This is a genomic window from Chryseobacterium bernardetii, assembly GCF_003815975.1.
Lineage (GTDB): Bacteria > Bacteroidota > Bacteroidia > Flavobacteriales > Weeksellaceae > Chryseobacterium > Chryseobacterium bernardetii.
Genome location: NZ_CP033932.1, coordinates 4700975 through 4758645, shown reverse-complemented (window position 1 = coordinate 4758645; position 57671 = coordinate 4700975). Strand labels below are relative to the sequence as shown.

The following is a 57671-nucleotide window of genomic DNA, read 5'->3' as shown; positions in this document are numbered from 1 at the left end:
TGGGATTGCTACCGGATAAAAGAATATCAGCTGGAAATTGATTTTCAAAAGATTTATGGGCGCGACTTTGAGTGCCTTAACCATCAGCAGCCCATTTCGGTAATGTTGGCTGAAGGTTCGGAAATTAAAGTAAAAACTAAAAAATATCTTATTTAATATAACCAGGATTTTCTAACCATAAACCTTATTAAAATGAAAATAATTATCGCTGCCGGAACCGGATTTCTAGGCCAGAATTTAGAAAAATATTTTACAGAAAAAGGCGATCAGGTTTATATTCTGACCCGTAATCCCAAACGTAAAAATGAGATCTATTGGGATGCTGGAACAATAGGTGAATGGAAAAACAGTCTTGAGCATACTGATGTGCTTATCAATCTTACAGGGAAATCTGTTGATTGCCGTTACCATGAAAAAAATAAAACAGAAATTTATACATCAAGAATTGACAGTACCAAAATATTGCAAAAAGCGGTTGATAGTTGTATTGTCCCACCAAAAGTGTGGTTGAATGCAAGTTCTGCAACCATTTACATTCATTCTGAAAAACAATTGAATACAGAGGAAAACGGAATTATTGGAGATGATTTTTCAATGAATATCTGTAAAAGCTGGGAAGAAGAATTTTTTAGAATTCAAAATCAGGAAATAAGAAAAATTGCACTCCGTACTTCCATTGTATTGGGAAATAACGGTGGAGCATTTCCCAAACTGAAAATGATAACCAGACTAGGACTGGGAGGGAAGCAGGGAAGAGGAAATCAGATGGTAAGCTGGATTCATATTGAAGATTTCTGCAGGGCAGTAGATTGGATTATCCAAAATAAGAACCTACATGGTACCATTAATATAACAGCACCAATTCCGTTATCTAACGAAATCATGATGAAAAAACTAAGAAAACAGTTCAAAGCTCCCTTTGGACTGAATGCTCCGATATGGCAGTTGGAGATAGCTTCCATATTTCTGAAAACAGAAACCGAATTATTGCTGAAGAGCCGTAATGTGTATCCTGAAAAGCTCATTGAAAGCGGATTCCAATTTTCATATCCCACTTTTGATGAAGCCGTTCTTCAGCTTATTAAGGATTCCTGATCCTTGAAAACGTACTTAAAAATAAAAGAGCAGAAATCACTTCCACTCTTTTAAAAATATAATGAATTAAAAATGTCTAATACTTTCTTGCCAGCAGTACATTCAACAGGAATGTACCCGCCCAGTTACTGTTATTAGTACCGTTAGTACCAATGAAATCTACACGGGCTACAGAGATGGTAAGCCTTGTTTTGCCGCCTGTGCCATTATTAGCGAGGCTTACAAATGATGCTGTAAACACATCCGGAAAACTTGAATTATTTCCTGCAGTAAGAATAGGATACATATTGGTAACATTAAAAGGAGTGCCCTGATACTCATACACAAGGGTCATTCTGCTGGTGTTGGAATAGGAAGCCGTATGGGCCCTGTCCACAGATGTTTTACTTATTATCCACCATCTGTCAGTCGCAGAACCTGAATCATATCCTGTATTGGCGTGATTGGTCCAGTCTGCAATAGCCGAGGTTCCAAGCGCATGAGGAGGGATCGTAAGCTGGGTACCATAAATCTCCACATTGCTAGGCTTAGGAAGAACTGTAAAAGATAAATCCCAGGTTCCTGCGGAAGTATTACTGTTATTAACCACTTCAGCATATGCTCCTGTAGGAATCACAAAAGAAGCAACAGGGGTATTGTCAATTCTTAAAGTATTTCCACTGGACGCCTGTAGCGTAATTGCGTTGGCGGAAATGTTTTTAATCTTATAAATTCTTCCGGTAAAACTCGCTGTTCCGGTTCCGATGACAGGAAGGGTGAATGTGGCGTCGGCAGTTCCGTTATAAGTGATGTAATGATCAGTAGCAAGAATATTATAAGTGGTAGCTGTGACCTCAGTGTAGCCGGCCCTTAATGAACCGTTTACGGCAAGTGTACTGTTGGGAGTCGTGGTGTTAATGCCTACTTGAGCATTTAAGGTTATAGCACCAAACAAGAAGATTGAAATATATTTTCTCATATTGTCTTTTTTTAAATGTTTTTACAAAAATATATAAAAATAGTTATTGTATATGTTTTTTTTATTGATTTTAAGTTAATTTTAATTTAAATCTCTTATTTGTGATATTTTAGTTTTGTAGAATAGTCTGTTTTTTTGATGTATAACTGTTTTATTTTATGATGACTGTGTTCTCTTAATATAAAAATAATTATTACGCAATAGTAGCAGTTTGATCCTTTCTTTATTGATGAAATGCTAATATTTATTAATTTATTTAGAATATTTGTAATTAAAGTATTTGTGTTCCACTAAAGTGGGTATGCTGTGTTTACAAATACATATTGGTATGATATATGTAGGTTTACAGGATAAACCGGAATGAATTTTAATAAATATTGAATTCATTCTTAAAATATGAGCATTATGAAAAAGTTATTGATTTCAACCCTTTTATTATTTGGTTTATCCATGAGTACTTTTGCACAGAAGCACCCGCCAGCTCCTCCACATCCCTCGAAAAATGAATTAATCAATCTTAAGATGCAGGAACTGGATAAAAAATACAACACCGAAAAGAAGCTGATCCTGAATCATCCGCTCGCAACCAAACAAATGAAAAGAGATCAGATGAAAGCTTTGAATAAAAGATATCAGACTGAAAAGCGATTGCTTAGACAAGTAAAATAATGAGGATTTCTTGCACTTATTAAAATTTTACAGGTAAAATTTTATCCAATGAATTTTACGAAGTTTGTATTTTAAAATAATTTTTATTGAAAGAGAATGCTTTTTGTGTTCTCTTTTTTTGTGTAATTTTAAATAAAAAAGGCTTATTGGTGGATTTTAAGATCAATCTGCAGAAACATGAAACATCCAATATTTTTCCTTAAATTCGCATAAAAATTTTTAAAGTAATGAATTACGATATTATTGTCATTGGAAGTGGTCCTGGTGGATATGTTACTGCGATCAGAGCAGCACAATTGGGTTTCAAAACCGCAATTATCGAGAAAGAAAACTTAGGAGGAATCTGCCTTAACTGGGGATGTATTCCAACCAAAGCTTTATTGAAATCTGCTCAGGTTTTTCATTATATCAACCATGCTGAAGACTACGGATTAAATAAAGTAGAAGCAAGCTTTGAATTCCCGAACGTGATTCAGAGAAGCCGTGGTGTTGCCAGCAAAATGAGCAAAGGAATCGAGTTCTTGATGAAAAAGAACAAGATTGACGTAATTCTTGGTACTGCAAAAGTACAGAAAGGTAAAAAAGTTTCCGTAACAGATAAAGACGGTAAAGTAGCTGAGTATACTGCTAACCACATTATCATCGCTACAGGAGCCCGTTCAAGAGAATTACCTAACTTACCGCAGGATGGTAAAAAAGTAATCGGATACAGACAGGCATTATCTCTTCCTGAGCAGCCAAAATCTATGATCGTTGTAGGTTCCGGAGCTATCGGGGTAGAATTTGCTGATTTCTATAACACAATGGGAACTAAAGTAACCATTGTTGAATTTATGCCAAACATCGTACCTGTAGAAGATGAAGAAATCTCTAAACACTTGGAGAAATCTCTGAAAAAATCAGGAATCGAAATCATGACTAACGCTTCTGTAGAAAGTGTAGACACTACAGGAGAAGGAGTAAAAGCTAACGTGAAAACAGCTAACGGAAACATTACACTTGAAGCTGATATCCTATTATCTGCTGTAGGTATTGCTGCTAATATTGAAAACATCGGTTTAGAAGAAGTAGGAATCCAGACAGATAAAGGAAGAGTTTTAGTAAACGAATGGTATGAAACTTCTGTACCTGGCTACTATGCAATTGGTGATATTATCCCAACTCAGGCATTAGCTCACGTTGCTTCTGCTGAAGGAATCACTTGTGTTGAGAAAATCAAAGGAATGCACGTTGAGAAAATTGACTATGGCAATATCCCTGGATGTACTTACTGTCACCCTGAAGTAGCTTCTGTAGGTCTTACTGAAAAGCAGGCTAAAGAAAAAGGTTACGAAATCAAAGTTGGTAAATTCCCTCTTTCTGCAAGCGGTAAAGCTACTGCAAACGGAAATACAGACGGATTTATCAAAGTAATCTTTGATGCTAAATATGGGGAGTGGTTAGGATGCCACATGATTGGTGAAGGAGTAACTGATATGGTTGCTGAAGCAGTAGTTGCCAGAAAACTAGAAACTACAGGTCACGAGATCATCAAATCTATCCATCCGCACCCAACTGTTTCTGAAGCAATCATGGAAGCAGCAGCAGCAGCTTACGGAGAAGTGATCCACATTTAATCTGAAATACAGAAATAATATAACTATAAGCCCGGATTTTCCGGGCTTGTTTGTTATTAACATAAAACATCACTTTTATTATCAAAGCTTCCTATTATTTATTGATGAGGATTACTTTATTGCATTTCCTCATTCAGTTTATAGCTGTCTTCCAGAAAATGGTATTTTACGATCTTGCCGTCTATTACTTTAAAAATTACCACAAACTCAGTACTAAACACTTTATTGTAAGCAAGGATTTTAGAAGACAGATGTCCGGTAACGGTAGCATTTTCGCCATTAATAGCTATGAAATCGATATCGAACTTTTCTGATTTGATATTAGAGTACAACTCTTTAAAAAAATCTTCTATTTCTTTCTTTGTCTGTCTTTTACCTGTCCATGGGAATTTTTCTTTATTACCCGGTAAATCCCAATCTACATTTTCAGCAAACAAATCTAAAATATTCCCTTCCTTTTTTCCGGATTGAATAGCATAAAGTTCCTCTAAAACTTCCTTTGTTGATGGCGCTGTCCTCTTCTGTGTATCGCGAAACGGATTATTGAAAATCCTTACCCTCTCTATATCTTCAGAAGTAAAATCGGGATCTACATAGATGTGTACACGTTTAATGAATTCTCCTTCAAATTCAAAAACGTTACAGAATTTACCAAGAGAAATTCTATTATCCGGCCATTTTTTCCCGGATCGTGTAATTCCTTTTTCTGTTCCTTCTACTACAATTGTATTATCCGAAATTATATAGTTGAAACCATCAATATCATGAGTAAGGTCTTGCAAATGACCGCCAATGGTTTTTCCAAAATTTCTGATCCCTTCTTTTCCTTTTTCAAATCCGAATTTAGGATAATATAGCTCTACATTGTCTGTATAGAGATTGAAATATTCCTCATCAAATTGTCCGTCATCCACCTTTTTAAAATAAGTTTTCACTTTACTTTTTCGGAGAGCTGCTAAGTCTGTATTGTTCATAGTATTCTGTTGTTTTGTCGTTGTTGTTTGTTGAGCTTTAATATCTGGAATTCCCATTAATACTAATAGAGCTGTAATTATTATAATTTTGTTTTTCATTTGTTTTATTCTAAACCGATCGTTCCAAAATGGGATAAAAAAATTATTTCCGGATTTGTTCAATTAAAAAATCGACCATTTCCATCACTTCCTTTTTATTCTGAGTTAAATTGTAATGGCTCCAGAAACTGCTGAAAGAAGACAGGATGTAGCGGGCAATAATTGTTGATGAAGTTTTATTTTTGATATCTCCATCTGCCTGAGCCTGTAGAATTGTTTTTTCTAAAATAGCCTGTAAAGATGCACCGCTTTTCAGAATAAGCTGTTTGGCTTCCGGGTCTGTGGGAACAACTTCAAAAATAGTTTTCACAGCAAGGCATGCTTTATTATCTGTTAAAGTCTGCTCAACTACCTCATGGATAATAAATTCGAGGGCTTTTATTGCTTTATTCTGAACAATTGATGCTCTTAAATACTGGTTTTCCTTAAAAGCAGTATAGTCTTTTAAACATTTTAAAAATAAGTCGTGTTTGTTGCCATAGGTATCATAAATGCTGCTCCTGTTCAGCTTCATAGCATCAACAATATCATGCATAGAAGTTGCATAATAACCTTTTTCCCAAAATAAATTGCGGGCTGCTTCCAGCTTTTCGGTATAGTCGAATTCTTTATTCCTTGGCATAGTGCAAATATACAATTTAAACCAATCGTTCCAAATTAAATCTGTTTTTATTTAAATTTTTCGAAGCATTTACGTTAGAATTAGATTTTTTAAGAGCGCTTTCTGTTAAAATAATCATATTTATAAAAATTAATCATAATATATCACCATGATTCCTTACATTTATTCTATGAATTTTGAGAAAGTAGGACTTGTTTTGTCAGGTGGCGGTACCAAAGGTATCGCTCATGCAGGAGTATTGAAATTCTTGAAGGAAAAAGAGATCAAAATAGATATTCTTTCCTGCTGTAGTGCAGGGTCTATTGTAGGATGCCTTCATGCCATAGGAAAAACTCCTGAAGAAATTATGGAATTCTTTAATTCCGTTTATTTTTTTAACTGGAAGCATTTTGCATTCAACCAGCCGGGATTGGTTTCTTCAGTTATCTTCAGAAATTATCTTAAACCTATTTTTCATGACATGAAACTGGCAGATCTGGATATTGAAGTGAAGATTGTGGCAACAGAGCTGGTTACCGGAACTCAGAAAATTTTTGATAAAGATTTTGAAGTTGTGGATGCTATTATTGCTTCGTGTTCCATTCCTGGAATTACCACACCTTATATTATTGGTGATGAGATGTATTGTGATGGGGGAGTACTGAACAACTTTCCGGCAGATATTATCAGAGATGACTGTGATAAACTTATCGGCGTATTCGTTTCACCACCCAACGATGCTAAAATCAAAGACCTGAACTCTATTAAAGCCATTGTTTCCCGTTCTTACGATCTTCTTTCCTATAGAATAGAGAAAATAAAATTTGATTACTGTGACTGGTTTATTTCTTCTCAAAAATTATCTACTTACGGAACTTTTGAACGAGGAAAAGACCGTTTGGAGCAGATTTTCGATATTGGATATAAAGCTGCTGTAGAAAGTTATGAAGACAGCCGCTTTCTTACAGAATTAAGACAATCCGGAACATAAAGAAATCCTGCATTAATACAGGATTTTTATTATAAGGATGAAGGATGCTGTTAAGCGTTTAAAGGTATTTATCATTTAAGTTACTTTCAGTATCTTTCTTCAAGGTCTTTTTATATGCTTTATCTTAATTTTTAACCACAACTCCGTCCTGGCGAACAATTTCGCGGTCATTAACATCAGTTACAACCAAGGTATAGGGTGCTTTTTTCGCAGAATCTGTAAGATAGTTTCTCCACACCTGATAGCTGTGGCCTTCATTAGTGAAATTAAAATAGTAATTCCCTCCAGTGCCGTCAGGAATCAGTTCTCCGTCACTGATGATCATGCTTGGCTTAGCTGTAATTTTTGCGTTGGCATTCCACGACTGGTACAGATACCTGCCATTCGGCTGCTTATCAATTCTGATTTTAAACTTTTTGGTTTTGATAATAACAGTTTTAGGAACCTGTTGAAAAGCATTATAGGAAAGAGTCGTGCTTTTTGGTAATGAAGGAGTTTCTTTAGCAGAAACCAAAGAGAACTGAGCTAAAGTGAAAGCTCCTAATAGAAAGTACTTAATCATATTGTAATGGTTATTGGTTAACTGCTCAAACTCCATCAAATATAGAGCCAATATTGGGATCTCTGCAGGAATTAAAGACGTTGTTTTTAGTTTGTGACAGCAGTATAGCTTGCGAAAGCCTCTTCCAGACTGTCAAATTTGCCTTTAAATTCATCAATAGGGCAATCCTGAAGAATATTTCCTTTATGAATAAGAATAACCCTGGAGCAAAGCGCTTCCACTTCCTGCATGATATGTGTAGAAAGTAAAACTGTTTTCTGCTGCCCGATCTCTTTTATTACATTTCTGATCTCCAGGATCTGATTAGGATCCAGACCATTGGTAGGCTCATCCAGGATTAGTAGATCAGGCTGGTGGATAATAGCCTGTGCTAATCCTACACGCTGTTTATATCCTTTAGAAAGCTGCCCGATTCTTTTTGATTTTTCCGGAGTTATTCCTACCAGTTCAATCACTTCATCTACCTTAGATTCAGGGATTTTGTGGATATTGGCTACAAACTGAAGGTATTCCTTCACATACATTTCCAGATAAAGCGGGTTGTTTTCCGGTAGAAAGCCTATTTTTCTCTTGCTTTCAATTTCGTGTTGGGAAATATTCAGGCCATTAAAAATAATCTCCCCTTCATCAATTTTCAGGGCTCCTACAATAGATTTCATCAGGGTAGATTTTCCGGCTCCATTAGGTCCCAGAAGACCAATGATCTCATTTTTATCAATAGAAATGTTGATATTGTTTAAAGCAGTCTGTTCACCAAATTTTTTAGTTAAATTATTTATCTGAAGCGGCATAATTTTTAATGTCTTTCTGCAAAAATAAAATAAAAAAACTCATTCGCCGGAATGAGTTTCGCAATATTTATAAATTATAATTATTTTTTTGCTTTTTTCTTAGCTCCGGTTGCCGGAGTTGCGGTAGAAGCAGTACTGGCTCCTCCTTTTTTCAATCCTTCCTGGCTGGGGGTAGAAGTTTTGTCATACATGGTATATTTACCATTTGTTCTTCCGAATACTTTATCAACCTGTTTTTGGGTTAGAAACTGTGATTTTCCCACGTATTTCCTGTTTTTATTGATGTATTGGATAAACTGTACAGTCGGCTGTCCATAATTTTTTTCATAATGAAGCTCGATGATATCGTTGGGAAGTTCCAACACTATATTTTCATCAGGAGCAGAGATAAAACCATCTGTAATAAGCTTATAGAGCCCTGAAACGTCTCCGTTCAGATTTTGGAATGAAAAAGCTCGGATTGTGTTCAGGTTACTGGTATTCAAATCCTGATAATTGACAGTATACTTGTCTTCTTTTTTATATAAACCAACAGAATTGTCTTTGCCGATTTCCACCAAACTTTCATTTTTCAACACTTTAATCTGAGAGAAAACTGAAATACCGAACATACATGTAATAAGTAGAATTATTTTTCTCATGGAATGAATTTTAATGTTTTATAAATTGGTGCACATAAACTTACGAATAAAACGCCTAAAAAGCAATTTTATTCCTTAAGGCAAAAGTAATATTTTTTTTTAATATCTGTAAGAAACAGGCAGATAGGGAAAGGTGCTGTTAGTTGTTTGTAATTCTTTGTAATATAGTTGTTTATCTGTTTGTTGTGAAAAATATCTCCACTTATATTTATTCCGTAATCCGAAAAGGATAATATTGTAACGGATTGAAAAACAGGATGAAAATGATTAATCTAAAGCAGCGGCTTTAAAAAATATTCAAAAAAGTGTTAAAATGATAATTTGTAAGCAGAAATGAGAATAGAAAGCAGAATGAGCCGATCTTTAAGTTATTAATAAACAGTTATAAAAGCCTGTTTTTTGAGAAACCGGCTATAAATCTTTCGAATTCCTGCCGGTAGCTTCTGCCTACCGGAATCTCATAGGACCCGAGGTGGATTTCACTGTTATTGAAAGCCGTAACAAATGCAGTATTGATAATGAATGACCGGTGAACTCTTACAAAGCCTTTTGATGCTAAAAGCAATTCCAGGTCTGTTATTTTACTTTTTGAAATAAAACTTTCATTGCCGGCTAAAGTTATCTTGATATCATTTCCCTGGCTTTCAATATAGATGATATCTGCCAGAGACAATTTCCGGTGCATTCCTTCTGTTTTAAGAATGATAAAATCACCTTTAGAATCATTAATATTCCTTAATACCCGTTCCACAGATTTAAAGAAACGTTCGAAAGTGATTGGTTTCAAAAGATAGTCCACCGCTTCCAGTTCAAAACCTTCAATGGCGAATTCCCGGTAGGCGGTGGTAAAAATGGTTTTAGGTTTCTGGGGAAGGGATCTCAAAAAATCAATTCCGTTGAAGTGCGGCATCTGAATATCAAGAAACATCAGATCCACAGTCTGATTTTGAAGGAGTTTATAGGCTTCAAGGGCATTTTCTGCTTTACCAGTCAGTTTTAAATGATCGATTTTGGAAATATGATTTTCCAGTAAGGTTGCAGCCAGGGGCTCGTCATCTACAATAATACATTTAATCATATTGTGAAGGAGTGGTGATTTCGACGTTAAAAATATTGTTTTCCCGGGAGATAATGAAGGTAAAGCGGTCCTGATAATAATATTGAAGCTGTCGGTTAATATTCTCAAGCCCTATTCCTTTTTCATTATAATCTGAAATATCATTACAGGTATTTTGGATTCTGAAGACAGACTGTTGGGCGCTGGTCTCCAGTTCTATTTTTATTTCCGTTTGCTCCACATTTTTTCCGGCACCGTGTTTAAAGGCATTTTCCACCAGAGTAAGATACAGCAGCGGTGGGATGAAATTGGCAGACTTTATTGCTGTATTTCTGGTTATTTTTAATCTTTCATCAGTATAACGCAGGCTTTCCAGAGCAATATAATCATCAATAATACCCATTTCTTCTGTAACAGACACCCATTTTTTCTGGCCTTTGTACAGGATATAATCAAGAATATCTGAGAGCTGGCTGATAGACTGGGATGTTTTATCTGAATTAATGACTGACAGGGAATAGATATTATTCAGGGTGTTAAAAAGAAAGTGAGGATGAAGCTGGGATTTCAGGGATCTTAACTCCAGTTCGGCCTTTTCTTTTTCCAATTGAATGGTATTTTCTTTTTCATCTTTATACCGCATGAAAAACATCATTGAAATAAAGATAAAAGTGCCACTGATGATCGGAAATGTATAATGAAACAAAAGGTATCGGATATCAGTGAAAATACTCATCAGGCTGTCTTTGGGTTCCTTGATGAAAAAAGGTTCGGCAAAATCAACAATAAATATCCTGTTGGCAACAGAAATAAAGTATAAACTCAGGATAAGGTACACGATGAATTCTACATGTCTTTTTTGGTCAAAGAAATGACGGATCAGAAAAAAATAGATGAAATTGGCCGCCAGCACCTGAAAGATCCAATGACAGAAATTATAAATTACCAGCTGTTTAAACATTTCTCCATTGTAATCATCATAAGTTCTTGCAATTCCAAACAAAAACAAGGCGGCCCAGAAAAATAGCTGGAAGTATATATTTTGCCGGTTAAAGGTGATTGCTCCGATTTTCATTGTCATCAAAAATAGAAAATCTTAAGATACGGCTGGTAAAAGTGATGTGAAATCCAATAAAATAAGGGTAAATAGCAGGATTTTAAGTTCGGATTGTCTATTTTGCCATTGGCATGTGAATTCCTGTTTTCTGAATGCTGTGTTTAAAAGGGATTATGTTTTTGGCAAGATTTGCAGTAAAAAAATATGATAACAGAACGTTCAGAAAGATTTTACGGGCTAGATCATCTGAGATCATTGGCTATTGTGATGGTTTTACTCTTTCACTACCGCTCATTTAAGCATCCGGAATGGGTTGATACAATAGGGAGATTTGGCTGGACCGGAGTTGACCTTTTCTTTGTGCTGAGTGGCTTTCTGATCTCTGGGCAATTGTTCCAGGAGATGAGCAGTAAGGGGTCAATAAGTTTAAAGTCATTTTATATCAAACGTTTTTTCAGGATTATTCCATCTTATTTTTTTACTCTCTTTCTGTATTTTACCATTCCTTTTTTCAGGGAACGGGAAGCATTGCCACCTTTATGGAAGTTTGTGACTTTCACCCAGAATTACGGATTGGATGTGATTCATCAGGGTACATTTTCTCATGCCTGGTCTTTATGTATTGAGGAACAGTTTTATCTTCTTCTTCCTTTGTTTCTTCTGATGATAATGCCTTCAAAGTTTTTTAAATATTTTGCTGTTTTAATAGTCTTCTTCATCACATCCTCTTTAATGATGAGGTTGGTAATATGGAACGGAACTATAGCCTGGATAGATAATAATTCCCTGGAATTCTGGCGCTCATGGTACATGAAAATATATTACCCAACCCATACAAGATTGGATGGGCTTGGAACAGGAGTCCTTATTGGTTATTTCATGCAGTATTCTGCCGGATTTAAAAAAGCAGTTCATCAGAATGGTAACAAACTTCTTATTTCAGGAATCATCTTGCTGGGTATTGCATTCTGGATTTGTAATGAACAGGTTTCAAAAGGAGCGTCCGTATTTGGGTTTACTTTGGTGGCAATAAGCTATGGTTTTATTGTTTTATCTGCAGTTTCATCATCATCATTTCTTTCCAGGTGTAAATCTTATATTACTGCTGAGGTGGCTGCCTTATCTTATGCAATTTATCTTTCGCACAAAGGAATTATTCATATGATTCAGGCTTTTTTTGAAAAGTTTGATCTTGGAACTTCAGACACGGTATGTCTGATCATTTGTCTGTTGGGGTGCGCTGTAGGCGGCTTAGGGTATAGGTTTCTTGTTGAAAAGCCTTTTAATGGTATAAAAAACAAAATTTTAAAGCAAGAAAAATTTTAGTATACAATCACAGATAAAATCTTTGTGCCTTAATACCCCTGAAAACTATATACTTTGACCTTTCCTGCGTGATAAAGGGTCGAGACAAAAATAAAAGGTGGTTCTTAAAAGAAAAACCACCTTTTATCTGTTATTTTAATAAAATTATTTTGAAGTGATACTTTTCAATACAACATTTTTAATAGCTGCTTCCTGAAAACTCCAGTGTTCGCTGTTTTTAGGCATTTGGTTTTCAAGGATAATCAGGCTGGTATCTGCAGATGGAAAGTATACATTCAGGCATGTAAAACCGTCACCAAGACCAGTCACTGCGTAATAATCAAGTCCGGCTTCTTTGATGAATCTGATATTGTATCCAAACCCCATACTTTCCTTTCCAAAAACATTGTGTTGAGAAGAGGTAGATGGGGTAAGAATCAGTTTCTGAAACCCGGGAGAGAGAAGTTTTCCTTTGAACAGTTCCTGATCCCACTTTGCAAGATCCTCTACAGTAGAAATAACTCCGGCTGCAGGAGCCATCTTCTCATTTAAAAATGACTCTTCTGCCTTTTCGAATTGGTTATTCTCACTGCTGTAGCCGGGAACCAGCGCCTGATTATTGTGGATATTATATACAAATGTTTTATCCATTTTCAGCTTTTTGAAAAGGGAGTTAGCGAGCTCTGTAAAGCTTTTTCCGGTTGTGTTCTGAAGAATTTCCCCCAAAAGCATATAGGAAAGGTTTCCGTATTTGAACTGTGAACCGGCTTTAAAAATAACCGGCTTTTCAAGATCTACAATTCCATGGGTATGATTCAAGAGGTTATGGACTGTTACGGTATCTGCCCAGGATTGAGTAATTGCAGGAAGATATTTTTTGATGGGAGTCTGAAGATCAAGTTTACCCTGTTCGGCAGCCTGTAAGACCAAAACAGCGGTAATTTGCTTTGAGTTTGACATAATTTCAAACTGATCGTCAGTTTTTAATGGAACCTTTTTTTCAAAATCCTTATATCCGTTGGCCTTCAGGTATTTTGCTTTTCCATTTTGAGAAACCAAAACCACTCCATTGAATTTTAATGGAACAGAAGAAGTAATAATACTGTCTATTTTTTTAAATAAAGGAGTGTTTTTCTGAGCCTTTGCATGAAATGACAGTAATGCAGAGATTGCAAGAGTAAAAAATAGTGATGTTTTGGTCATGAGTTTACTTTTTATTGTAGTAGTCATAAGCAGCTTTGGAAATATCTGCAATAATTGATTCTGAGTTTTCAAATGTTTCATAAGTATCATGTACAAAAACAGCAATATATATTCTCTTTTTATCTGAGAGTTCTATAATTCCATAATCATTGATGGCTCCTGTCATTCCTTCTTTATTGGTAAACGAAGTTCCTGTACGGTGAGCTACTTTAACGTCTTTTGGTAACTTGCCTTTAAGTCTTTTGGTTCCCGTTGCATTGTTAAGCATTGCCGTATACAACCATTTTGTATGTTCCTTATTCAATATTTTTCCGTTATAGAACTGTTCCAGTAACCTAATGGCTTCATTTGGTGTGATGGTATTGATGAATTGGGAATCCCAATCCTTATGCATATCTTCTTCATCATTTTTAATGACGATATCCTTGCTGTTGATGAAATTCTGAACATAATCAGGGCCGCCGATCAGTCTTAGCAGAATGTCTGTAAGGTTATTATCGCTATAAACTATCATCCACTGTATGCAGTCTTCCAGGCTGAGTTTTATATTTCCTTCGGGATATTTTTCTCTGAACGGACTGTAAGTATCCTCCAGAAGCTCTTCTTTTTTGATGTAGATCTTTTGCTGTAAAGAAAGTTCTCCCTTTTCCACTTTATGGAGAACCGCCAAGGCTACAGGAAACTTAAAGGTGCTCAGCATAGGAAGCAGTTTATTCCCATTGATCTGGGTGACTTCTTTTTTAGGGGTTCCTGCTGTTAAAATAGAAACTCCAACATCTGCCTTTTTATTGGCAAGAATAGATTCAATTGCTTTCTTGAATTCCGGATTGGTGTTATTTTGCGAAAATAGCGGAATACTGATAAATAGAACGAAAAGGGTAAGAATGAGTTCCTTTGACTTCATTGTAAGGCGGTTATTTAGGATGTTTTTGATTTCCAAATATATGTATTTTGGCTATCTTTTTTAATTTGATGTCCAATTTTTTAGTTATCAATTAAGGAAAAATGATTCCTATTACATAATTTTTAGAGATAATACGCGTTTAGGGTTCATAGGCTTTATGATTGCAGGCATAAAATCCATTAAACAAATGTTTGTATTTTTATTACATAATGTTTGTAGAAACGGAAAATTACGAACAGATAAAAATCTTTTGTTATGGAAGATATGCAGCATAAACATAAAATGCAGGATTCAAAGCATTCAATGTATGGACGTTTTGTGCTGATGGCAGTGGTGATGTTCATCGCCATGTACTGTTTGATGTTTGCAATGATAGACAGGCTGGAAAACTTCATTCCGAATATCAATAATGTATACATGACCTCATTAATGGTACCTGTAATGCTGTTGATTGAGTTATGGATCATGAAAAAAATGTATACCCATTCCGGGTTCAACTGGATTATTGTGATCATTGCCATTACCGTGGGCGTTCTTTCATGGTTAGGCATCAGACAGCAGGTAAGCGTGGGTGATGAACAGTTTGTAAAAGGAATGATTCCCCACCATGCAGCAGCTTTGCTGATGTCTGAAAAAGCAAACCTTACAGATCCTGAGCTGATAAAGCTGCAAAAAAATATTCTGAAAACCCAGGCGCAGGAAATAGAGCTGATGAAACGGAAGCTGAAAGAATTAGAAAAAAATAAATAAGAAGAAAAGATTAATCTATTGATAATCAAATTGTATGAATAGCATCATTTATATGAAATGGTGCTGTTTTTTTTGTTCTGAATCATTATAAAAACCGCTATTTTAAAGTAAATAGCGGTTGGTTTTGAAATATATTAAAATTGTTTTGCAGCTTTATCTAGTCATTCTGTTTAATTTGGGGGTTATTATTAATCTCTTTATTCGGGATCTGGAATTTAAATTTATCCGGTGTCAGGTTAAATCTTCCAAAAGTGTGGTTGGTTCCTGTATATATTCTTTCTAAAGGGGTATTTAATCTCTTCATATCAAACCAGGCATAGCCTTCGCCCCAAAGTTCAATTCTTTTCTGCAGGATGATTTCATTGATCAGCTCAGCACCTGTTTTGGCAGACAGTGTATAAGCCTTGTCTCTTTTGGATGTTATTTCAAATAAAACCTGCTTTGCTTCCGCTTCTCTACCTTGCCTTGCCAGCGCTTCTGCTTCTGTATAATATAATGAAGAAGCCCTGATGTAGATATAATCTCCTTCAAACATGCTTGGATCTTTGAACTTCCAGCTTACGTAGGCAGGATAGTTTTTTGTTTTTCCGTTAAAGGTATATTTGGCTGGCTGGCTTCCGTTGAATACTTTTTTACGGTAATCCGTATCGGGAATGGCATCATACAAACGCTTGTCAATAAGCTTATAGATCTGAGCTGCTCCTGCATATCCTTCATTGGTATTATCAAACATAGAGAAAAAGGAAGCATAATAATTACCGATACTCATTGTAGAAATCGTATTATGGAATCCCCAGATTACCTCCGGATTACTGATATTTGAAAACCCGGTAGTAGTATAATCATCTTCTGTCATCAGAGCAATTCCCTGCTTACTGTCTGCAGCATATTTTGCAGCCTTTGCATAGTCTCCGGTTTGCAGGAATATCTCAGCTGCAATGGCTTTAGCTGTTCTTTGATCAATCTGAGCTCTGGACAGACGTGCAAAGTTTTCCAGGAGAACTATGGATTCTTCAATATCCTGTCCAATCTGCGAATATACCTGTGCAACGGTTGATCTTGCCAGCCCCTGGCTGGGATTATCAGTAGTAAGCACTAATGGAAGTCCCGGATCCGCCTGGTGTCCTTTATAATCATTCGCGTAAAAACGGATCAGGTGAAAATAAGAATAAGCTCGTAAGGCTAACAGCTGTCCTTTAATAGCTTTGTTTTTAGGGCTTTCATTACCTTTTAAATCATTAAGAAGTTTATTGATGATGAATATCCTTGCATAAAAAGTGGTCCATACAATTTCTGATGCAACATTACTGGCATTGGTTGCTTCATAATTATAAAACATTCCCAGGTGCTGGTTTTTTGCCTGTATCACATCATTGGACATCAGATCTGCTCCTGCTTTTATTGCCATAATCCCAAAATCAGTATGTAAAGTAGTTCCTCCGGCACCGTTGCTGCGAAGATCAAGATAAATTCCTCCCAGGATTTTTTCCGGTTTTGACTGATCTTCATTTAGTTGTTCACCGGAAATATCACCCTCCGGTAAGGTGTTGAGATCATTAGCACAGCCTGTTGTAATGAAAGCTACGGCTACAGCTGATATAAAGTATTGTATTGTTTTCATAATTTCTTTTAAAATGATAGTTTAAAACCAAGTGAGACGCTGGATAATAAAGAATATCTGTAAGCATCAGATACTCCTGTTAATGAAGCCCGCGGATCATATCCTTTTCTCCTGGACCACAGGTACAGGTTGTTTCCTGTAGCATAAATCTTTAATGCGGATAATCCTACCTGCTTAACAAAATCATCAGACAACTGATAAGATAATGTTACATCCTGAAGGCTGATGTAATCAGACTTAACAAGGTACAAAGTAGAATGTCCATTCTGGTTGGTAGAACTGAGATCTACACGTGGCAATGCTGCTGTAGGATTTTCCGGAGTCCATGTTTTGTCAAGATCAGTTGTGTAGTTAGAACCGTACGTGTCAGAGTGGAAGAGAGATCTGTAGATATCATCATATCCGTATCCGCCAAACTGGTAAGCAAAATTAACTGACAGGTTTACTCTTTTATAGGTAATATCTGTTCCAAATCCACCATATACCTTCGGAATTGCAGATTTTCCGGTATTGTAGTCACTCGCTTCCTTATAATTATTGGTCACTGTTTTTTCTACCTGATGCGTGGTTGGGTTTACTGTATTTTTATACCATAATGCGTCTCCATTTTCAGGGTTTACACCTGCAAATTCTTTTAAATAATAAGTATACCGGTCTCCTCCTTCAGCCAGTATAAATAATCCTGAAACCAGACCTGTGGTTTTTTGTTGGTCTGGCAACCTTGTAATCTTGTTTTTATAATGAGTTGCATTGGCATAAAAACTCCACTGAATATCGTCTGTACGAAGAATGTCCACATTGATATTAGCCTGTATCCCTTTGTTGGTCATATCTCCGATATTTCCGTATTTTACATATGAGCCGGCGTTAGACGGTGGCAAAGGAAGTGTATAGATCATATCCGATACCTTTCTCTCAAAATAGTCAGCATTTAGATTTATCCTGTTGCTGAACAGAGAGATTTCAAAGCCGGCATTCAGGTTTTTGGAAGTTTCCCATTTTAAATCCCTGTTTCCTTGTTTCTTTAAAGTAAGTACCGGTTTACCATCTCCAAAATCATTAATTCCGTAGATATCCTGGTAAGCATAGTAATCTCTGGTGGTGCTGTTCAGAAGAATATTATCATTTCCCTGTTGTCCATAAGAAGCCTTCAGTTTCAGTGCATTAATCACCTTGTTGTCTTTAAGGAAATTTTCCTTGGCCACATTCCATGCTGCTCCTAATCCATAAAACGTACCCCATCTGCTTTCCGGAGCAAAGACAGAGGAACCGTCTCTACGAACGTTAGCATTAAAGAAATACTTATTATCATAGTTGTATAAGAGTCTTGAGAAATATCCTTCTACTGCATATTCATATCCGTTTCCTGATAGATCTGTGATTTTTACAGCATTATCAAAAGCCCATGATTCCGGTAATAAAAGCTGTTGTTTAGTTCCGGAAAATCCTTCGTTTTTTGTTTTATTCAGTTCATGACCAACAAGGATATTAAAGTTATGCTTATCGAATTTCTTCTGAAAGGTAAGCAACTGCTGATGGTTCAGTGTGTAATTGAATATGGATTCCTGAGTAATTGTTCCGCCCACAGATGAAGAAGTTCCCCCCAGTGTATTCCCGAACTGAAGGTTTTTTAGATTCTCAAGATAAGCCCCAAAACTGTAGGTGAAATCCAGCCCTTTGATGATTTCATAGTTTAGGCCCAGGTTGGTATTGCTGATATTGCTTACTCTCTGAGATTTGTCCTGCTGAAGATTTCCAACCGGATTTTCAAAAACAGCATAAGACCTTGTAGCGCCGTTAGGACCTTGTCCGTCCCCATAATCATATAAAGGATTTCCGTGGTTGTCATAAAGTTGCTGGTAATTGTCATTTCTAAGAAAAACCGGGTAGAAAGGCGCTATATTTCTGGCAAACTGGAATGGATTGGAAAACCCGCCCGTCTCTCCGAAATTCTGTTTGCTGTAAGTATAAGAAAGCGCTGTTGTTAATCTTAGCTTGGGCGTAATAGAGTAGTCTACATTTGATCTGATCCCGAATCTTTCAAAACCGGAACCAATGAGATATCCTTTGTCATCCAGGTAATTTAATGACGTATAAGATTTTATCTGTTCACCGCTGGCATTAATTCCTACCGTAGCTTCTCTTCTTAAAGCAGGTTTAAAGAGAAGTTTTTTCCAGTTATCCTGATAAAGGAGCTTGGCATTAGGGTTAAATGAACCGTCCGGGGTAATCAGCTGACTGAAGGGTACATCATAGACATTATATCCAAGTCCGTTCAATGCTGAAAGTCCTACGGCATGCGGAGTTGTAGTGGAGGGAAGAGCACCCGGCTGCTTCTGCCTGGCAATTTCTCCGATTCGGCCCCTGTTATAATAAGCAGTATAATAATCCTGTGGTGATGTATATACAGAATAATCCTCAATAGATCTGAAGTTAACCCCGGTTTTTATGTCAAGATCAACACTCAGTTTCTTGTTTTTACCTCTTTTGGTGTTTACAATAATAACCCCATTGGCCCCTCTGGAACCATATAAAGCATTGGAAGAAGCGTCTTCCAGAAAAGAAATACTTTCAATATCTGATGAAGAAATACTGTTGAGGTCACCACTGTAAGGAATCCCGTCCAAAACAATTAAAGGATCACTGGATGCATTAATAGAGCCTATTCCTCTCATTCTTATCGTTGGCTGTGAACCTGGCTGGCCGGAAGAAATTACCTGTACCCCTGCCACTTTACCGCCAATTCCCTGAAGAACGTTTCCGTTTTGAAGATTCCCAAGGTCTTTAGCCTTTAAAGCCTGTACAGATCCTGTAATTTCTTCCTTTTTTTGCTTTCCGAAGGCTACCACCACCACCTCTTTGATGGCTGTTTCCCGGGAAAGGCTGTCTTTTTTCTGTGCAAAGCCATATTCTGCGAATAAGAGTACGGCCAATACACCAAGTTTGCATTGTTTTTTTCTCATTATATTAATCTTAGGTTTTAAAAATTGAATAGGTATACTCTTTATCTTCCAGTTTAGGAAAAATAAATCCCCTGCCTCCCTTTTTTAAGGAGGTGTCAGAAAGAAAATGTTAAAATAGAGGAGGTGTACCCGGATTAAATAGGCCTTATGTTTATCGGGCTTTAATTCCTACAATAATGTGCATATTTCTTTGGGATTATGGCATCATCATTTTACACATCATAGATTCAAAGCACATCTTTTTAGAATTGATGTTGTGCTGTGAAAGGCTGTTCCCTGTACAACACTTTTGTTGAACAGAAGCTGTAGCCATGATCGTGTATAGGTAAGAATTAAAGTCATTCTTATTCATGAGAATAGAGTTTTATTTTTTAACTGGGTCAAAATTATTTAATAATTCATAAAACTTTGTTAAAAGGAGATATGAGAAAAATCATATTAGTCTACTTGTTTAGTAGGGTAATTGAAAATTGAATTATTTAGTTGTTGATTTATTTATTTAATTAATTGTAAATGAATCTATTAGTAGTTTTTAGAAAAACTTTTAGAATTTTTTAAAAATTCTTTTTTTGTGGATGAATAAAAATTAACAATATAAGTCTATTGTTTTTGTAGACTTTTTGTGTATTTTACGCCTGATTTCTTTTTAGGGAGCTTTATCCCGCTATCCACTCATACTCCTCACGCCTGGGCTAAGGCTTATGCATGTTCCGGGGTAACCGTTTCTATCGGGGCTAGGGAAGGATGAAAGATAAAAAATGTGTCGATAAAAGGTTTATCATTTGTTTTTTTTCAGATTGAACCTCTTTTACAGAAAAATTAATTATATTTTTGAATACTGTATTGGCAAAGTATGTTTGCCAGTAGCAGGTTACTATTATTATGAGAAAATACCTTACCTATATTTTAATGTTGGGATTTCCTCTGTTGGGAGCCCAGACTAAAGTAGCTGAAAAAGCTGCTTATCAGGAAAAATGGACATCGCTGGATACACAAAATACAGCAATGGCCTTTGATGCAGATGTAAAATTATCAGATGCTGAAATTGCTTTGGATAAAAAGCTATTCCAGATCAGGAAGCAGTTCCTCACCGAAACAGAAAAACAGCATATTCCCTTATACAGCCGTTCTTTCAATGAAATAAAACCCCTGATAGAATCCAGTAAGCTGTTTAAAGTCATCCAGACAATGCCTAAAGGAGCACTGCTGCATACGCATAGCGGCGGCCTGGCCAATGCTGAATGGCTGATTGCTGCAGCTAGAAAATATAAAGAATGTTATGTCTACGACCAAAAAGACAATGATCAATTTATTTTTGGACAGTTGGGCTTCTTTGAGAATGGCAAAGTTCCAAACGGTTTTGTCAACTTAAACCAGAAGCTGAATTCTGATGCCGGTTTTGAAAAGCAACTGCATGAACTTCTCCTTTTAAAGCGAGATAACCTTTGTTCCTATACAGATTATTGGATCGAGTTTGAGAAACGTTTTCAAAGAATTAACCTGCTTCTGCCTTACCGTCCTTTCTTTAAAGAATATTACCTGAAAGGCTTTCAGGATCTGGCTAAAGATAATGTGCAGCATGTGGAGATCAGATATATTTTTGATGAACTCTACGATTTTGAACATGGGAAATATCCATTAGAAAAGACTATTACAGATCTACAGGAGATTGTGAAGCAAATGCGTCAGACAAATCCTCAGTTCAGCCTGAAGCTGATATATTCAAGTTTTAAATTCCTGGATTCCGAAAGTATTGAAAAACAGCTTGATATTGCTTTTAAACTGAAAAAGCAATTTCCGGATATGATTTCCGGTTTTGATCTTGTTGCCGATGAAGCTGCAGGAAACAGTATCAATTCTTTCCAGAAAAACTGGACGAAAATCAATGAAATAACGAAGAAATCAGGAATAGAAATGCCATTGTTCCTTCATGCAGGAGAAAGTAATTCCGTTTTCAATAAAAATGTATTGGATATTACTTTACTGAACAACCAAAGAATTGGACATGGTCTTAATCTGGTCTATTTTCCAAAATCTATGGAACTGATAAAACAACAGAATAAATTAGTAGAAGTAAGCCCTATCAGTAACCAGATTTTAGGGTATGTGAGTGATTTGAGGAATCATCCTGCAAGGGTTTTGCTGAGTAGTGGTGTACAATGTTCCATTAATAGTGATGATCCTGCTGTATATGGTTATGAAGGATTAAGTTATGATTTTTGGGTTGCCTATATCAACTGGGAATTGGATGTGAAAGCTTTAAAGAAGCTGGTTTTCAATTCCATTAATTATTCTTCGTTAAATAAGAATGAGAAAAAACAGGCTGTAGAATATCTGAACACTCAATGGAATGATTTTGTGCAGATAGCTAATCAGCAGTTGAATTAAGGCTTAATGAAATAGCTGATCATCTAATCATCTGATGATCAGTCTGGAATATAACAAACAGCACCATTTCTTGATGGTGCTGTTTGTTTTTTATTCTTTATACACTTTTGTTTGCATTTCAGTTATTTTAAGAAAGTTGTGAAGCATAGCATTTTATATTGGTTTGTAATTATATTACTTAGGAATAAGATTAAGTAATAACACGCCAAGTTCTGTCGCAATGCTTCTGTAGATTTACATCATCAGTAAGAAATCACTTAAACGCGATGAAATTTCCTGATGTTTTAAAATATTTTATATTAAATCACATTAATATGACTTGTATAAATAAAAAAAAGCTAAATTTGGGCAGAATTTTAAAAGCTAATTACTCACTCAAAAAAACACGGGAATGAAAAAGATTTATCTTAGTGCATGTACTGTATGCACCATCCTTGGGCTCTCTGCCCAGGAAGTTCTGTGGCAGAAAGATATCAGATCCTCTACCCAGGATTTTCTAAGCCAGGTTACCACTACCATCGATCAGCAGTATCTTATTACGGGAAGCTCCATACAGAGCGATAAACTTCAGCAGGGAAGCAAACAGAACAACGGTTACGATTTCCATCTGGTTAAGCTTAACCAGCAGGGAGAAGAAGTCTGGGAAAAATATTTCTCCGGGAACAATCACGATTATTTATCTTCTACGGTAAGCACCCAGGAGGGTGGATTTTTAATTTCCGGCACCTCATTTTCAGGGAAAGGTTTAGATAAAAAAGAGGATTCCAAAGGCGGTTCAGACATCTGGCTCATCAGAATCAATGAATTCGGGGATGAATTATGGCAGAAAACGTTGGGAACCTCCTCGGATGAAGAAGCCAGAGCAGTAATTCAAAGTACAGATTTAGGCTTTTTTGTAGCTGGCAACGTACAAAACTCTTCTAAAGGTTATGGTTCTAAAGATGTTTGGATTGTAAGACTTGACAAGGACGGAAAAGAATTATCCCAGCTGACTTTAGGCGGAAAAGGCTTAGATGAAGTAGAGAAAATGATTCCTACCCGTGATGGCGGAGCTTTATTAGGTATCTATTCCAGAAGCTCTGTAAGTAGTTCAAAGAAAACTGAAAACTTCGGTGAAGGTGATTACTGGATCGTTAAGCTGGATAAAAACGGAAAGGTAGAATGGGAAAAGAACTTTGGCGGTAAAGGAGACGACCATGTAAGAACACTGGCTTTAACAGCAAACGGCTATATCATTGGTGGCGAATCCAGGTCTGAAAGATCAGGGAATAAAACGGTAGGTATCCAGGAAGGAACAGACCTTTGGCTGATTGCCCTTAACGAAAGAGGCGATGAACATTGGCAGAAATCCTACAATTTCAAAAACCGTGATATCCTGATGGGAATGAGCGTGATTCATTCTTCGGACGATACATCTTCAAAAGGAATTTTACTAGGCGGCTATACCCAGGCAGAAGGCAGAATAGAAAAAGATGATGAGACTTTCTGGATGCTGTACATTGATGGCAACGGAAATGAACAGTGGAGAAAGTATGTGGCCGGAGAATCCAGGCAGAAAGAAGAAAGGCTTTCAGACTTGAAATTAAACAGGGACGGTTCTATTGTTTTAGCAGGAACCAGTGCCAAGGAACTGGGGAAAGAAAACTGGAAGATCGTAAAGCTTGGTGACAAACAGGTGAATGACCTGATTGAAAAATATGACATCAAGATCTATCCAAACCCTGTATCTGATTATGCTTACGTAGAAATCGGTTTTGATTTCAAAGAAGCTGATATTATGCTGTATGATATGAGCGGAAGACAGCTTCAGAATTTTAAAACAAAGAACAGGGTCACCAAGATCAATACCCAGGCTTTAATACAGGGCGCGTATTTAGTGACTATAAAAACAGATAATAATAAAACAGCGAATGCTAAATTAATTAAGAAGTAAACTTATGAAAAATATTTTTATAATAGTAATTTTATTGTTTTCGTATAATATTGGATTTTCACAGATTTTCAAAAATTCTAATAATATATTTCCATATACTCCTGAAACGAGTAGTCTTTTAAAATATCGTGAAACACCTGTTTCAAATTATACAGGTGTTCCTAATATTTCAATACCAATTTATACCGTAAAATCAGGAAGCATAGAGGTACCAATTAATCTATCTTATCATGCGGGGGGGATACTAGTTTCTGAAATGGCAAGTACTGTAGGTTTAGGTTGGTCTATAAGTACTGTAGATCCAATCACTCGGAAAATTAATGGATTAGTTGATGAAAATGGTGTAATGGAAAACAATTCAGACAATATAGAAGGATTTTTAAATAATAATATAGACTATCAACAGAATTTATTAAATCTGATTAGGTATCCACAAAATAATCAACCCCTTTCAGATCTTATGCCCGATCAATTTAATTTATCTTTAAATGGCTTTTCTGGAAGTTTTTTTTATAATCCAAAGAATAAGAAAATAGTCACATTTCCAATATCAGATTTAAAGGTTGATTATAATAAAAGCGGTTCACAAATAAAAAAAATTGATACAATCAACATTACTGCAACTAATGGTATTAAATATACATTTGGAGGTGATGGAACAGAGACTTTTTATAATACTGCTACACCGTCTAGTAATTTTTATGGAGCCAATGCTTGGAAGATAAAGAGAATAAAAGGAATTGATAATAGTATTATTAATTTTTCTTACTTGTCTCACAATATTATCAAAAGAGCTATTGCACCACAGACAAGGCTTTTCCCATATACACTTCATGTATCAGCACTTGGGTGTAGTCCTTCTTCCAATACAGGAATTAATCCTGTTGAAACTGACACTCAGTTTTCATCAATGGAATCGCTTTTAGAAAGAATAGAAACTTCCGATGCTACAATTAATTTTATTTATTCTAATAGGTTAGATTTTAATGATTTAAAAAAACTTGATAAAATTATTGTTAAAAATAAATCAGATCAAATAATTTCAGAAAAAAGATTTAATTATGGATATTTTGAAACTATTCCTGAAGCTTCTGGGGTTTCAGATCCTACCGAGGATGTTACGAAAAGACTGAAATTACTTTCCTATCAAGAGTGTGATAGGGATGGAAAGTGTATAACAACTTCTTTTGAATATTATGAAGAAAACAAAATGACACAGAGGAATTCTTATTCTTCCGACCACTGGGGGTACTATAATGGTAAATTAAATAATTATGGTTATCCTAACGTGCCAATTAAATATTATAAAATTATGGGTAATTCTGTTGTAACTGTTGACGGATTTACTAAAGATCTTCAATCTGATTTAATCAGGATAGCTAATAAGGATGTTGATCCTTTATATACTCAAACTTTTTCTTTAAAATCAATTACTTATCCCGAGGGAGGAAAGAATGAATATATTTACGAACCTAATACAGCCAGTTCATTATTATATCAACCAAGTGATGAACATTATTTTTTAAAAACAAAAAAAGTACTTAACAAGGGTGAATTATTTGTAATAAGTGGTAGCGTAGAAGGAGATAATATTAACTATTCTCAACCACCAACAACAATTGAAAACAATTATACTAAAACATTTGTAAGAGAAATTGATCTTTCAAATTACGATAAGCATCTCAATTTGAAAATCACAAGAACATCAACCTTTAAAGCATCAACTTTTTCAAATTCGCTAGATAGCAGCTATTTATATGCATTATTTAGTATTTATTATTTTGAGAATGGAATTAAAAAATATTGGATATCAGATGTTCCACTAGATAGTGAAGTTACATTGGATTTTCATGAATATAATAGTCAAAATGTTCCGACCCAAAAGGTGTATGCGGAAATAAAACATATATATTGGGGGGGATTAAATTCCACTGGTAATATATCCAATTATATATATTTTTATTCTCAGGTAGGTTTTAGCTGGGAGGAGCCTGACCCCAATGCAATTGACACTCCCATCATTTTGGGTGGAGGAATACGCATCAAAGAAATCAAACAATATGATAATGATCAATACAAATATTCTACAAGATACTCCTATACAAAGAATGGAAATCCTCAGCGTTCAAGCGGAGTATTGTTTGATATTCCAATGTACAGTAAAAATAACAGAGTAGGACGAATTACCTCTGGGAGTTGTAGTGGAACAGCAGGTGGTTATGTTGGAGTGGGAAAGTCTGTAGAAGATGCTATTGAACTTTCTGTAAATCCTGTTATTACTGGTATGAGAACACAAGGCAAAACAATTGGCTATACAAATGTTGAAGTAGTAAAAACAGATGCTAATAATAATCCAAAAGGAAGAGAAATATTCCAATATTATACAGAGACACCATTACAGACAGGAGATAATTTTCTGGCTACCAATGAAAGTACTTCAGCAAAGTATGAATTTATGGAAAGTCGAGATTGGAGAAATGGACAACTGATAAAATATATAGCTTTTAAAAATGCAAGTGACACAATTAGAACAATTGAAAGAAATTTTTATATTTCAGGAGCTCCTGCTGCAATGGCAAATTATCTACTGGATAGAAATGTGAAGATGATTTTATATAATTTAATTTCACCTATAGATTATGTTCCAGGAGGAATTACATTCAGAGATTACGGACCACCAATATCATTCGCTACTGATTTATATATTAATGGTGTTTATCCTTCATATATTGGTATGAATTCAAATACTAGTCCTGCTCCTTTCCCAATTTTCGTAAGACACAACGATGCATTTTTATTGAAAAAAGAGACAACAACCGACTATTTCACTGACGGTCGTAAGAAAACAAAAACATCAGAATATTTTTATGAAGATGGACTATATCCAACAAAATTAACCTCAAAAAAAGATAGTTTTTCAGGAGAACATTTTATCATTAATACCAGCTATAAATATTCTTCTGAAAAAGGAAATCAAAAATTAATTACAGCCAATATGATTGATATTCCCTTAGAAACCGAAATAACTAAAACTATTGGAGTTATCAGCAAAACTCTTTCAAAAACAGAAACAAAATATGATAATCCATCGAACTTATTCCCAAGTTCTGTTGTATCCACTGATTTACAAAATGTTGTATCTACTGAATTGAGTTACGACAAATATGATAGTAAAGGAAATCTTCAGCAGTATACCACTAAAGATGGAGTTTCAACGGTAATCATCTGGGGATATAACGGTACCCAGCCTATTGCCAAGATTGAAAATGCAAAACTGGAGAACATTGGGCAGTCATTCATAGACAGTATTGTGAATGCCTCTAATACGGATGCAGCCGCTGAAAGAAATAATGATGAAACTACGCTGTTAAATGCATTTAAAACTTTTAAAGACAATTTATCCGACTATCAGATCACTACCTACACCTATGATCCATTAATCGGAGTGAGAAGTATTACCCCGCCATCCGGCATCAGGGAAGTTTATCTTTATGATGATGCGGGCAGATTAAAAGAAATCAGAGAGCAAAACAACACCGGAAAATTATTAAAAGAATTTAACTACCATTACAAAAACTAAAACCGATGAAAAAAATACTCATTCCCATAGGTATGCTGCTGATGGGCCATTCCGTCCATGCCCAGGCTACTCCGGGAGAAAACTATATTCAATCCAAGACTTATCTGGATTACAATGGAACAACTCCAACAAAAATCTCAGAAACTGTTCAGTATTTTGATGGACTCGGAAGGCCAAAGCAGGTAGTGAACGTAAAAGCTTCTCCCGGAGGAAAAGATGTGGTCACCCCTATTGAATACGATCAGTTTGGAAGACAGGTAAGAGATTATCTGCCCATTCCACAATCCGGAACCCAAAGTGGGGCTATATATAACTCCCCTCTTGGAAATGCCTCATCAGTATATGGCTCTGAAAAGATCTATTCAGAAAAAATATTGGAAAACTCTCCCTTAGACAGGATCCAGCAGCAGATCCAGGTAGGTAATGACTGGAGCAGTAAACCCGTAAAATTTGATTATGAAGCCAATGCAGATGGTGACGTAAAAAAATATGTGGCAACATTTAATTATTCCACCTTTGAATCCGGTATTACTTTATCAGGAACCTATGGAGGCGGCCAGCTGTATAAAAATACCGTTACCGATGAAGATGGCAATAAAACCATTGAATTTAAAAACGGCAGAGGCCAGGTTTTATTAGTGAGAAAAGTAATAAGCGCAACAGAAAACGCTGATACCTACTATGCTTATAACGATTATGACCAGCTTGCTTATGTCATTCCCCCATTAGCCTCTGTTTTACCAGCCATAGATCAAACCACATTAGATACTCTTTGTTACCAGTATAAATATGACGGAAAAAACCGATTGGTAGAAAAGAAAGTACCTGGCAAAGGCTGGGAATATATGGTGTATGACAAATCAGGCAGGTTAATTCTCTCCCAGGATGCCAATCTGAGGGCTGCCAATAAATGGCTCATTACTAAATATGATAAGCTGGGAAGAGTTGCCTATACAGGCTTTTTAACAGGAGGTGACATGGCTGGCCGGCAAAACCAGATTAAGGATCTGGTGATTACTGAAGATAGAAGTACCACAGGATTTACCCGAAACGGAATCACAGTATACTATACCGATGGCGCTTTTGTTGGTGAAATACCTACCATTTTAAGTGTTAACTATTACGATACCTATCCGGGATATAGCTTTAACCCACCATTTCCTGCCGTTATTCAGGGATCCGAAACGTTAAAAGAAACAGTATCCTCCGAAGGCAGAAGCACCAAAGGACTTCCTGTAATGAGTCTGGTAAAGAATATTGAAGATGATAACTGGACAAAGAATTACACCTATTATGATACCAAAGGAAGAGTAGTAGGAACCCATTCCATTAATCATTTAGGAGGATACACTAAAACAGAATCCAGGCTGGATTTTGCGGGAGTAGCTCAAAGCGTTATCACCAGGCATAAAAGGCTGGAAACAGATACAGAAAGAGTCATTACGGAAAACTTTGAATATGACCATCAGAACAGGCTGCTTACTCATAAGCATCAGGTAGACAGTAATCCAACAGAAATCCTTACCCAGAATAAGTACAATGAACTTTCCCAGCTGGAAACGAAGAAAGTAGGCGGGGCAGATACCGCTAATCCTTTACAGAGTATAGACTACAGGTACAATATCAGAGGCTGGATGACTAAGATCAATGATCCTTCCAATCTGAATGGAAAACTGTTCGGGTATGAGATAAAGTATAATAACCCCCAATACAGTACAGTCTCACCAGGAAAGTTCAATGGAAATATTGCGGAGATCGACTGGAAAAATTCATCTGAAGACATTCTGAAAAGATACAATTATGAGTATGATGTCCTGAACCGTTTAAAAAACGGCTTTTACTCAGAACCTAATGCTACTAATCCCTCTAATGGTAATTTTGATGAATATTTAACCTATGATCTGAATGGGAATATCAATACCTTAAAGAGAAAAGCGGTTCCTGTATCAGGGGGAACTTCTACTTTGGTAGATAATCTTGAGTACAAATACACAGGAAACCGTTTAAACCAGGTCATAGAATCAGCCATGAATGATACAGGGTATGAAGGTGGAAATAATATGATTGATTATGATTTGAATGGGAACATGATAAACATGAAGGATAAAGGAATCCAAAGCATCAGTTATAATTATCTCAATCTCCCTAAAGTTTTTTCCATTTATCATGCTAATCCTACCATAAGCCAGCCATTTAGCGCCAGTTTGGAATATTTATACCGTGCAGATGGAACCAAGCTCAGAAAAACCTACCTGGGGACACCTCCGCGAGGGAAAGTGAGTACCAGTATGACGGACTATCTGGATGGATTTCAGTATTCATATTGGGATAGTGGAATATGTACGTTTTGCCGTACAGAATTTGCCTTTGAACAGCAGGCTTATGGAAATCTTGGGACAACCTTTCCAGATCTGGGAGAAACTCCAACCTGGAAGCTTGATTTTGTAAATACCTCAGAAGGTTTTTACAGTTTCACCGAAAACCGTTATATTTACCAGTATAAAGATCATTTAGGAAATACCAGGGTGAGTTTTGCAAAAGACAGTGCAGGTGGTCTAGAAGTTACAGATACCAATAACTATTATCCTTTTGGTTTGAATCATATTTCAGGAATGTTTGGAAGTTCAAATTTTGGAGGGTATTATAGTTATAAGTACAATGGGAAGGAGCTTCAAGAGACAGGTATGTATGATTATGGAGCAAGATTTTATATGCCTGATCTGGGAAGATGGGGTGTGGTGGATCCGCTGGCGGAACAGTATCGTAGACACTCTACTTATAATTATGCAGTAAATAATCCTATTCGTTTTATAGATCCGGATGGACGAGGAGTAAATGATTTTGTTAAAAGAGAAGATGGGAGTATTTATTGGGATAAAAACGCAAACTCTCAGGCTACGACAAAAACTGGAGAAACTTATTTAGGAAAAACACTGAGCTTTAATTTTACAAGTTACATTGATGGAAAAAGTTGGGATGGACCTTTAAATGGCATTGTGGACGCATCAGGTGTTAAATTAACAAGTACATTAACATTGACCGGAAGAGAAAATGATGCTGGAGAATTAACAAGTTTGGTCGGAAATTTTAAGTCTGAACCTGGTGAAACTCCAGTAGGTGAACCAAGAATGTACTATCCTGGGGAGGGAGGAAGTAATAATGTATTCGATATGAAAACTACTTCAACAGGAATTAATGTAAATTTTGAACAACATGCAAGTGTATCTCGAATTGAAGAAGTTGGTTTAAATGCAGCTGGGTTTAAAATAGTAGATGTTGCTCAAAAACTAAATATCAATTATAACAGTAGTAATGGTAATCTTTCTGTAGATGCATACACTAATATATTCCCTTCAGCTAGTTTAACAGTTTCTGGTAATGGCAATACTTCTAAATTAATGCAATATAATCAACCGTCTTTTCCTGGAACTCACGCAGCTCCTCTAAAGGGATATTCATCTACATTTGTAGGTTCAGGAACCGTTTCGACAAAGCAGGCTGTGTATGATTACTCTTACTACCCATCAAGATTTTACAAAAGAAATTAATATGTTTAAAATTACCCTTACCAATAGTTTTTTGTATCTAATAATAAAATACATTATTTTCTTTTCTGTGCTTGCCTTTATAGGAGATAGATTTAAGAATATTGTATTAAATAATGCAGAAACATCAACCGAAATGTTTAAACTTACGTTAAATTATATTTTATATGTGTTGATATATATGATACCATTAATATTAGTTTTTATTTTTCCTCTATACTTTACATTGAAAATAAAAAAAGGAATATTTTTTTTACTTTCTATAGTATTACTTTTTATAGCTGAATATTGTTTTTATACATATTTGTATGCTTCTTCCAATAAAATTTTAGGAATCTACAATATCATAATAAGCGTAATTTTATTAGGGATATTTTTCTATAAATCTATACGGTTAAAATTTACAAGAGTATAAAACAACAAACCCGCTCAATGAGCGGGTTTGTTGTTTATCTAAAAGCCTGTTTGGTTTTAAAATTTTGGATATAAGTATCAATAACATTAAAGAGAATACTTCTGGTATCAGGATCCATTTTTTGAATATCATTAATACGCTCTACGATCTCTTTATCGAATGCAGCGTTTTCCCCTTCCCCGATTAAAAAATCTACAGTTACTTCAAAAGCTTTAGCCATTTTAGCTACCATCTCAATAGAGGGTAGGTTTTCATTGCGTTCATATTTTCCAATAATCTCCCGGGAAGCATCTATCTTCTGGGCAAGATCTCCTTGCGACCAGTTTTTCTGCTTTCTGAGCGTGCTTATTTTACTTCCGATGTTTAATGTATTACCCATATCTAGCCTGTATTACAGTGGAAACACAAATATAAGAGAACTTTGTTGCATAAAAAAGTAAATGATTACTTGCTTAAATGAGAAATAGTTTATGGTTTTGTGGAACAAGTTACACATCAAAAAAAATAAAATATTTTCATTATATCAGATATACCCCATAAACAAGTAAAGCTGCAGAGCCGTTACCGTTCCTGTGCGGGAGGTGAGAAAACCGTTCCCTGGCTTACCATCAGTGGCATGTGGTTAGAACGCCTGGGCTTTAAGGCGGGAGATATGTTGCGCCTTACCGTGCGTGAGAAACTATTGATTATAGAACCTTTGGGGGATGATAGTCTTGCAGCTCATGACTATAAAGCTGCCTTGCAGGAAGTAAAACAACACCTTAAAAAACTCTCCCAATGACTATTGAGCAGATCAAATCCCGGTTAAGACTTACTGAAGTTCTACAGCATTACAACCTGCACCCAAAAAACAATATGCTTTTGTGTCCCTGGCATGAAGATAAAAGAGCCAGCTTACAGGTGAACCTGGAAAAAGATTTTTACAAATGCCATGCATGCGGGAAGACAGGGGATGTTATCCAGTTTATAGAAGACTATGAGAAGCTGACCAAACACGAAGCGATAAAGAAAGCTGAATCATTGATTAATCCTGAAATATCCATATTGATAAAACCTAAAACTACCAAAGATAAAATCCAAGTAGACACGGACTTTTTAGAAAACACCTTCAGTTACTTTAGAAAAGCATTGTATTGCAGCATTCCTGCAAAAGGCTATATAGAAAAAAGGAACTTAGATAATAGTCTTCTAGAAATCGGTTATAACTCCGGGCAGTTCCACCATGGAGAAAGAAAAAACGATGCACTCATAAAAAAGACACTGGAAGCAGGTCTGTTACAGGATAAAGGACTCATTAACAACCGAACCAAAGAAAAGGGCTACAGTATCTTTGCCAATAAATGCATTGCGTTCCCTCTGAAAAATAGCAAGAATCAAATAGTTAGTTTATACTTCAGGAGTATTTTAGATAAAGAGAATGGGAAGCACTTTTATTTAAAAAACAGGCATGGCCTGTATCCGGGTTATCCCCATAAAGAAACCAAAAAACTTATTCTGACAGAAGCCATTATCGATGCCGCTTCATTACTCCAGATCAAAGAAATCCGGGACAATTACAGCCTGATAAGCTGTTTTGGAACGAATGGATTAAATGATGAGATACTGAACGCAATAAAAGAGCTTCAGCAACTGGAAGAAATTATCTTTTGATTTGATAATGACAAAGCCGGAAAAGCAGCCGTAGAAAAGTATGCGAAATTATTAAAAGACTATGTGCCTTCTAAGCAGATGGCTAATGAGCTCTTCCTTACCAAGGAAGAATCCCAGGAGCACCTGATTATGAGTCAGGTGGTCTATAGTTTTATAGAATTACCTTGTAAAGATGTCAAAGAAACATTACAGCTGCATGATGAAAGTATATTTAAAGAGCTTTTAGAAAACCGAAAATTTATTTTTTTAACTGAAAACGGCAGTGGTGTTGCAGGCCCTCTACAGTCTATCGGGGGTTCAAGTCCCTTCCTCTCTGCCATATCAGACGAGGGTTCGAATTCCACTGGCGACACGAAAAGCGGAACTGGTGTTTGAGACCAGTTCCATGAGAATAAAGGTTCAAGTCTTGGCAAGGCTACCATAAGTGTTGATTTTACAAAGGAAAAAGGCAACTTACCCCCAGAAATACCCCCGAAAAACAGCATAGACTTTTTACTACAAAAAGACTTACTTCAGAACCTTAATCAGCTGATAGAAAAATCCGGGATTATCGGTGAAGAACAGTCCAGGCTGCTATTATTCTTAATCACGATCAGTTATTTAAACAGAAGCCCTTTACATGGTATTGTCCAGGGAAGCTCCGGAAGTGGAAAAACCCACATGATAAGCAGAATTGCAGATTTAATGCCTCAGGAAGATGTGCTGAGATTTACAAGAATTACAGAGAGCAGTTTATACAATTGGGGTGAGTTCGATCTGTTCCAGAAGATCATTATCATTGAAGATCTGGACGGATTAAAAGAAGATGCATTATATGCCCTAAGAGAATTTATCTCTAACCAGGTATTAAGAAGTTCCGTTACTATCAAAGATAAAAAAGGGAACAATAAATCATCCCACAAAATCGTAAAAGGCCAGTTCAGCAGTTTATCAGCCACTACCAAAGGAGAAACCTATGAAGACAATATGAACCGTAGCTTTATTGTAGCGATCAACGAAAGTGAAGAACAGACAGAAAAAATCATCCATTATCAAAACCGTAAAAATGCCGGAGAGATTGATAAAAGCCAGGAACAAAAAGCAGTCAACCAATTACAGAATATTGTAAGAAATCTAAAGTATTACGAGGTGATTAATCCCTATGCCACCCGGATACAGCTTCCCAATAATGTAAAGAATAAAAGGCGGTTAAACGAAATGTTCCAATCCATCATTAAGCAAATCACAATCCTGCACCAATATCAAAGAGAACTGACAACCGACAACCAATTGCTAACAACCATTGAGGATATTGAGAACGCCGTAGAAATCCTGTTTGAAAGTATTATCCTAAAGATTGATGAATTAGACGGAAGTCTGAGACAGTTTTTTGAGAAGCTGAAGAAGGCTTTTACAGATAATCATTTTACAAGATTTGAAGCTATGGAAATCACAGGTTTTAAAAAAACACAGTTACAGTTCTACCTGAATGAATTGGTTAGACTGGAATATTTAAAACAGATAGGTTTTGCCAACAAAGGCTTTAAGTATAAAATATCTTACAATGATAATATACAGCGGATTAGGAAAGATTTAAAAGAAGCTTTTACCAAACAGTTGGAAGAACTGAAGCGGCATAAAAAATAATCGCCCGTGCAGCTACACACTAAACGCTGGCGAACACTAAACGGAAGCTAAACGAACACTAGAATATAAGTATGAGCCAATCAATAAAGGAAAACTCTGTAGCGTTCGGAAAAACACCAAATATTACAAAAGCTTTTTAGTCATAGAATATGGAAGAACTTTATTTATTCAGAAAAGAACTACAGAATTTAGGCTATTGCAAAACCGTTGTAAGCTCTTATCCAAAGCAGGTTGCAAAGTTTTTGAATCATACCCGGAAAGTCTATTTTGAAATCCAGCCTTCTGACATTGCAACCTATTATTCCTATCTGCAAACCATTCAAAGCCCAAGAACCGGGAAGCTGTTAAGTGAGAGTTATATCCATTCTATTTTACTGGCTATTAAACTTTACTTTGAGTATCTACAGCGAGCCGGACAGCGAAAAGATAACCCTTACCAGGTCAAGATAAAATCCCCAAAATCTGAAGAGAGGAAAGTATTTACAAAAGAAGAAATCCAAAAACTATACAGTAAAAGCAATCCGTTACAGACTATTATCCTACATCTATGTTATGCGTGCGGCCTACGCAGGAATGAAGCAGCAGAGCTTAGCATTAAGGATATAGATTTAGTAAGTTGTTTATTATACATACGAAAAGGAAAAGGTAAAAAAAGAAGAGTCATCCCATTTACAAAACAGGTTCAGCAAGATTTTAAGAGCTATATAGATGTGAAACACAAGATGCAGGATAACCGAAAATTACTCAATATTACAGCCGTAAGAATCTACAAAGAATTTAAAAATCTATTGAAGAAAACAGAGCTAGCCAATAAAGGTTTTGTACTTCATTGCTTACGTCATACCATTGCAACACAGCTATTGGAACAGGGAATGGAGCTTGAAAAAGTACGTGATTTTTTAGGACATGAATATTTATCAACCACTCAAATCTATACAAGAATCAATTATGGAACTGGAAAATTATCTGAAGAATGAGTTATCAGAAGCTACTGTAAAAAACTACCTGTATGAAATAGAAAAGTTTAGGAAGCATTATAAGAATCCAGGAAAGCTGAAGTACCAGAACATTATGGATTATGTTGAATTATTAAGAAAAACTTACAATCCACAAAGCATTAAAAGAACCGTTTATGCGATTAAGAAATACTATGATTATTTAGTAGAAACAGAGAAAATAAAACAGAACCCTGCACAAAATATTAAGATCCGGGACGGAAAAGAAAATCCTGTACAGCTGCAGGAACTCTTAACAGAACAAGAATTACAGAAGCTTTTAGAACCAAGAGAAGAACGTTATCCGATACTCACCAAACGGAATCAGATCATCATGAGTTTATTGGTGAACCAAGCCTTATTAACCAGTGATATTGAACGATTGAGAATCGGAGATTTAGATTTACAGAATGCCAGAATCAGCATCCATAAAACAGGAATTACCAACGAAAGAATATTAGATTTAAAAGCTGACCAGATCCTATTGTTTTATCAGTATTTACAAGAGGAAAGAGAAATGTTAACCACCTTCAGAACTGAGAAAGAGAATTACTTTTTATTAGGAAAACTGGGGGCTAAAATTACTTCAGATGACATTAATTATTTAGTCTCTACTTACAAGAAAAACTTCACCAAAAAACTGACTTCCATTACCATCCGCCAGAGCGTTATCAAGTTGAAATTAGACCAGGGCGAAAACCTGAGAAAGGTTCAATATTTTGCCGGACACAAACATGCAGATACCACAGAAAAGTATAAAGAAACAGGTGTAGATGCACTGCAAAATGCAATTAATCAGTTCCATCCGATAAGGTGAAAATCTTCAAAATGTTCAAAAAAACATTTTGTCCCTATTTTATTTTTGAAATTAGATTTTTTTTAAAACTGTACTGTTGTAAAAGTACAACAAAGAATAGTTTTTTTTTAAAGAGGAAATTAAGGAAACGATATCATTTTTTAGAAAAGAAATAATCCCTAAAACAGAAGAAATGATACCAATGATTGCCCAAAAATCCATACATCAAATATAATAAAATTAAAAATAAAATCCAACGTCTTGCATTTTGAATTAAATATCCCGCCCGCCACCAGAAAAAGACATTTTTCTCCAACGCTTGCCTAAACTTCCCTGAACTTTAATGCCATAGCAAATTACATAATAAAATTATACGTGCAGCAGCACCTAAACGTTGCCTTCCACTCCGCAAGCTCCGTTCCTGGCAAATCCATCGGCACCTATAATTTGAGATTATGTAAAATGCTTTCCTTAGCTTCGTGCAGAGCAACTCCGCTTCCAACGCCCCGAATCTTTCCATCCCAAAACCAGCACCAAAAAATACCTTTTTGCCCAAGCTTCAGCCACCCGAAATAAGGAAAAATGCGCCCCGCTCTGAATCGCCGTTGAAATGGAGGTATGTTAAAGGATGTGGATTTGTGGATAAAGCCGACGCTTATCCAGCACCAATTTTACCCACAAGTCCACATCTACAACAACAGCGACAACAATACCACCGGAACCACAAGATATATTACAAAAAGTATATATTTGTATACCAAATAAAATAGTCCGCTGGTCAGAGCGGACTATAAACTGAATTAAAAATGAAGTGATTGCGTTACTATTGTTCACGCAGTCACTTTTTACTTCCCTGCATTCTTCGAAACAATAACAAAAGTTATCATTGCTAAAATGATCAGGAAAAGCATTGCTAAAAAAAGAACATTGCTATCCATATTGATATTATACAATATTTAGTAAAAAAGTGAAGTGTTTTAAAAAAAATGTAACACATAAATTTTTCCCAAATATAATATTGAGATTTATAAATAACAGGTTTGCTAAAATCATTGTGCAATAATACCGTAGTTATTATAAATCAAAATAAAAATCCTCTGTCAAAATTGTTCAATACAGCAAATAAAAAATAAATCTACTAATAAACAAAGCTATTTTTGTTCGAGTTACTTATATATTGGCTCGCTATAACACTATTTTGGTATTAACATATTGTTTTAGTAGCTTATTACTATTATAAGCTTATAAAATATCAGCTTTAGTCATTCTTCCAGCAAATAAAAACATTGTCTGCTAAGCTTTCACTACTATTTTTGACATTAATTATTTTTTTTCAATTGAAAAAGAAAAATTATATTTACGTAAGCGAGCAAGAGTAGACGATCACAGTGTAAAGCCTCGCACGAAAAAAGGTTGAGTAGGTAAATCCTGAAAAGTTGAGCGGAGATATACAACTACAAGTATAATGGGAAAGAGTTGTAGGAGACAGGGATGTATGATTATGGAGCGAGGATGTATATGCCCGATATTGGAAGATGGGGTGTGGTGGATCCGTTGGCGGAAATGTATCGTCGTCATACTCCATATGCTTATGCTGTAAATAATCCTATTTATTTTATTGATCCAGATGGAATGCAAATTGATCCCGCAAGTCAAAAAGAATGGGATAGATTAAAAGGGTTGTTACTAAAATACGGGATGCATTACAAAGTGATGTAGATAAAATAAATCAAAAAGCTAAAGATAAAGGATGGGATTCTAAAACTTTGACATCTAAGATGGGTGATAAATTAGATAGGCTTAATAATGTTAATCAATCCTTGTCTAGTATGTCTACATTAGAATCCAGTGACCAGATGTATAGCCTTAATAAAATGGAAGGAAATGACGGAGTTACTACGTATGACAAAAATACTGATGCTGTTGTGATAGGTTATGTGAATGATGCCAATTTCGTTCACGAAATGACACATGGTTATCAGTTTGAAACAGGAGATATTGCTTTTGATGTTGCAAGTGGAAATTCTTTAGCACAGGATTTAGATGATGAAGCTATGGCGTATAGAGCACAGGCTGCATTTGACCCTTCATCTTTTGGTGGAATTTCGGTAAATAAAGTCAATAATAATTTTCTTACAACTTTGTCAGATCAAAATGGTAATAAAGTATATGGAGTAGGGGGAACAGCTAAATCAGGCTTATTTGGAGTTACAATTAATTCTACTGTAGGGCAATTAAGATTAGCATACCCTCAAGCAAAAGAAGCTTTAAAGAATTTGGATCAAAGCATAAAATTGAGAGATTTTCAAGGTGTAAAATTTAAAGGAAAATAAAATGTTTAAAATACTGTTATTACTATCTATGATGCTATTATTTTCTTGTCATGCACAGACAAAAAAATATATATTAAGTGAAAATTATTCATCTTTAGAGGAACCATCCGAATATAATCTTCAATTAAAATCTGATTCTACATTTGTGTATAAGATTGGATTTAATGGAAGTTTATTATCAAAATGTAAGGGAAAGTGGACATACATAAAAAAAGCTGATTCTATTAGACTATATTGTGAAACAGAATCAGCTCTAGAAAGCTTAACAAATACATATATGTCTGAACGAATAAATTCCTTTAAGATTATGAAGAAAGGTAAGGTTTTACGAAATAAAAAAATAATTTTAAAATCTAAATAAGATGAGGCTGTCCCAACTTTTTGGACAGCCTCTTTTAGTTTATAAAGCAGCTACATTTTCTGAAAGAAATCTTTGAATTTTTTGGTAGTGAGCATTTTATACACCATTTTAAAAATCATTGATCTATCTTCCCCCTGCTCTACGAATTTTACAACTTCGTAGCAGATAAACAAAGAGAGGCTGTCCAAAAGGGCAGTCTCTTTGTATTTCATAGTGCTTGAAGCTTGATTTTGTAAATACCTCAGAAGGTTTTTACAGTTTTACCGAAAACCGTTATATTTACCAGTATAAAGATCATTTAGGTATGGTAATACTCCAGAATATAAGATATGAATCCGTCTTTTTTGTTGTGAGACGGATTCTTGTTTTATAAAGGTATAAAAGCAATGGCATCCACTTCTATCATCATGCCGTCCAGTGCTAATTTTTGAACGGGAATTAAAGTACTGGCCGGAAATTTATTATTCTTCCATACTTTATGCATTTCTTCTGTCCAAATGCTGAGTTTTTCCTGATCATGGTCAACAATAAGCACTGTGATTTTAAGGACATGATCAGTATTCAAATGATATTCTTTAAGTACTGTTTCCAGATTTTTTAAAGCGAACTGAACTTGCCTTCTAAAATCTCCGGAGAGATTATGATGTAAGCCTTCTCCACCACTTTGCCCGGATATAAATACATAATTTCCGTTACCTATACTGTTTGTTGCATGGGAAAAAGCAAAAGGAGCAGGATCAAAAAGAGTTTCCGGATTTTTATATTCGATATTTGACATATTTTTATTGTTTTCAGTTGGTAAACAGCTTGCAGAACATATAAAAAAAACGGATGAAATCAGCAGATATCTTCCTTTAGATATACTATTTTTAAAATTAATCATAACTTATAAAATTTGAATGTCAACAACTGTAGTGCTTTAATTGATGAGGCAAAGTTAGGCTTCATCATTTTTCAAAACATATACATATGTTGAGAGAATTTACATTTCATTTCATATTGTCCGGATTTTTATTTTTCCTGAAGATTATTTTAGAACATTTACTCAGGTTCTTTGATGTACGATTAGAACGCATAAATAGGCTACATACTGTTTTTTAGGTAATTGAGCAGCGTGATGAATTTTATCCTGTTTTGTTTTAAGTTTCTATTATTTTTATTCAGCTATTTCATGATCCATAATAAAAATATATTTTTGCAGTCAATAAACATGAATTATAGTTGATAATCATGTTGATGAGAAAAACTAAAAACCTAAACTTGAAAACTAATTAAGCTATGAATACATTCATTCTAAGAATTCATCACAATACATTGTTGTCAACAATGTAAATCACATTAAGTCCTGGAAGTGTCTTTAGCATCAAGTCATGTTTTATCAATATGACTTATCGGATTATTTTCTCCAATCAAAAGGGTACCAATATAGAAGGATTCCATTATTGATTTTAGAAAAAAAGAAATGCTTTACACTTGTTCGAGGAGGTTAAAAAACAAATAATTAAATAATAAACCAATCAATTTTTACGATCATGACAAAAAAACTACTAATCATTGCCTTTGCAGGCTTATCAAGTACCATGGCTTTTGCAGCCGATTTATATGTGAGAAACGGCGGAGCCGGTGGAGCTTACTCTACTGTAAGTGCAGCAATTACAGCAGCTTCAGATGGAGACCGCATCATCATTCAGCCTAAAATAAACGGGACAGCTTATGTAGAAAATGTGACCATCAATAAGTCACTTACTTTTGTTTCCGAAACCAATTATAACAAATATATCATTCAGGGGAATATTACCATCAGCCCGGCAGCCGGAAGAGTGGTGACTATAAGCAGCCTGAGTACCGGGACAACCGGCAGCTATAATTTAGAAGCAAACGCAGCAACATCTGGCGGAAGAACTACCATTAATCTTTTGAACTGTGATCTGAATAATGTTTTTACTTATCAGGTTAATACCACAACCAATATTTCCGGTTGTAATTTGAAAGGGAATCTGGTATTTTCCCACGGAATATGTACCGCCAACAAAACAGGGTTTATCAGTATCTATTCCATGGCGCCGGATACCATTCCTGCGGCATCTGATATTGAGGTATATGGTAATATATCCAATGGAGGGATACAGAATTCACAAATCAATTATAATTTTAAATTCTACAATAATTTTAGTACCGGCTTTAATGTTAGCAACCTTAAAACAGGAAGTTCTAACGAAATCATTAACAATACAGTTTATAATCCCAACCCTGGTGATTTGGCCCCGTTTAATATTAATATAAATGGTGCTGCTGCAGGAAATATTGCCATTATGAATAATGCTGTTTCTTTTGTGGTGGGACAAACCAATGTCTGTATTCAAAACAGCAGCAGTAATGTGAATGTAGTCGCGACTTATAATTTATTTACGAATCCGTTCATAACTCAGGGTAATATAACCCAAAGTAATAATTCAGGGACTGTCAATATGAATTTCGATAGCACAGCATATACAGTAACCGGGATGAATGTAAATGCAGGAAATCCTGATGTAAAATATACAGACTTAGACCTAACCAGAAATGATGTTGGCCATTATGGAGGTTCAAACAGTTGGGCCAATTACTGGCCTGCTGATAACGGAGGAAAACCTCAGGTGAACTATCTGGTAACGCCAAGAACAATAAGCAGTGGTACATTAACCATTAGCGGATCAGGTTTTTCTAAATAATTACTAATGATATAACAAAATATGAAGAATTATATCTATAGTATAATCGCCCTGTTTATGATAACATTGTGCCCTGCACAAATATTCGTAAGCCAGGCCGAATATTTTTGGGATACCGATCCCGGAACAGGAAATGGTACCCCGGTATTGGCTGCTGATGGCAGTTTCAATAGTGTTTTTGAACAATTAACCAAAACAGGCATTGCTACACCTGGTAACGGCCTGCATAAATTCTCTGTCCGTATCAAAGATAATACGGGCACCTGGGGACCGGTTTTTACCAATGTTATTGATGTTCAGCAACCTGTAACATCAAATATTATGTCTCTATCTCAGGCAGAGTATTTTTGGGATACAGATCCTGGACCAGGAAATGGTACTCCGGTATTGGCTGCGGATGGAAGTTTTAACAGTGTTTTCGAACAATTAACCAAAACAGGCATTGCTATACCTGGTAACGGTCTGCATAAATTCTCTGTCCGTCTCAAAGATAATACGGGTACCTGGGGTCCGGTTTTTACTAATATTATTGATGTTCAGCAACCTGTAACATCAAATATTATGTCCCTATCTCAGGCAGAGTATTTCTGGGATAATGATCCGGGCGTAGGAAACGGAACTCCGGTATTGGCAGCTGACGGAAATTTCAACAGTTCTTTTGAGCAGCTGACCAAAACCGGAATAGCTTTACCATCTAATGGGTTGCATGTATTTAATGTTCGTATCAAAGATAATACGGGTGTTTGGAGTCCTGCTTTTAAAAATGTTATTAATGTACAAACTCCAGTTCCTACTGGCTGCTGGCAGAGTATTAGTGCAGGATTTAATCATTCTGCAGCAATAAAAACAGATGGAACGCTATGGGCATGGGGAAGTAATTCCAATGGCCAGCTGGGGGATGGTACTACAATAAGCAGAAATGTGCCTATCCAGATTGGAACTGCCAATAACTGGCTGAAAGTAGAAGCCGGATATTATTATACGGTTGCTATCAAAGCAGATGGTACGTTATGGACATGGGGTAAGAATGATTCCGGACAATTAGGTGATGGATCTAAAACAGATAAATTTGCTCCGGTTCAGATAGGAACTGCAACAGATTGGAATAGCATCAGTGCCGGATCCAGTCAGGCTTTCGCTGTCAAAACCAATGGAACACTTTGGGCTTGGGGGTCTAATGCATTTGGAGTATTAGGAAATGGTACATCCACAAGTTCAACAGTACCTGTCAAAATTGGAACCGCAACAAACTGGCTGAAAATAGTTGCCCGAAATTATTATTCGGTAGGTTTAAAAACAGATGGTACATTATGGGCATGGGGTTTTAATAGCTATGGTCAATTGGGAGATGGAACAACCACTGATAGAAATGCACCCGTCCAGATCGGAACAGCTACGGATTGGAGCAATATAGGTATTGGGGGTGCTCATACCATAGCACTCAAAACAGATGGTACAATATGGTCTTGGGGCTATAATACGAATGGGGAATTAGGAGATGGAACAACAACTAATAAGCTCACTCCAGCACAAATGGGAACTGCAAACAATTGGCAGGATATAGCTGTTGGCTCTAATTTTGTGTTTGCCAACAAAACAGATGGAACACTTTGGTCCTGGGGAGCCAATGCTAAAGGACAATTAGGAAATGGTACAAATGGCACAACGAATACCACCTCACCAAAACAAGTGGGAACCTCTTCAGATAATGCATTGATGTCTGCAGGATCTTTACATGTTCTTGTAAAAACGGCTGATGGCAGTTTAAAAGTTTGCGGACAAAATGTTTCGGGTGAATTAGGTGATGGAACTACTAATAACAAAAATACATTTACACCTATTAGTTGCCCTTCAAATTGCCTTCCTCCAACACAGTTCTCAACAACTAATGTTACGGCTGCAACAGCTACCCTTAACTGGACAGGATCAACTCCAGCTCCTAATGGCGGTTATCTGTATCTTTACAGTATGAGTCCGATTATTGGAGGGATAGATGGTTCTGCTGCTTCTTCAACAGTCAATTTAACAAACTTATTACCTAATACTACTTATTATTGGTGGGTAGCATCTAATTGCGGAACCAGCCAAGGGAACTGGGTATCCGGAGGTTCCTTTACCACGCTTCCTGCAACCGTAACAGCTTGCTGGCAAAGTGTAAGCTCAGGACTAAACCATTCGACAGCAATAAAGTTAGATGGAACATTATGGACATGGGGTAGTAACTCGTATGGTCAGTTAGGATGGGGGAATTCCAGTTCAGAAAGTACTCCAATACAAGTAGGAACGGCAAATAATTGGAAGAAAGTTGCTACTGGGAATTATCATTCTGTAGGTCTGAAAAAAGACGGAACAATATGGGCCTGGGGACAAAATCAGTACGGGCAGCTAGGAGATGGAACTACAAGTTTAAAAAACACTCCAACAAGAGTGGGAACAGCTACAGACTGGGTAAATGTTGCCGTTGGAGACTTTTATGTAATCGCTCTAAAGTCTAATGGAACATTATGGGCCTGGGGAAGAAATAATTACGGGCAGCTGGGAGATGGTACAACTGTAGATAAAAATGTACCTGTCCAGATTGGAACTGCAACTGACTGGAAAATTATTTCTCCGGGATCACAACATACTTTCGCGATAAAAACAAATGGGACACTTTGGGCCTGGGGCTCAAATACCAATGGCCAATTAGGTGACGGAACATCAACATCAAAAAACGCTCCTGTGCAAATTGGAACCGCAGCAAACTGGATAAATGCGGTGGGAGGTTCCGGCCACTCCTTAGGTTTAAAATCAGATGGAACACTTTGGACATGGGGAACCAATTACCTTGGCCAATTAGGTGATGGAACAACAACCGGAAGACAAATACCGGTACAAGTGGGAACCGCAACAAACTGGCGCAGTATTTATTCTAATTATGATGATTCTTCTGTAGCCGTAAAAACAGACGGAACACTTTGGACATGGGGTAAAAATGAATCAGGTCTATTAGGTGACGGAACTTTGATCGATAGGCATATTCCAACACAAGTTGGTAATGTATCCGGTATACAGAGTGTTGCAGCAAATGTATATAATATGTTCGTGATAGATTCCAATGGAATTCTATCAGCTTGTGGCGGTAATGTTTATGGCCAGTTAGGAGATGGTACAAAAATTCAAAAGCAAATTCTTACTACTCTTGCCTGCCCTATAAGTTGTGATCCTCCTGGTCAATTTTTGGCTGCTAATATCACTTCTTCAACGGCAACACTTAGCTGGACAGCAACAGATTCATCCAATCTGCCTTCTAATGGCTATAGATATCTTTACAGTACAAATCCAGTTGTTGGAGGTATAGAGGGAACAACAGCCTCTGGTGCATCTTCAATAACGAATTTAACAAATCTATTACCTAATACCACTTACTACTGGTGGGTGGCGTCTAATTGCGGAACCAGCCAGGCTGATTGGGTTCCTGCAGGTTCCTTTACTACACTTCCTACATTCGAGGCAGGATGTTGGGAAAGTGTAACTTCGGGATTCTTCCATACAACGGGTCTTAAAAAAGACGGAACATTATGGTCATGGGGTGATAATCAGTATGGGCAGCTGGGAGATGGGACAACAATCTCTAAAAATAATCCGACACAAATTGGGTTTGGAGATAATTGGAAGAAAATAGTTGCGGGATCTAACCATACATTAGCCCTTAAAACAGATGGAACACTTTGGGGCTGGGGAAGTAATTCATTTGGACAATTAGGTGATGGATCTACCACCAATAGAACTGCCCCTGTACAAATTGGAACTGAAACAGACTGGGTAACTATTGCAGCCGGAGATAATTTTACATTAGCTATAAAATCTAATGGAACACTTTGGGCCTGGGGTAGAAACACCATGGGGCAATTAGGAGATGGAACAGGCATAGATAGAATCACGCCAGTACAAATTGGAACGGCAAATGATTGGCAAACCCTATCCAGCGGCAAATACCATACTTTAGCCGTAAAAACAAATGGAACCCTATGGGGATGGGGGCTTAATACCAACAGCCAACTGGCAGTTGCAAGTGTAAATTATATATATACTCCTACTCAAATAGGAACAGCTGCAAATTGGAAAAATACAGCTGCAGGATTTGCCCATTCGCTAGCCCTTAAAACAGATGGAACACTTTGGGGATGGGGATTTAATTTTGATGGGGAATTAGGTGATGGAACAAGTAATAGTAAATCTACACCAACACAAATAGGAACAGCAACAGATTGGCAGAGTGTTAGTGCTGACAAGAATGATTCCTCAGCAGGAATAAAAACAGATGGCACTCTTTGGGCATGGGGTCGCAATAACGGGCAATTAGGTGATGGTACAAAAGTGAACAGATTAGTTCCAACACAAATAGGAACAGCTGCCGATACAAAAAGCATTGCCGTAAGTATGAATAATAGATTTGTAATAAACACCAAAGGGTTTTTATCAGCCTGTGGTCTTAATGACAAAGGACAGTTAGGAGATAATACCAATATTTCAAAACCAATTTTCGTACCTGTTGCCTGCCCTACAAGTAGTTTAGCTGTTTCTGAGGTTGCTGCAAAAGCAGATCAGCTGAAAGTGTATCCAAACCCGGTACAGGATATCCTTACGATCTCTTATGATCAGAAGATTCTTTTTGTAACGGTTTACAATGCGGCAGGACAGCTGATTCTTACCAAAGCAATTAATGATACAAAAGGAACAATTGATGCTTCCGGATTCGTATCAGGAGTTTATCTGGTTAAAATAAATGCTGTAAATGATTTTGTAAAAACAGTAAAAGTTATCAAACGATAAATTCTATGGTTACCGATATTAAGGTTTAAAACCTTCGTAACTTTGGTCTTTTCTGAATAGATAGCGTCACTTATTTTTAGGTGGCGCTATTTTTTTATAGAGCCGGGAATGTGTATAAATTGTATATTTAGTTTTTAAAAATCTCAGAATGAGAAAGATTGATACCCTGGAGAAATACATCGTAACTGAAAGTTTTGAAGAACTGAGCGCACTTAACAGCCAACTGATCTTCTGGGTGGATTGGCGGGAAGAAGATGATGCCATTGTAGAATATTGTGAAAAAAGCCTTAATACAGGCGTTCTACAGGTTGAAATGACTTATAGCGGAGATGATCTCTTCCTTACCATACAATACAAAGACCAAACCTTTACAGAAAAAATTATTGACCGGGATCCTACATTGATTTTCTTAAACAGGGTAATACAGCCAGATTATGAAATCAGATTCTATAAAGGAAGCGATGGGTCTGATACTTTAGCCTTTTTACCATTATCAAAAGCAGAATGGCTGGAACTAGAAAATATTCATGGCAAAGAAAAACTGGAACGTTTATTTGAATCTATCAATCAGGATACCCAAATGTTCAGTAAAGAATGGGATTTTGAATTTGAATAGATCAAACTCTCAGAAATTCACTTGATAATAACCGATTATAATTTAAAAATCATGAAAAAAATACTGTTTATTGTTTTTCTTCTGTTCACCCTTTCAGCCGCAAGTGCCCAAACTCTGGAATCTGGAAGCCGCAGCACAACGGGCTATATCAGATCAGACGGAACTATCGAAAACAGCAGTCGTTCCACGGTGGGCTATATTAAGTCTGACGGAACCATAGAGAATAGAAACCGCTCAACAATCGGATATATCAAAAATGATGGCACCATAGAAAATCAAAACCGTTCTACTGTAGGGTATGTTAAAAAAGATGGTACCGTAGAAAGCAGCAGCCGGACAACCCTGGGTTACATTAAAGATGACGGAACCGTAGAAAATAGCAGCCGCAGTACCATTGGCTATGCTAAAGGTATTAAAAAAGAATGGGCCGCAGTAGTATATTTCTTTTTTAAATTGGATTGAAAATGAATAACAAAGAAATAATTTGATCTGCCATACCACATCGCTTGCGTTTATTAAAATAATCCTATAAACCTATTCCGAGCAGGAGATCTCGGAGCATGAATAAACTTTAAAGGTCATATAGATTTCCCCTGAAAGGTTAAATTTTAACACCGGGAGTATAATCCAAATTAGCGGTCTAGTCTGTAAATAAACTCCTCAATTTCCGTTTGTCTGGCATTCGCAAAACCTTTATCTGTACCAATCCTGATAAATCCACAATTCTCCAGAACCTTCTGCGAACTCAGATTGTCAAAAGCAACGCGCCCAAAAACAGGCCTGGTTTTTTCAATCATGAGAAGATCTTTCAACGCTTTTGTGGCAACGCCCTGTCCCCAGAATTTTTTATCAATCCAATACGTGATTTCTGCATCACCTTCCATCACAAATTTGGCAATGCTTCCTGCAATAACGGTATCTACAATAATGGTTTGATTGTTAACAGCAGGATCACTGAGTAATCTTGTATATTTTGCCAGGTAGGCTTCTTTATTTTGGGAATCCTTTGATGTAAATGCCGCCTGATAATTAGCTTCCTCATCAAGCTGGATTTGAAAAAGTATCTCCAGGTCACTAACTGCGGTTGGTCTTAATTTTATGTCTTTCATTTTGAATAATTGGTGGTTGATCTTCAAATATAATTAAATACCAGGATCAGCAAATCATAATAGCATGTCGTGTTTATCAGAAATGCAGAAAACATAAAATGTAATACACATTTAATGCTGAGGTAATTCCCATGAAAACAGAATCCGGTAGTTTCGTAAGCAATTTAATTTATAAGGCATTATTAAAAAAATTAAACCATGATCCAAAAACAGATATTAGGTTGGATGCTGATGCTTGCAGTAGCAGGAGTGGGTTGCCAGAATAACCAGCTAACTTTAGTTCCACTGGAAGAAGAGCTTCCGTTGAAAATGAATACCAATAGAACTTTAGCAGCAGATGTCAGTGTTAATCCTTATGTAAATACCAGTGCTTATATCAGCTCAGGCTTCAGTTTTTTAAATCCGGCCCAGGTTAACAAAAACCGTCAGGCCATTGGCGGAAACGCTTACACAGAAGTCTACGGATTTAATATCCCGGAAGAGAACAGGGTGAGGGGAATCCGCTGGAATACCGATGATGAAACTACACCCATCTGGCGACCACAGGGTATTGCAGGGTTTACCAAAGATGGGGTCCGGTATCTGCTGGTGAGCTGGTATGCAAAGGATGACGCCGAATATAAAGGCTCCCGTATTACCCTGATAGACATCAGTCCAGGTTCAAACACCTATCTCACGTACAGGCATATCCTGTTGGTACAGCCGGATATTCCAGCCAATATTACCAATTATACACAATATGGTTCTTATGCTCCATTGAAGGTACATGCCGGAGGAATTGCGTATTTTAAAGGTAAAGTATATCTCAGCAGTACCAGTCTTGGAGTCCGGATATTTGATCTGGATAAAATTATTGAAGTAAGTACAGGAGATGTTACCAATGATAAATGCGGTAAGGATGCCAATGGAAATCTATTTGCCTTCAACTACCGGTATATTTTGCCTCAGACAGGGTATCAGAAGATCAACAATGCCAGCCCTTTCTCTACTATACAGGTGAATGATGAAGGAAATCAGCTCTGGACCGGCCAGTACTATGCCGGCAGTGCGGATGCTTCCATTGTTCCTAGAGTCTTTGGTTTCCCTATTGATGCCGGCGGAACACTTCAAAACTCAGGAATCGTGAGTGTAGCTCCCAGGAACAGTCTTTTTGCCGATAATCATGCCCATGGCATACAAGGTGTATTCCGAAAAGGAAACAGAACATGGCTATCCTGCACCGGATCTCCAAGCAACTCGTATGGCTCTAATGCAAGGCTGGCAAGATATACAGATGGAGCCGATGATACTGTACGCTACAGGTGGCCATATGGTGCAGAATCCCTTTATTACGAATCCCAATACAACTATCTGTGGAGCCTCACAGAATATGAACCCAATGCCGGAGCCCAGAACGGAAGCCAGGCAAACCGATGTATTTTTGCAGTGGATTTTTCTAAATATGAGTAGTCATAAGTTTTTTGTAAGACTTATAAAAAATGAACTTACTTAAACTTTGGTAATGAAAAAGCGATTCTATTAAATCAGCAATTTAGAGTTGCAAAAAAAAATAATATTTTACAATTTAATATATTTTTATTTTATTATTGATAAATGTAAAATTAAAATATATTAATATTAAATTATTTTTGTTTATGATTAGTATTTAATAAATTAACGTATTTTAGTATAAATTTAATAAATTAGTTAGTAAATTACAATTCTAAATATACAAAACCATGAAAAAGAGTTTATTTATTTTATCATCACTATTTATCTCAAACCTTGTGTTTTCACAAATAGGCATTAATACGCCAAATCCACAGGGTATTTTTCATATAGACGGAGCGAAAGACAATCCTGCTACCGGAAGCCCAAATACAACACAACAATCAAACGACCTTGTTATGCTTAGTAATGGATACTTGGGAATTGGGACCGTATTACCAAAACAGCAGCTGCATATTAATGAACTTAATGCTACAACTGGAATAACAAATAGTTTTGTTTCAGGAATAGCCATCACGGGAAATGGATCAGCTGCCGGGCTGTCGGGACCAGGGATTTACCTTGAGAATATTAATGCCCCGGTGGGTACCAGGGTCCTAAAAATAAATTACACTCAGAATGCTACAGAAGCTTTTTTAAATTTTCAAAATGTAAGTGATAATGCAGGTACAGATTCGGGAACAATACTGGTTCTCACACGTTCAGGAAGATTAGGAGTAGGCACTACAGCTCCTACTGAGAAGATTCATGTTATTGGAAATATTCTTGCTTCGGGAACAATAACTCCTTCTGATATGAGAATTAAAAAAGATATAGTAGATAATTCTTATGGTATAAAGGAAATCTTAGCTCTCCGTACAATTAATTACAGGTATAAAAATGAGGAATTAGGCAGGGATAAAAAATTAGGCTTTATTGCTCAGGAAGTAAAAGCTAAGATGCCTGAACTTGTAACTACTGCAAATGATGAAATAAAGACACTGGGAGTAAATTATGCAGAAATGACAGTAGTTCTTACCAAAGCAATTCAAGAGCAGCAAAAAGAAATTGAAACTCTAAAAGAACAAATAAAGGCTTTGCAGCAAAAAATTAAATAAAAAACTTATTTAAAATTTTATTTCCTTCAAAATAGAAAAAGTCATATTGCATGCTTATCCAAGCGATATATAGCTTTTCAAATCTTATTATAAAGCCTTAAAACCTATCGGGTCATATATTGGCTTTTTCTATTTTAACTCTTTAGATAAATTTTTTCGTGATACTGTTTTTATTTTATTGATATTTAGCGTAAAAGATACCAGATTACAGCTGCAATTCCGGCATAAACACTAACTGTAATAATATTAGCGATAGGTTCGGAAAAACGTTTTTCTGCAATTTTATCACCATTAATCTGGTTTTTATGGAATTTCAGTGTTTTTTTAGCACTATGAGCAGGGTGTGCTACCAGGCTGTCGCCTTCCCATCTGTCCACAATTACTTTATAGCTCTTGCCGTCAACTTCAATTTTAACATTTTTATTGGGGCTGAGTTTCTCCTGGATATTGATGGGTACAGATGTTGGCTGGGCATTTATGTTTTGAATTTCAGTTGCCGTATTTTTCATCGGCGAAGCCATATTGGCGGAAGCTGAATTCTTTTTAGCATCCTGCTTATTGCCAGTTACTGTATTCGCTTGCTTTTTTACCTGGTAAGTATAGCAGCTGGTAAGAAAAAATGATATGATGATGAGATAAAGGTTCTTTTGCATTGGTTAAATTTAAGAATTAAACGGAATATTTGGTGTTTTCTTTTGAAAGATTCTGTTTTTTTGGAATAGGTAATCAACTTCATTGATTCTTTCTAAGCAAACGCATATCCATTCGCTTCAGTGGTGACTTTGCCGCTCATATTTTTTCTCTTAAGATAAAACAGAAGAATCACTATCCTCTGCGTTTCAAAAAGACACTTTCACCAAAGTTCGCCAAAATCAGGAGACTTCGGAAAGCGGGAAAACTATTGAAATGAAAAGATATTAAGGAATTTCTTACGGTTCAGGCTCCAAACCAAAAAGCCTTTCAGGATCACTGAAAGGCTTTTCTGTTATTTAAAGATTTGCTGGTCATAAAGAAGATTGTCATCTTCATCAAAACTTATAATGGTTACTTTATACTGTTTTGCGCTGTCGTTATTAAAGAATTTAATTCTTGGCGGAACGTAATCGCTGTCAAATAAATTAGGGTTCCAGTATAATGTTTCGCGGGTATCATTTTCAATTTTGGTATCCTCATCTATCATTTCAACAAGGAATTCTGAAGGCTTATCATAGCCTTTTATAACTGCTGAATTGTTCTTTGGGGCTTCTTTTCCGCTGTTTTTAGGCTTCATATTACCTTTCATGGTATAGATAGCTACTGCATCACCTATTAATCCTGCTCCTTTCATCACTTTTACCATAGCAATATTGTTAATGGGAAGGGTAGAGATCATGCTGGGATCTGTAAGGATTTCATCCAGATAAAGTTTAGCCTGCTGCCCACGGATATAAGGTACACTTATTCCTGAATTATTTTTTTGAAATGTTAAACCGGCAGCTCTTCCCTGCAGCCAGTCTAATATATTGATAGCTCCGTTGGTTTGCTGATCTTCATTCACAAAATCGAATATAGTAGCGTTCATAGAGCTGAACATTCCGGTGGAAAGCTGTTTGTCCAGTTCTTCCTTCGGGTCTTTCTTTTTTCCTGTTAATGCTACTTCCTTAATCTCCTGTACTTCGGCGCCCTCTATTTTTTTATTGTTTTTTTGGGCATTGATGGCTTTGGAAATGGCTGGTGGAAGAGTTTTGTTTCCGTTGGTTTTTACCAGTTTATATTTTGTTTCCGGGGAGTTGCCGGTAAACTGGGTAGGGTTTACCAATGGTTCAGCCGTTACAAATAAATTATCAGCATTTGATTCTTTACCATTTTCTGAATTGGCGAATAGGGAAACCGTTAAAGGTTCATCATTGCTAAGATTATTTAAATAGATATAACCACTTTGATCTGTTTGAAACGGGCTGATGATGGGTTCACTTTTGCCAGACTTTAATAACAGCATCACACTGGAATTAGGCATCAGGGAACTATTCTTAACAGGTTTCACCCTGTAGGAAAGGAATTTTTGAGGCTTGGTCTTAATGGTTGGTACAGTTCCGCTAAGCACAGAGTTCCAGTCAAACCTGTTCCACTTTTCAGAAATAAGCAGGGCATCCAGAGCTTCACTGTTTGCATTTTTAGAAAAATATTGGGCCGGGCTGTCTATCTTTGTAGTGAAGTCTCCTGTTAACCAAAGCCCGCTTAAAATGTTATCTTCTTCAGGCTTTTGGGTTCCGTCATCCTCACTTACCAATACGGTGTAATTTTTAAAATAAGATTCAGGAGAAAGATCAATACTGTTGAAAGATCTTGGAGTTTGTTTGATGCTCTGGCCTATAATTTCAGCTTTTGCAATCTTTAGATCATTGGGCTTTATGAAACACAGCCTTTGGGCTACCAGATTGTCCTGATCGTCAAAAATGGCTAACTGGAAAACTCCGTTGGCTCCATTGCTCACCTTGGTAGGAATAAGGCTTGAAGCCTCATTGTTCAGTTGCTTAATAGTCGCTTTATAAGCCAGGTGGTTATTGATGGTTCCTACAATCTTATAATTTTGAAGCTGCTGCTTTAGGTTAACCCCTTTTATATTATACTTAATACCCTCTTTTGAACTGTTAACTTCTATATGAAGACCGCTGTCTGCAACCGGTGGAAGATCTATTGTTTTGCTTTTCCCTGTATTATCCTGAATTATAGCCTGGTATTTTTTTCCCGAAGCAGGAGTTAAAGTAAAAGAGGCCACATTTTTATCAAAAGATTTAAAGGTAGTGATGGGAACATTGGGGTTTTGTGCATCTACAATTTTCCCGGACCAGTTCTCCGGCAGAGAAGTATTACTGGTTAATCTTACAGCAAATTTCGTAGGCATGCCGTTAATGAAATTGCCGCCTTCCGGAAAGGCTTTTGCAGACCAATCGGAGCTTTTATGAATAACCAGTGATTCTGTAGAGTTGGGGTTATATACCGGAAAAGATTTAGCGATCTGGAAATCTTCACTAAAATTGGTCATATAAGGCGTGTAAGCTCTTACAAAATAAACCTGTTCCGGAAGGTCTTCTTTCAGCTGAAAATCTCCGCTGCCTTCCCCATTGGTAAGAAGAACTGTTTTCCAGTCTATTAATTTTTTATCAGCACTGTATAATTCTACAAACAGGGTGGTAGATAATGCAGAACGGTTATAACCGTCAAATACAAAACTTTTGAACCAGATTTTGTCACCAGCGGCATATTGTGATTTATCGGTAAGTACATATACTTTTTCCTGTTCATAATTATCCTCAAGATTTGTGAGAGCCTTTTCCAGTTTAGTTTGGGCCAGAACAGGCTGTACCATCGAAAGAAGCAATACACCGAATATATTTTTCATAGAAATCTTAACGCATTTTAATTCAGCGCTAATTTAATGATTTAAAGACTTCCGAAACTGATATTGGCCTGTTATTTCAAAAGAAAAAATAATGTTGATGATACTTCAGGGCAGGACTGCAGATTTGTATGCATATAAAAAAGAAGCAGCCATTAAAGAGTTATCCCTTGATATGGGTAATTTCTTTTGTTTTTAGGGAAAAAACAGGGTGTTTTTGCAATAATTTCATGGTGGGAGATTCAAGTTTCCAGTTTCTGCTTTTATCCAGAAAATAAAAAACAGTGCCGTTATTGGTTTTAATTTCAAAGCAGTATGCCTCAAATTTGTAGGGAGTATTTTTTACGGGCATATAGGTAATTTGCCTTATCTGCTCAGCAGGATAAGTGATTTCGTTAATGATAAGGCTATCATTGGTAAGGAAAACATTAGCAGGCGGCAGCTTGGTTTTCAGCATCTTATATTCTGCCATGCACATAAACAACAGAAAAAGAAAACATCCGATGCTTATACAGGCCAGAGGAGCAGGATCTTTCTCTTTGCCGAAAAAATAAATCAGCATTGCAGTTAAAAGAATAAAAATAACAATGACTCCATATCTGAAAAAGAAAAATTCAAAATAGCCCGGATTTAATTTTTTCATGAATAACAGTATTTTATTTTCACTGAAGTTGAGGTTGGTTGGCAAAAAACGTATTGAATTCTGTAAAAATACAAAAGTTTTAAACAATATGTAAAGTGTTGGCTTGTAGCTGTTTGTTGGTTTTATTCCAGATTGAACTTTTATATTTGAATAAAAAAATAAAAATCTCTCTATTGGAAATACTTATTCCGGAAGAGAGATTTTAATAAGTTACATATAGGTTTAATATTCTCTGTTCATCGGGTTTTTATTGGCCATTTTTGCAAATCCCATGCGGTAAAGGATATCAGCCCTTGTACCTTCCTTATGGCTGAAGTTTTCCATGGTATTTAAAATGTCTTCTTTGAATCCCTGTCTGGAATAATGCCTGTTTACATCATCAATATATTTTTTGCTGAGCTGGAACCTGTTGGCTCCAATTACATCCATAGCCGCTCCCTTGGAAAGACTGTAGGCTTCATTTCCGTATTTGTCTTTATTTACTATAGGATTCAGATGCAGATCAATAGCCTGTTTAACGGCTGATGCTTTTTTGGGGTCGAGGTTGTTTTGCAGGCAGAACTGTTGGCTGAACGCTCCGCCGTAGTTGGCAAAGCACTGTTTTGAACATACATGGTGGTGCTTATCCGTAAGCCCTATATCATGCAGAAGAGATGAAATAAATAACAGTTCAGCATCTACCTTCAGGTTTTCGGACGAGGCAAAGCCACTGCTCCAGAAATACGTCCTGTAAGAATGGGAGAACAGGATAGAATTACAGTATTTCCGGGCTTCTTCTATAGCCTTTTTAGCAATTGCGGAGTCTGGTACAACAATGTCTTTAAAATCAGTCTTTGTATAGTTTTTCAGGTTAAAAGATAACATTATTCTGTTAACGTTCTCCTGCAGTTTAGACCGTATAAGCATGAGTTTGAATTTTTGGGTTTCGCCTTTGCTTAAAATGCCGCATGCGGGTAAGATAATTTCCATATAGAAACAGTTTTGAATTATATATTATTATTTTAAATATTTGATAATGTGTTGTTTTTGTTTAAAAACATACTAATTAGTATGTTTTTGGTGAAAAAAAATTACCTTAGATTTCCCAGGAAAATTTTTAGTTCATTCAGGTAGTACATATAGACAAATTGATCGTTTTGGAGCTTGCCAAAATTCCGGATTCCCCAGTAACCTGAAAGGATGAAAAACGTAGCCTGAACAGAATTGACATCCTGCCGTATAAAACCATTTTTTTTCCCATTTTCCAATATGGTCACCAGGCGCTTTTCCCATTCTGCGGCTTCTTTTTTTAAGGCTTCCCTGAAGTTATCATGCCAAGGGGCCATTTCCTGAACAAGATTAGATACCGGGCAGCCATATTCCACTTTCATAAATTTATTTTCAATGAGCAGCTCATGCATCATCTGATATATGGTTTCCACAGGATCCCGGTCTATGATGGCTGACAGCTGAAAGTGGTAACCCGTTGTAGCACTCAGCACTTCATTAACAACAGCAATTCCCATTTCATCTTTATTTTTGAAATGATAATAAAAAGCCCCTTTGGTTACCTTGGTGGTCGCAATAATTTCATCAATACTTGTTGCCTGGTATCCTTTTGTATAAATAAGTTCATAGGCCTTCTGAAGAATATTTAACCTTGTAAGTTCTGCTTTTTTCATAAAACATACCAATTAGTATCTTTTGCAAATTAAATACATTTTTCCGGGATTTGCAACTTAAAAGAATCATATAAAGATCCGGCTGCTAAAAACCACAGGTCAATATATTGATGCAAAATAGATAAAACGCTGTATTCATGGCAGTATAGAGAATGAAAACAGCACCAAAAAATGGTGCTGTTTCTTTATGGATGGATAAGCTATGTGCTGATTAAAGGTAGATCATTATTCTATCCAAAGATGCCCCATAGAATAGGTTCTGGCCTTACCTGCAACAATTACTCTTTCATTTTTGTTTTCACAGTAAAGCTGGCCTCCTCTTTCTGACAGCTGGCGGGCAAAAAGGTTGTTCTTCCCAAGCCTTGAAGACCAGAACGGGATAAGTGAGCAGTGTGAAGAACCGGTAACAGGATCTTCAAGAATAGATGCCTGCGGGGTAAAATATCTTGATACGAAATCACAGTCAGTACCTGCAGCAGTCACTACCACACCACCAGGATCCAGGTTGATAAGGTCTAAAATGGATCTTTCAACGCTGATATTTTTGATGTCTTCCTCAGATTCATATACAAGAACATAGTCTCTTGATTTGAATACTTCTTTGGGCTGTATCGTAAGAGATTGGGCTATAGTGTCCGGAAGAGTGGCTGGCTCCGGCATTCTGGATGGGAAA

At 36.3% G+C, this 57671-nt stretch carries 47 protein-coding genes and 1 pseudogene (2 of these 48 running past the window's edge); 25 read left to right on the top strand and 23 right to left on the bottom strand.

Annotation, left to right across the window (positions count from 1 at the left end):
• A protein-coding gene (locus EG339_RS21655) for a YqjF family protein (RefSeq protein WP_123872044.1) crosses the window boundary here: on the top strand, positions 1-156 show its final stretch. It extends 549 nt beyond the left edge of the window; only the last 156 of its 705 coding nucleotides appear in the window; the start codon falls outside the window, past its left edge; it ends in the stop codon at positions 154-156.
• Positions 157-192: 36 nt separating this feature from the next.
• Positions 193-1095: a TIGR01777 family oxidoreductase gene (locus EG339_RS21650; RefSeq protein ID WP_123872042.1), complete on the top strand. Its 903-nt coding sequence runs from the start codon at positions 193-195 to the stop codon at positions 1093-1095.
• Positions 1096-1171: 76 nt separating this feature from the next.
• Here EG339_RS21650 and EG339_RS21645 read toward each other — a convergent pair whose 3' ends face one another.
• On the bottom strand, positions 1172-2053 hold the full coding sequence (locus EG339_RS21645; protein WP_123872040.1) for a hypothetical protein: 882 nt from the start codon (positions 2051-2053) through the stop codon (positions 1172-1174).
• A 405-nt stretch (positions 2054-2458) separates the two neighbouring features.
• On the opposite strand from EG339_RS21645, the gene EG339_RS21640 reads away from it, so the two are divergent.
• Both EG339_RS21640 and lpdA read left to right on the top strand, forming a co-directional pair.
• The gene (locus tag EG339_RS21640) at positions 2459-2722 is read left to right on the top strand and encodes a hypothetical protein (RefSeq protein WP_225718586.1); all 264 of its coding nucleotides are present in this window, start codon (positions 2459-2461) and stop codon (positions 2720-2722) included.
• Between the two features lie 227 nt (positions 2723-2949).
• Complete coding sequence (gene lpdA, locus EG339_RS21635) at positions 2950-4338, top strand: dihydrolipoyl dehydrogenase (protein WP_123872036.1); 1389 nt, start codon at positions 2950-2952, stop codon at positions 4336-4338.
• Positions 4339-4454: 116 nt separating this feature from the next.
• On the opposite strand, the gene EG339_RS21630 is transcribed toward lpdA, so the two are convergent.
• Positions 4455-5411: a nuclear transport factor 2 family protein gene (locus tag EG339_RS21630; protein ID WP_123872034.1), complete on the bottom strand. Its 957-nt coding sequence runs from the start codon at positions 5409-5411 to the stop codon at positions 4455-4457.
• A 43-nt stretch (positions 5412-5454) separates the two neighbouring features.
• Positions 5455-6033: a TetR/AcrR family transcriptional regulator gene (locus tag EG339_RS21625; protein WP_123872032.1), complete on the bottom strand. Its 579-nt coding sequence runs from the start codon at positions 6031-6033 to the stop codon at positions 5455-5457.
• Positions 6034-6181: 148 nt separating this feature from the next.
• On the opposite strand from EG339_RS21625, the gene EG339_RS21620 reads away from it, so the two are divergent.
• Positions 6182-7003 carry a patatin-like phospholipase family protein gene (locus EG339_RS21620; RefSeq protein WP_228459059.1) on the top strand — a complete coding sequence of 274 codons (822 nt, stop codon included), beginning with the start codon at positions 6182-6184 and terminating at the stop codon, positions 7001-7003.
• A 124-nt stretch (positions 7004-7127) separates the two neighbouring features.
• Here EG339_RS21620 and EG339_RS21615 read toward each other — a convergent pair whose 3' ends face one another.
• From EG339_RS21615 to EG339_RS21595, 5 genes are all read right to left on the bottom strand, one after another.
• Entirely contained in the window at positions 7128-7565 is a 438-nt protein-coding gene (locus tag EG339_RS21615; RefSeq protein WP_123872030.1) for a hypothetical protein, read from the bottom strand.
• Between the two features lie 86 nt (positions 7566-7651).
• Positions 7652-8356, bottom strand: a complete 705-nt coding sequence (locus tag EG339_RS21610) for an ABC transporter ATP-binding protein (RefSeq protein WP_123872028.1) — start codon at positions 8354-8356, stop codon at positions 7652-7654.
• An 80-nt stretch (positions 8357-8436) separates the two neighbouring features.
• A complete protein-coding gene (locus tag EG339_RS21605; RefSeq protein ID WP_123872026.1) occupies positions 8437-8997 on the bottom strand; it encodes a hypothetical protein in 561 nt (186 codons plus the stop codon).
• A gap of 382 nt (positions 8998-9379) precedes the next feature.
• Entirely contained in the window at positions 9380-10075 is a 696-nt protein-coding gene (locus EG339_RS21600) for a LytR/AlgR family response regulator transcription factor (protein WP_123872024.1), read from the bottom strand.
• Positions 10068-11135, bottom strand: a complete 1068-nt coding sequence (locus EG339_RS21595; RefSeq protein ID WP_228459664.1) for a sensor histidine kinase — start codon at positions 11133-11135, stop codon at positions 10068-10070. The genes EG339_RS21600 and EG339_RS21595 overlap by 8 nt, the downstream gene beginning before the upstream one ends.
• Positions 11136-11315: 180 nt before the next feature.
• Between EG339_RS21595 and EG339_RS21590 the strand changes: the two genes are divergently transcribed.
• Positions 11316-12437 (top strand): acyltransferase family protein, encoded by a 1122-nt coding sequence (locus tag EG339_RS21590; RefSeq protein ID WP_123872022.1) that lies wholly within the window; start codon positions 11316-11318, stop codon positions 12435-12437.
• 144 nt (positions 12438-12581) lie between these two features.
• Here the strand turns inward: EG339_RS21590 and EG339_RS21585 are convergent, their stop codons facing one another.
• Together EG339_RS21585 and bla are read right to left on the bottom strand one after the other, a co-directional pair.
• Positions 12582-13619 carry a serine hydrolase domain-containing protein gene (locus tag EG339_RS21585; protein WP_123872020.1) on the bottom strand — a complete coding sequence of 346 codons (1038 nt, stop codon included), beginning with the start codon at positions 13617-13619 and terminating at the stop codon, positions 12582-12584.
• Positions 13620-13623: 4 nt separating this feature from the next.
• Positions 13624-14523 (bottom strand): class A beta-lactamase, encoded by a 900-nt coding sequence (gene bla, locus EG339_RS21580; protein ID WP_123872019.1) that lies wholly within the window; start codon positions 14521-14523, stop codon positions 13624-13626.
• A 255-nt stretch (positions 14524-14778) separates the two neighbouring features.
• Between bla and EG339_RS21575 the strand changes: the two genes are divergently transcribed.
• Entirely contained in the window at positions 14779-15273 is a 495-nt protein-coding gene (locus EG339_RS21575; RefSeq protein WP_123872018.1) for a DUF305 domain-containing protein, read from the top strand.
• Positions 15274-15430: 157 nt separating this feature from the next.
• Here EG339_RS21575 and EG339_RS21570 read toward each other — a convergent pair whose 3' ends face one another.
• The 3 genes from EG339_RS21570 to EG339_RS24390 form a co-directional block, all read right to left on the bottom strand.
• Positions 15431-16894 (bottom strand): RagB/SusD family nutrient uptake outer membrane protein, encoded by a 1464-nt coding sequence (locus EG339_RS21570; RefSeq protein WP_123872016.1) that lies wholly within the window; start codon positions 16892-16894, stop codon positions 15431-15433.
• 8 nt (positions 16895-16902) lie between these two features.
• A complete protein-coding gene (locus EG339_RS21565) occupies positions 16903-19857 on the bottom strand; it encodes a SusC/RagA family TonB-linked outer membrane protein (RefSeq protein WP_123872014.1) in 2955 nt (984 codons plus the stop codon).
• Between the two features lie 196 nt (positions 19858-20053).
• A complete protein-coding gene (locus EG339_RS24390) occupies positions 20054-20209 on the bottom strand; it encodes a hypothetical protein (RefSeq protein ID WP_164466475.1) in 156 nt (51 codons plus the stop codon).
• 530 nt (positions 20210-20739) lie between these two features.
• Here EG339_RS24390 and EG339_RS21560 point away from each other — a divergent pair.
• The 4 genes from EG339_RS21560 (at position 20740) to EG339_RS21545 (ending at position 31306) form a co-directional block, all read left to right on the top strand.
• Entirely contained in the window at positions 20740-22245 is a 1506-nt protein-coding gene (locus EG339_RS21560; protein WP_228459054.1) for an amidohydrolase family protein, read from the top strand.
• Between the two features lie 391 nt (positions 22246-22636).
• Positions 22637-24178 (top strand): T9SS type A sorting domain-containing protein, encoded by a 1542-nt coding sequence (locus EG339_RS21555; RefSeq protein ID WP_123872010.1) that lies wholly within the window; start codon positions 22637-22639, stop codon positions 24176-24178.
• A 4-nt stretch (positions 24179-24182) separates the two neighbouring features.
• Positions 24183-27758: an RHS repeat domain-containing protein gene (locus EG339_RS21550; protein ID WP_123872008.1), complete on the top strand. Its 3576-nt coding sequence runs from the start codon at positions 24183-24185 to the stop codon at positions 27756-27758.
• A 5-nt stretch (positions 27759-27763) separates the two neighbouring features.
• Positions 27764-31306 carry a DUF6443 domain-containing protein gene (locus tag EG339_RS21545; protein WP_123872005.1) on the top strand — a complete coding sequence of 1181 codons (3543 nt, stop codon included), beginning with the start codon at positions 27764-27766 and terminating at the stop codon, positions 31304-31306.
• A 446-nt stretch (positions 31307-31752) separates the two neighbouring features.
• Here the strand turns inward: EG339_RS21545 and EG339_RS21540 are convergent, their stop codons facing one another.
• Positions 31753-32097 carry a helix-turn-helix domain-containing protein gene (locus EG339_RS21540; RefSeq protein WP_123872002.1) on the bottom strand — a complete coding sequence of 115 codons (345 nt, stop codon included), beginning with the start codon at positions 32095-32097 and terminating at the stop codon, positions 31753-31755.
• A 132-nt stretch (positions 32098-32229) separates the two neighbouring features.
• Here EG339_RS21540 and EG339_RS24820 point away from each other — a divergent pair, with 132 nt between their 5' ends.
• From EG339_RS24820 to EG339_RS21500, 8 genes and pseudogenes are all read left to right on the top strand, one after another.
• Positions 32230-32499, top strand: coding sequence for a SymE family type I addiction module toxin (locus EG339_RS24820; RefSeq protein WP_394343428.1), 270 nt, complete (start codon positions 32230-32232; stop codon positions 32497-32499).
• Positions 32496-33368, top strand: coding sequence for a CHC2 zinc finger domain-containing protein (locus EG339_RS21530; RefSeq protein ID WP_123871998.1), 873 nt, complete (start codon positions 32496-32498; stop codon positions 33366-33368). Before EG339_RS24820 ends, EG339_RS21530 begins: the two co-directional genes overlap by 4 nt.
• A gap of 63 nt (positions 33369-33431) precedes the next feature.
• Positions 33432-33743: a hypothetical protein gene (locus tag EG339_RS21525; RefSeq protein WP_123871996.1), complete on the top strand. Its 312-nt coding sequence runs from the start codon at positions 33432-33434 to the stop codon at positions 33741-33743.
• Positions 33744-34028: 285 nt separating this feature from the next.
• A complete protein-coding gene (locus EG339_RS21520; protein ID WP_123871994.1) occupies positions 34029-34994 on the top strand; it encodes a hypothetical protein in 966 nt (321 codons plus the stop codon).
• A 149-nt stretch (positions 34995-35143) separates the two neighbouring features.
• On the top strand, positions 35144-35971 hold the full coding sequence (locus EG339_RS21515; RefSeq protein WP_123871992.1) for a tyrosine-type recombinase/integrase: 828 nt from the start codon (positions 35144-35146) through the stop codon (positions 35969-35971).
• A complete protein-coding gene (locus EG339_RS21510) occupies positions 35943-36806 on the top strand; it encodes a tyrosine-type recombinase/integrase (RefSeq protein ID WP_164466474.1) in 864 nt (287 codons plus the stop codon). The genes EG339_RS21515 and EG339_RS21510 overlap by 29 nt, the downstream gene beginning before the upstream one ends.
• A gap of 1428 nt (positions 36807-38234) precedes the next feature.
• Positions 38235-38426, top strand: a pseudogene (locus tag EG339_RS24815) (RHS repeat-associated core domain-containing protein); the annotation flags it as partial.
• A gap of 188 nt (positions 38427-38614) precedes the next feature.
• Positions 38615-39118 (top strand): hypothetical protein, encoded by a 504-nt coding sequence (locus tag EG339_RS21500; protein ID WP_123871986.1) that lies wholly within the window; start codon positions 38615-38617, stop codon positions 39116-39118.
• A gap of 411 nt (positions 39119-39529) precedes the next feature.
• On the opposite strand, the gene EG339_RS24385 is transcribed toward EG339_RS21500, so the two are convergent.
• Together EG339_RS24385 and EG339_RS21495 are read right to left on the bottom strand one after the other, a co-directional pair.
• On the bottom strand, positions 39530-39691 hold the full coding sequence (locus EG339_RS24385; protein WP_164466473.1) for a hypothetical protein: 162 nt from the start codon (positions 39689-39691) through the stop codon (positions 39530-39532).
• Between the two features lie 155 nt (positions 39692-39846).
• Positions 39847-40257 (bottom strand): RidA family protein, encoded by a 411-nt coding sequence (locus EG339_RS21495; protein ID WP_123871984.1) that lies wholly within the window; start codon positions 40255-40257, stop codon positions 39847-39849.
• Between the two features lie 754 nt (positions 40258-41011).
• Between EG339_RS21495 and EG339_RS21490 the strand changes: the two genes are divergently transcribed.
• The 4 genes from EG339_RS21490 (at position 41012) to EG339_RS21475 (ending at position 48083) form a co-directional block, all read left to right on the top strand.
• Positions 41012-42190 (top strand): autotransporter outer membrane beta-barrel domain-containing protein, encoded by a 1179-nt coding sequence (locus EG339_RS21490; RefSeq protein WP_123871982.1) that lies wholly within the window; start codon positions 41012-41014, stop codon positions 42188-42190.
• A 21-nt stretch (positions 42191-42211) separates the two neighbouring features.
• On the top strand, positions 42212-47005 hold the full coding sequence (locus EG339_RS21485; protein WP_123871980.1) for an RCC1 domain-containing protein: 4794 nt from the start codon (positions 42212-42214) through the stop codon (positions 47003-47005).
• 148 nt (positions 47006-47153) lie between these two features.
• The gene (locus EG339_RS21480) at positions 47154-47621 is read left to right on the top strand and encodes a hypothetical protein (RefSeq protein ID WP_123871978.1); all 468 of its coding nucleotides are present in this window, start codon (positions 47154-47156) and stop codon (positions 47619-47621) included.
• Positions 47622-47672: 51 nt separating this feature from the next.
• A complete protein-coding gene (locus EG339_RS21475) occupies positions 47673-48083 on the top strand; it encodes a 5-fold beta-flower protein (RefSeq protein ID WP_123871976.1) in 411 nt (136 codons plus the stop codon).
• 170 nt (positions 48084-48253) lie between these two features.
• On the opposite strand, the gene EG339_RS21470 is transcribed toward EG339_RS21475, so the two are convergent.
• A complete protein-coding gene (locus tag EG339_RS21470) occupies positions 48254-48730 on the bottom strand; it encodes a GNAT family N-acetyltransferase (RefSeq protein ID WP_123871974.1) in 477 nt (158 codons plus the stop codon).
• 198 nt (positions 48731-48928) lie between these two features.
• On the opposite strand from EG339_RS21470, the gene EG339_RS21465 reads away from it, so the two are divergent.
• Positions 48929-50179, top strand: a complete 1251-nt coding sequence (locus EG339_RS21465) for a hypothetical protein (protein ID WP_123871972.1) — start codon at positions 48929-48931, stop codon at positions 50177-50179.
• A 269-nt stretch (positions 50180-50448) separates the two neighbouring features.
• Complete coding sequence (locus EG339_RS21460) at positions 50449-51315, top strand: tail fiber domain-containing protein (protein ID WP_123871970.1); 867 nt, start codon at positions 50449-50451, stop codon at positions 51313-51315.
• 185 nt (positions 51316-51500) lie between these two features.
• Here EG339_RS21460 and EG339_RS21455 read toward each other — a convergent pair whose 3' ends face one another.
• The 6 genes from EG339_RS21455 to EG339_RS21430 all read right to left on the bottom strand — a co-directional run.
• On the bottom strand, positions 51501-51968 hold the full coding sequence (locus tag EG339_RS21455) for a hypothetical protein (protein WP_123871968.1): 468 nt from the start codon (positions 51966-51968) through the stop codon (positions 51501-51503).
• Between the two features lie 332 nt (positions 51969-52300).
• Positions 52301-54697 (bottom strand): hypothetical protein, encoded by a 2397-nt coding sequence (locus EG339_RS21450; RefSeq protein ID WP_123871965.1) that lies wholly within the window; start codon positions 54695-54697, stop codon positions 52301-52303.
• 160 nt (positions 54698-54857) lie between these two features.
• A complete protein-coding gene (locus EG339_RS21445) occupies positions 54858-55337 on the bottom strand; it encodes a hypothetical protein (protein ID WP_123871963.1) in 480 nt (159 codons plus the stop codon).
• A gap of 222 nt (positions 55338-55559) precedes the next feature.
• Entirely contained in the window at positions 55560-56306 is a 747-nt protein-coding gene (locus tag EG339_RS21440) for an HD domain-containing protein (RefSeq protein ID WP_123871961.1), read from the bottom strand.
• A 101-nt stretch (positions 56307-56407) separates the two neighbouring features.
• Complete coding sequence (locus tag EG339_RS21435) at positions 56408-56998, bottom strand: TetR/AcrR family transcriptional regulator (RefSeq protein ID WP_123871960.1); 591 nt, start codon at positions 56996-56998, stop codon at positions 56408-56410.
• 225 nt (positions 56999-57223) lie between these two features.
• Positions 57224-57671: the 3' portion of a PhzF family phenazine biosynthesis protein gene (locus tag EG339_RS21430; RefSeq protein WP_123871958.1), read on the bottom strand. The gene runs 341 nt beyond the window's last position; only the last 448 of its 789 coding nucleotides appear in the window; its start codon lies beyond the right edge, outside the window; its stop codon occupies positions 57224-57226.

Bases quoted from the DNA above. Each gene is read 5' to 3' on its own strand.
- EG339_RS21520 (WP_123871994.1), top strand. From the start codon at position 34,029: ATGATAAGCAGAATTGCAGATTTAATGCCTCAGGAAGATGTGCTGAGA.
- bla (WP_123872019.1), bottom strand. From the start codon at position 14,523: ATGAAGTCAAAGGAACTCATTCTTACCCTTTTCGTTCTATTTATCAGT.
- EG339_RS21540 (WP_123872002.1), bottom strand. From the start codon at position 32,097: ATGGGTAATACATTAAACATCGGAAGTAAAATAAGCACGCTCAGAAAG.
- EG339_RS21450 (WP_123871965.1), bottom strand. From the start codon at position 54,697: ATGAAAAATATATTCGGTGTATTGCTTCTTTCGATGGTACAGCCTGTT.
- EG339_RS21555 (WP_123872010.1), top strand. From the start codon at position 22,637: ATGAAAAAGATTTATCTTAGTGCATGTACTGTATGCACCATCCTTGGG.
- EG339_RS21615 (WP_123872030.1), bottom strand. From the start codon at position 7,565: ATGATTAAGTACTTTCTATTAGGAGCTTTCACTTTAGCTCAGTTCTCT.
- EG339_RS21570 (WP_123872016.1), bottom strand. From the start codon at position 16,894: ATGAAAACAATACAATACTTTATATCAGCTGTAGCCGTAGCTTTCATT.
- EG339_RS21630 (WP_123872034.1), bottom strand. From the start codon at position 5,411: ATGAAAAACAAAATTATAATAATTACAGCTCTATTAGTATTAATGGGA.
- EG339_RS21590 (WP_123872022.1), top strand. From the start codon at position 11,316: ATGATAACAGAACGTTCAGAAAGATTTTACGGGCTAGATCATCTGAGA.
- EG339_RS21600 (WP_123872024.1), bottom strand. From the start codon at position 10,075: ATGATTAAATGTATTATTGTAGATGACGAGCCCCTGGCTGCAACCTTA.
- EG339_RS21495 (WP_123871984.1), bottom strand. From the start codon at position 40,257: ATGTCAAATATCGAATATAAAAATCCGGAAACTCTTTTTGATCCTGCT.
- EG339_RS21460 (WP_123871970.1), top strand. From the start codon at position 50,449: ATGAAAAAGAGTTTATTTATTTTATCATCACTATTTATCTCAAACCTT.
- EG339_RS21550 (WP_123872008.1), top strand. From the start codon at position 24,183: ATGAAAAATATTTTTATAATAGTAATTTTATTGTTTTCGTATAATATT.
- EG339_RS21440 (WP_123871961.1), bottom strand. From the start codon at position 56,306: ATGGAAATTATCTTACCCGCATGCGGCATTTTAAGCAAAGGCGAAACC.
- EG339_RS21560 (WP_228459054.1), top strand. From the start codon at position 20,740: ATGAGAAAATACCTTACCTATATTTTAATGTTGGGATTTCCTCTGTTG.
- EG339_RS21485 (WP_123871980.1), top strand. From the start codon at position 42,212: ATGAAGAATTATATCTATAGTATAATCGCCCTGTTTATGATAACATTG.
- EG339_RS21435 (WP_123871960.1), bottom strand. From the start codon at position 56,998: ATGAAAAAAGCAGAACTTACAAGGTTAAATATTCTTCAGAAGGCCTAT.
- EG339_RS21595 (WP_228459664.1), bottom strand. From the start codon at position 11,135: ATGACAATGAAAATCGGAGCAATCACCTTTAACCGGCAAAATATATAC.
- EG339_RS21645 (WP_123872040.1), bottom strand. From the start codon at position 2,053: ATGAGAAAATATATTTCAATCTTCTTGTTTGGTGCTATAACCTTAAAT.
- EG339_RS21455 (WP_123871968.1), bottom strand. From the start codon at position 51,968: ATGCAAAAGAACCTTTATCTCATCATCATATCATTTTTTCTTACCAGC.
- EG339_RS21445 (WP_123871963.1), bottom strand. From the start codon at position 55,337: ATGAAAAAATTAAATCCGGGCTATTTTGAATTTTTCTTTTTCAGATAT.
- EG339_RS24385 (WP_164466473.1), bottom strand. From the start codon at position 39,691: ATGAAATACAAAGAGACTGCCCTTTTGGACAGCCTCTCTTTGTTTATC.
- EG339_RS21585 (WP_123872020.1), bottom strand. From the start codon at position 13,619: ATGACCAAAACATCACTATTTTTTACTCTTGCAATCTCTGCATTACTG.
- EG339_RS24390 (WP_164466475.1), bottom strand. From the start codon at position 20,209: ATGAATAAGAATGACTTTAATTCTTACCTATACACGATCATGGCTACA.
- EG339_RS21490 (WP_123871982.1), top strand. From the start codon at position 41,012: ATGACAAAAAAACTACTAATCATTGCCTTTGCAGGCTTATCAAGTACC.
- EG339_RS21480 (WP_123871978.1), top strand. From the start codon at position 47,154: ATGAGAAAGATTGATACCCTGGAGAAATACATCGTAACTGAAAGTTTT.
- EG339_RS21510 (WP_164466474.1), top strand. From the start codon at position 35,943: ATGGAACTGGAAAATTATCTGAAGAATGAGTTATCAGAAGCTACTGTA.
- EG339_RS21610 (WP_123872028.1), bottom strand. From the start codon at position 8,356: ATGCCGCTTCAGATAAATAATTTAACTAAAAAATTTGGTGAACAGACT.
- EG339_RS21650 (WP_123872042.1), top strand. From the start codon at position 193: ATGAAAATAATTATCGCTGCCGGAACCGGATTTCTAGGCCAGAATTTA.
- EG339_RS21640 (WP_225718586.1), top strand. From the start codon at position 2,459: ATGAAAAAGTTATTGATTTCAACCCTTTTATTATTTGGTTTATCCATG.
- EG339_RS21575 (WP_123872018.1), top strand. From the start codon at position 14,779: ATGGAAGATATGCAGCATAAACATAAAATGCAGGATTCAAAGCATTCA.
- EG339_RS21565 (WP_123872014.1), bottom strand. From the start codon at position 19,857: ATGAGAAAAAAACAATGCAAACTTGGTGTATTGGCCGTACTCTTATTC.
- EG339_RS21605 (WP_123872026.1), bottom strand. From the start codon at position 8,997: ATGAGAAAAATAATTCTACTTATTACATGTATGTTCGGTATTTCAGTT.
- EG339_RS21500 (WP_123871986.1), top strand. From the start codon at position 38,615: ATGTCTACATTAGAATCCAGTGACCAGATGTATAGCCTTAATAAAATG.
- EG339_RS21625 (WP_123872032.1), bottom strand. From the start codon at position 6,033: ATGCCAAGGAATAAAGAATTCGACTATACCGAAAAGCTGGAAGCAGCC.
- EG339_RS21475 (WP_123871976.1), top strand. From the start codon at position 47,673: ATGAAAAAAATACTGTTTATTGTTTTTCTTCTGTTCACCCTTTCAGCC.
- EG339_RS21620 (WP_228459059.1), top strand. From the start codon at position 6,182: ATGATTCCTTACATTTATTCTATGAATTTTGAGAAAGTAGGACTTGTT.
- EG339_RS21470 (WP_123871974.1), bottom strand. From the start codon at position 48,730: ATGAAAGACATAAAATTAAGACCAACCGCAGTTAGTGACCTGGAGATA.
- EG339_RS21515 (WP_123871992.1), top strand. From the start codon at position 35,144: ATGGAAGAACTTTATTTATTCAGAAAAGAACTACAGAATTTAGGCTAT.
- EG339_RS21530 (WP_123871998.1), top strand. From the start codon at position 32,496: ATGACTATTGAGCAGATCAAATCCCGGTTAAGACTTACTGAAGTTCTA.
- EG339_RS21465 (WP_123871972.1), top strand. From the start codon at position 48,929: ATGATCCAAAAACAGATATTAGGTTGGATGCTGATGCTTGCAGTAGCA.
- EG339_RS21545 (WP_123872005.1), top strand. From the start codon at position 27,764: ATGAAAAAAATACTCATTCCCATAGGTATGCTGCTGATGGGCCATTCC.
- lpdA (WP_123872036.1), top strand. From the start codon at position 2,950: ATGAATTACGATATTATTGTCATTGGAAGTGGTCCTGGTGGATATGTT.